Raw genomic sequence first — 56,763 nt, forward strand, 5'->3', positions numbered from 1 at the left:
GCACCTATTGTCGGGAAAGCATCTGCTCTCTCGCTTCAATCACGCACTCCATCAGCCTGTTCAATTGGCGCAATGATCCACCGTCCCAGACACTTAAAATGGCTTGGCGTTCGATCTCATCGAGAGGAATCGCCCATCGGTGATCGAAGCCACGTTCGCTATAGATTCGGCTCAAGATGCTGCCGCTGAGCGCAGCCAAGTGACTCCGGTTAGGTCGCGGAAAGCGGACGACGCGACATCGGTCAAGCAGCGGTTTTGGAACACCTTCTAGGTCGTTCGCTGTCAGTATCCACGAAACCAAAGAGAGATCGCATTCCATCTGAAGGTATGGGTCATACCACCGCCGCGCCGTTTCATCCTCAAAAAGACCAATGAGGACGGCATGTATACTTCCACCATGACCACCCGTCGCGACCTTTTCGAATTCATCAAGAATGACGCCCGGGCCACAGCTGTTCGCGCGACATGCAGCGCTTATCGCGATACATGGCGCGCCAGTCTTCCATCGTCGGGGCGTTCCGCCAATGGCGCTGTCGCTCGTCCCTCCACAGGAAACGAGAGTGTAGGCCATCCCCAATTCTTCAAAAAGGCGTCGTGCAAATCTGGTCTTCCCGCTGCCCGGTTCGCCAACCAGAACCGTTGGTCGTACGCGAGGCCTGTTTAGACCCGACAGTTGTGCGAGAATACCTTCGATTGCTTCAGACGCATAGGGAAACTCCATCACGAGGTTTTGACGGACATGGGTCGAATTCACCATCGCCGGATAAGGCAGGCGAGTTCCTACAAACGCGCTGAAGCTTGCCGAAATGTCCCGTCCTTCCGATGTCAGCTTGTTGCCAATTGCCGGGATTACGACGACCCCACCTTCGTCAGAATGGTTTGCGGGCTTTTCCTTTGCATGCTGCGGGTCGGCCAGGCGGGCCGTCGAGGGTAGCGCCACTTTAAAGACCCCATCGAGCAATTCATCGCCATTGCGGATGATCTCTTTCATCATGTTGGGCGACATTGAAAACTTAAGGAACTCGCTGTCGAGCGACACCGCAAGATGACTCCACGCCAGCGCCCGTTTGAACATGCTTGGGCATTCTGCGGAAGGCGTTATCTCCAACGCGTCTTGTGTCAAACGTCTTGAGACAGCCCACGCGGAGTCTGGGTCTCCAAAATAAGCAAGGTAGATCTGACACCTCAACATCGGATTGGCGACGTGCCGCGACTCTGTAGGCGGCATCTCGATCAAGGCATGGCGGAGGTGATCGACTAATTCTTGCCGAGGAGAAATAGCCAAGGCACCTGCCAATTCTGCCAACGGCTGGTATTTACCGCCGACTTTGGCCCACGCCGAAGAGTATCTGGTTGCAGATTCACGGATGTCGCTCGCGAGCAATGCCTCGAAGAAGTTCATTCCATATGCCAGCTCGCGCTCGGACGGCAAATAAGTTCCTTGAGTAGCTTTCCGATCGCGCGCTTGAAATCGCGCAGAATTAGGATCTAGCAACTTCACGCGGAGCGCCCATCGCAACGAGTTCCGCGTCTTCGTCCAAGGCGGTAGTAGCGGGACAACGTGCGCGCGTATCCTTGTCCCTCATCGATATGAAGCAACAGCGACGTGCAAATGGGACGCGCGTATCCCGTCAGCTGCGGATGCCCGTAGACGAGGCCCTCCAGCCGCGGGGAGGAGAGTTCGTCACAGAATATCTCCCACTCGGTCAAGATCGGCATTGATGCGGGCTGCTGCTCGACAATGCATTCGAACCTCCCTTCAACAATTAACAAGCGATGGAGGGAATCCCTGGCTAATCGAAATTTTTCGAGATGCACATCCGCCCCGGCTATATTTTCGGCGGCGATTTCACTGATCGAAAGGTCAAGCTGCCTTACCAGTTCGTCGAGCGTCCACTTTGTCGAACCACGAAAGCGCTCGTACCCCTGAAATCGGCTCGTCCCGATCTTTGAGTTCAACATTTCGTCGGCTCCAGGCAACGATTTTCGGAGGGCGGGGACACGGCTGAAAAACTTGAAAAGAAGCATAATGCCTCTTTTATAGAGCCTATTTGCCTCAGTTCAAGGTGTGGGTCGACAAATTGTTGACACCGTGCCCGGTACTGGACACCTCGGACCAATGGGTCCACGTTTTAGCTCCGACAGTATTCGCGCCGCGCGCGTCCTCGCCGATTTGAGCCAAACCGATTTGGCCAAGCTAGCGCGCGTTTCTCGTGTCACCGTTCAACGAATTGAACAGGAACCGAACGATATTAGGAAGAATTCTTATGATCGCGTGATTGCAACTCTGGAGAGCCGCGGGGTTAGGTTGAGACGCGATCAAGACGATCCAAAGCTAGAGTGGCTTGGTAAACGGACCGACTGGGATGGTTCTGCTTAAATGTCATATAGGGTCAAATCATACCCTGAGCCATCGATGAAGCGCGAGATCAATCTCGCGAGCTTGCTGACGCTCGAGTGAAATGCGGGCATGGAAACGCCGAACCATCGCGAATCGGCAGCTGCCCGCAATCCAATCAGTGATTATCGACAAGCGGATTCGGCCCCTTCCCTGAAAGGAGACACATCTCAAGGCTCTAAGGCCAGCACTAAATCAGCGGCCTTTTTTTTGCGCCGTCATGACTGGCCGCAAACCAGCTGCAGACGACGAGTCGCCGAGAAAGCCCCTCCTTTCAGTCGGGGTCCAACAGCCAGGATGGATTCGGGGGCGGGCTGCGGCTTGCAGTTGAAGGCCTCCCCAGCCCGCCCCCTGATCGGCAACGCAGGCGTTATCCAATGCAACACCCGCTCACACTAGACCTACATGCCGAGGGCGTTCATGTAGAGTTCGACCAGCGCCTCTTCTTCCTGGCGCTCGTTCGGGTCCTTCTTGCGCAGGCGGATGATGGTGCGGATCGCCTTCGTGTCGTAACCTGATCCCCCCTGCTCGAAAAGTGTAGCCTCAAATGAACAGGGGGCGGGACGGGGAGCTAATCAAATAGCAAGCGCCGGCCCGCCCCCGGGTCCAGCTGGCGAACGGACCCCACCGCTTGCGGTGGGGCTTTCTCAGCCGTGGATTGATCGAGAACGATCCAGCGCCGAGAGAACCATTCTGGAGAGGTGAGAAAAGCTGAGGCGCTTGATGCCTGCTTTCCGAGGATGACCGAAAATGGCCCGGCGGGAACCAAGCTCGCCGCATCAGATGAGTTCCGTGCATGACGGTATAGACGATGACAGAGGTTAGCGCCCAGAACGGGGACATGACGCCGCCCTCTTCGGGAGTGTCACCGCAGCACTTTTGCACCCCAAGCTTGCTTCTCAGGTTTCAGCGCTTTCGACGACCGCATTAGAGGCGGACGGAACCTCCGCCCAGCTTTTGTCGGCGAGGTGAGCTGAGCACGAGGGCGGTTACAGCTGAATTCTTGCTCGAGGGCCAAATCGCCTGGCTTCGTGCGGCGAGGAGGCGACGCCATTCAAGTAGCTAGATATGACGAGGCCGGCTCTAGCGGAATAGGCCTTCATTCGTACTCGCAGCTAATTTTCTCATAGACAATTAGCCTGCGCGCATCTCATGTTGTGAGGTTGTTATATTGATTTTCTAATAGTATTCTTCTCCGGAAACTTAGTATTGATTTTCTTTTCTATTGCTATCTGAAATAATAAGCGTTAAAGACGTCTATCACTTCGATAGAGGTCGACATGGTAAGGACTTGGGAGAGAGCATTCTCGATCGTATGCGTGCCTTTGGTCATTGACGGCGCAAAGAGCCAGAAGAGACAGCTGATCGCGAATGTCCCGTTGATCTTCTTGACGATCGACGGCCAGCCGTACTTTCCGCAGGTCCTGAACAAGTATCTCGTTAACGGCGCGCATCGAGGCTTTTCACTAACGACCTTGACCAGAGACGCCCGAAGCTTGGGAAGGCTTCATGAATTTCAAGTCAACGCTGCGCCGGGAGCTATAGCGGATCGGGCGTCGGCAATGCGCGTCCTGTCAAGATTCGCTGCTTTTCGTACGTTGCCGCAAAGCGAAGAAGACCTTGCCGACATCTGCCCCTGGGAACGCGCCAGCCCGGAAGTCGCCAAAATGGAACTGCACGCAATTGAGAAATTTGCGCGGTATCAAAAGGTCCATCATCCGAATGACCGGCTGCTTTTCGATGGCATCGTTGACGCTTCGCTCGCGGGTCCACCAAGCCCGTATGGCTATCGTCCCGATCGGCTGTTGGCACATTTGGATATCGTCGATCGTCTCAATGACAAGAACGTCCTAAACTCAGGAGCCGGCAGGCATTTCGGCACGCATCTGACTGCTAAGCGCAAACAAGGAGGTCGGCTCCGCGGCACGACTTCCCTAAATGCCGGGCAGATCGACGCGATCATCGAAAATGAGAAAAACCTGACGTTCCGTGCGCTATGGATACTGCTTGCATTCGGCGGGGTTCGCCTGAGCGAGGGACTGACACTCTTCGTCCAAGACGTACTTCCCGGTCATATGAGCTCGACATTTGGCGATGTCGAAATGGGCGGACTGCCATTTGTTATTTTGGCACATCCGACTTTGTGCGGCTACAACGGCGACGCTTCGCATTTCTCAGAAAAAAGAATAGATTATCTCTATAGAGCATACAAATTGTCGCCACGCCTGCATCAAAAGAAAAAGAAACGCGCCGGGCACAAGGGATTTTTGTATTTCTCTCCCCTTGTACTTTCTTGGGTGTATTGGGTCAAAGATTCGCGTGCAATGGAGTTCGCGACTCTAGTCCAAACCATGTTGCTCAAGCGAATTTCATTCGGCGTTACCAAGCGACATCCGTATTTGTACGTCAATTCGGTTGACGGTGAACCGCTGTCGATTGGTGCCTGCGAAAAGGCCTTTGCCCGAGCAATCAAGCGGGTCGGCATATCGCCCTCGCTGCCCGGCGCTTCAATCCATGGCCTTCGGCACTTCTACAAGTGGTACGCCGACAAAAAGCTGAAGATGTCCCGATCAGATCAACAAATCATGATGCGTTACGTTCGCGAAGACAGCCTGGACGACTACGGTCGCCGGGCATCCGAGTGCAACGCAACGCTGAAATCAGCAATGGCGAGGCTTGCAAATGGTTGAGTATCAGTCGGAACGGAACTTGCGACGGTCCGACAGCGGCACCGGCACCTACGTCAACGCGTCGGAAACAGCTGTCATGATCCGAGTTCCAAGCCCCAAAGAACTCAACAGCCTGCTTAACCGATTCATGAAGACTCTCACTTCTGAGATTCTCACGCTATTTTCGATGCCGTTTGAGGAGTACAAAGGCAAATATGGCGGTCAGCAACTGCGGTCAGAGCAAGATGGTGAGCGGCAAGGAATCGCGTACGGTCTGATTGCGGATGGTGGGCTTAACAACTTTGTTAACGTGAATCGACCTGCCGTTTCGAAAATCCTCGCCGGGCGGCGTGCTGAATTTTCGGCAGCAGGCCGACGCGGACCAGCCAAGTTGTCGTCGGCGGCCCAGATATACGAAATGCCCCTAATGGAACAGGTACAGATTGTCGAGAAGCTTGTCACAGACAGCAAATCGATCGACGATTACCTGCGCTTCGCACAGACTGGAACGTTCGGTTGGGCGAAATTAAAGAGCGATGTCAGGAGTGTCACTGACGTCGGAGGTTATCTTGCTCAGCTTGAGCGGGAGCTTGCCGATTGCCTTTTCGAGCAGCAAGCGACCGGAAAAGACGGAAAATCCGGTCGCGGCACCGGACGAGAGTACGGACCTTCATGGTTTGCGATGTACTTGGCATCGCAGGGCATCTGGGCGTTGCCTGCAAAGTTTTTGGGTCCTATCCGAAACCTTCTACCACCGCGCCTGATGCCGGTAGTATTGCGCTCCCTTATGCCTTCGCGTCATCGGGCTTTGGTTGACCAGGTCATCGGTCTTCAGGAGTTATCCCGCCACACAAGTGCGACGATGGTGTTAAATTGCTTAGCCATCTCGCAGATCTCGAGCAACGTCTGGCAGCATGACGATTTCGATCCCGAGCCCCTAATGCGCTTGAAGGAATGGACGCAGCACTCGGGCTCACAAATACACTCGTCATCGGTTAATGCTCTTTACCGTCTCGCCATGGACCATTTCTGCTTGGACATCGCACATGATAAGTTTGCTCCGTTCTTCACGATGCAGAAGCGTTTGGCAAAATCGGGTGCGAAAGCATACGATTGGGTCTTCAACCCTAAACCGCGCAATACGCAGTTGGCCGAACGGTGCCTTGGACGACCGGTTACTGAAGTGGAGGATCACGTCAGGGATTGGGCCGAACAACTTCGAGAGTTACTGCCCTTGGTACGAAAGAAAGCGCTGCGATCGACAGTTAACAACTCGAATCCGTGGCTAATATACATTCAGTCTTTGCCGCTCGATGCTGCGCCGAAGACATTCAGAGATATAAACCGCAGGTCACACGTCAACGATTTTCTCGAAGGTGAGGGCGGTACTTTCGTACATTTCCTAGCCAAGCATTTCTCAGAGCATGCACGCAACATCTGTCGCGAAGCCATCAAGGAAATGCGCGACTTGTGGTCCATCGCCGCCCGCCGCGACGGCTTTGCAGCAGATCTTACTAATCCTTTCGATCCGACAATCGACCAGATCGTGCCACCGAAGCCCAAGTCAAATCACACCCACCGACCTGCTCTGAGCTTAGAGGCTTGGAGAATTCTCATCGAAGAGAACCGAAAGGACAACTACGCTTTTGCGCGAAATTTGGATCGGAATAGCCACTGGATCAAATTGAAGGATCCCACTACCGGGCGCATGAAGAGACTATTCTGGCCCGCCGTTCCGATCGCGCTCGATGTCATCTTGCATTTCGGCACTCGGAACAAAAACACCCGATTCCTCGATAGTGGGGAGGGAGATGAGTACCTGATAGACATCAAAAACCTTGATCGTCTAGCCAATCCCCTTGAAACGGCAACCAAAGACCGAAGCGAGGGATGCTTAAGAATTTATGATATGGGGCACGATGACGACAAGGTGCTCGGTATTTTCATCAACACTAACAAAACGGGAGGTGTCATCCCAGTCCCGTTCATACCAGAGCGGCTCGCTGCGTCCCTTGTGCAACTGCGCGATCTGCAAATGAAGTACAACCCTCTGAAGCGTCTCGTGCTTGCGCGCCAATCTGACACGACCGACGACTATGTAGATGAAACTCTCTTCGAACTGGTCGCACCGCTGTTCCGCTGGCCCGATGATCCTTTGCAGATGCCAATATCCGAGAGCCGCCTGTTAACCTATTTCAAGGCGCTCTTGAAGCACTGCCAGCTGATCGTCAACGAGAAGCTGGGTTATGATTATCCCTTGTTCGCCGACGACAAGGCCTTTTTTGACCTTCACTCGATGCGGGCCTCGCTCATCACGCTGCTCTATGAGGCCGGTGCTGATGAAGACGTAATCGTTGCCCTAGCCGGGCATGCCTCGCCCCAAATGTCCCGATATTACCGTGTCCTCCGACTAAGGAGGGTGCGTGAGACACTAATCGCAGGGTACGAACGGCTCGAAAACGAAGAAATCGCTATCGGGAAGGGTCGCGAACTCGAGAAATTGGCCGAAAGCGCCGTCTTTCCCGATGACGAGATTCAGCGTACCGGCGTCGAATTGGTCATGTCATCAGATTACCGCTCCGGTCATCACATACTTTTCATGCACGGGTTATGTCCGGTTATGAACTGCATGGACGGCGGTAACCGCATCGCCGGAAGTAAGTACGCCCCGGTCTGGAGACCAAATGCATGCTCAAAGTGTCGGTACCGGATAACTGGCCCGCACTTCATTGAAGGGCTTCGTGCGCGAGCCAACATGCTGATGTACGAATACCACTCAACCTTGAACAAAATGGCCGATCTTGGAAAGAAGATCGAGGAGAAGGAGCGCTTAACCGGTGAGCGTTCAGTCGAACTACGGCGCATCAGAGATAGAGACTTGCTGTTGCAACACAATCTAAAGGAGGAATGGGAGTCTGAACTAAAGGTCATTCGCATTTGCGAGGGCTTAATAAAGCGTGCGGAAGAGCAGCACTCGTCTGCCTCGAACTTGGTCCTGCCGATGAATGCAGATTTTGATCGAGATACTGCAATTTCCTGTCTGGAGGTTGTTCATGAATTCGAGCTGATGCACGCCATGATGGTTGACACGGTGATCATGCCGAGTTCGATCATGGATTTGCCGTCAGACGTTGAACTCCGTTGGAAGAGCTGGATACGCGAATTTGCCAATTCGCAGGGTTATCCCGTCGCTTCAACACTGTCGGAAAGCGAAAGCGATTCCTACATTCGGGTGGGAAACGCGATCGTGGAGCAGCAGTGGGCACCAGAAGAGCTCGAGAAGCTTGTCCGAGGGCTGATGACGCTCGAGGGGGATCAGGTGGTGCATGAGTCCCTCTCCAGGCTGGCACATGGCTGAGGCCTCCAAAACTCAACTGGATGCCGAACGGCTCTTTAAGAAGCTCCATGACGATGCAAGTCGCGGGGGCGGTGAGCGCCAGATCGGCACCCTGGAACGGTTGGAAGCAGCCTGTACGGCTCTGATTTCCGGTGAAGCATACCGACTGGGCCAGACCATGGGCACTGACCAGCCGTCCTGGATGCCACCACTTCGAAAACTGAATTCAGGCATGATCGAAGGCTATGTACGCTTGCGCCAGAGATCGGAGGGCGTTGGATCTGCGTGGACAGGCCCCACAGCGGTCACCATTCGAAAGAACCCTGAATTTCAGCGCTACGTCAAACTGCGCGAAGCAGAACTGGCGGTCGGACGGGTCAAGACACGCTCAGATCGTGCGGCGCTGGTGGAGCGAGCGCTCAATTCTATTCGAGACGAGAATTCACGATCGTTCCTGAGACTGAGGCTTGAAGAGTGGCGAATGGCTGCAGAAGAACTTGCGATTCTGAAACAGGCCATACAGAACCTTCCCGCAATTTCTTCAACCGCCCTGTTTTCAGATGATCAGCGTCAGGAAGGAATCGTTGATCGCTCGTTGCTGAGGAGCTTGTGTGCCAGACTGGATGACGAACGCTTCCTAGATTTCTTCGACTTGGAGAACCGGAATGGCCGCATCATCCAGCAAGCCGGCGCGGGAATGGATTTAATTTACCCGGAGGAGTTGGCTGCACTTCGACAAATTTCCGGCATAGGATAGCGGACAATATATTTGTTGATACCCAGCCTTGCTTCCTGGTGAGCTTTTTGCCAGCAGAAAATCAACTGCTCATCGCAGCAATGAGTATTGGACTCGGCTACTCGGACTCAATTTCGCATCTTCGCAGGCTTGTTAATCGCATATCGGCAGCGCTTCCATCACGGGCCGCTCAACTGTCTACGCTTTAACATCACGAGAGAAATGGAAATGGATGCCAATACGGAAGCACTGATGCTGCAGCAACAAGCAACGGACAAATTTTTGAATAGCTGGTACTCGGCCGTTAGCACCCTCTCCGCGACGCCCCGTACAAACGGGCGAGGCGTGCTGGTAGATGAGACCGGTTTGTCCGGGAGGTTGCGAGAAGCCGAAATAGCGATCGACCAAGCTAGAAAAGCAATAGCACTGTTGCGCGCGGCCCCTCGGCACCATCTCGATGATGAGGAAGACGACGAGTTCTAAGGCCGGTCACCGTCCATCCAGCTGCCTGCTCCATATCGCTTTCGGCCATAAGGCGGTGACGTCCTAGCGACTGATTTGGAACCGCTGTACATCCACTTTGCACCGACGGTGGGCCGTCCGCCAAAGGTCGTACAACCATCATTCTTTTACCAGTCTTCGTCCAGATGTGGGCAGTCCGTAGACGGCCACACGTTGCACCGTAAATCGATTTTCGGCCGGTATATTACTTGGCTGGCTTCGGACTTCGGCAATGGGGTGGTTTCCTGCCTGACGGCTTTTGTACCCGGAAGTTAGGAAGCGGTCATTGTCTTGGGCGCAGCACTTCGACAAGAGCGCGGCCTCGTTTCCGCCATTCAGCAAACAATGCTGTCGCCTGAAACCGGAGGTTTTGAGCCGTTTCGGCGAAATGCGGCGATGCGCTCCCATTTCACTGATTCTCTTGATGAGGCGGACGGTGAACGCGTCCAGACCGCAGCGCCAGAAGCGGCTGTCCAAGCAGTTCCTCAGCAGCGCGGCGAAGGATTTGGGATATCCGCGTCGAGCAGCGGTCGAGTGCCTACGACCGTTGAACCGTCAGCCGATAACGCTGAAGATATGAATTCGCGTGGAAGCGACAAAATGATTAAACCATCACAATAGACGAGTGAGTTCGAGCGTGAAATGTTACGCGGGTAGCACGGAGCAAAGATTCGGGATCTGACTTCGGGGGGGGGCGTAAGTTGACTGTCAGTGTTCACAATCCTGATCAACATATGGCGGCGTTGCGGACGATCATCGCGCAGGGCCGCAAGCGGATTGGTTTATTGGTTGGTGCCGGAGCTTCTGCTGGCATGGCCAAGCCGGATGGTACTTATCCGCTTATTCCGGCGGTTGCGGGGCTGACAGATCAGGTTCTGACGACCCTTGCCCCGACCTACCAACAACAGATTGACGGCCTGAAAGCCGAGCTCACGCAGCATGATATCGAGACGATTCTTTCTCGGATACGCTCTCTGAGCAAAGTAATCGGATCGGCGAAAGTTCATGACCTCGATGGCCCCGGCTTTGCCACATTCGGTGAAGCGATTTGCTCTGAGATCGGCAAGATCGTCAACGTCAGATTGCCAGAGACCGGATCGGCTTATGCTGATCTCGTGAACTGGATCACAGGCACAATGCGTGACTATCCAGTCGAGATTTTCACTACGAACTACGACCTGCTGTTCGAAGAAGCTTTCGAGTCTGTACGAGCGCCGTACTTTGATGGCTTCACGGGCGGGCGTGAACCGTTCTTCGACCCCGTGTCAGTGTCGCGCAGCGACCTTCCCGCGCGATGGACGCGGCTTTGGAAGCTCCATGGCTCGCTCGGTTGGCGTGCAAGCTCGAAGGGAGAAGTGGTCCGAACGGGACAAAGCTCGGCAAGTCACCTCGTCTTTCCCGAACATCTGAAGTACGATCAGACGCAGAAGGCCCCCTACGCCGCGTTGCTCGATCGCCTTCGTGCGTTCTTGCTCACTCCCGATACGCTGCTGGTCTCTATCGGCTTTTCCTTTGCCGACGCACATATTGCAGCTCGGTTGGATGAAGCGCTCGCAGCAAACCCATCCTCCAGCGTCTTCGCGTTCGCATACAAAGTAATCGAGGAGGAGAAGTCGGCATGCGATCTTGCGCGCCGCCTGCCAAACTTCAGCGTCTATGCGCGTGACCAAGCGATGGTGAACGGAATTCGTGGCGCATGGAAGGCACCAACCGAACTTCCGAACAAAGATTGGGGGCCGATAAGGTCGACCTATCTCGACGAGAGCGGAAACTTCACGCTCGGAGCAATCGAACCCTTCGCCCGGTTCTTCGCGGCATCGCGCTCGATTCAAGCATTTCCCACACCACCGTTGCCGTCAGAAACAGCGGCGGTAGCGTCACTGCCAACAGCCAGAACCGCGTCGGTGGCCTGATGAACGCTCCGACCCTTCTCGGCCATGTCGGCTCTGTCGCGGGTGCGACCGTTAGCGTACGCCAGTTCGAAGGCGTGGCCTCGGGAATTGCGATCATCGGAGGGCGGAGCTACCGGGTCGGTCAGGTCGGCAGCTTCGTGCGGATACCTCAAGGATATCATGATCTCTACGCGATCATTTCCGAGGTCGGGGCAAGTGCGACACCAACGACGTTGACTGATGCGCTCGACCGTGGCGAACGTTGGCTGACCGTTCAACTCGTCGGTGAGATTGTCGAGGCTTCGTTTGAGCGCGGCATCAGCCAATATCCGAACGTGAACGATGAGGTGCATCTCGTCACCGAGGAGGATCTCGCCAAGATCTACGGCGCGGAGTTTGCCGGACAGGTTGTGGTGGGGCGGCTTGCCAACGCCGAGAGCATTTCGGTCCGCTTGGACCTCGACAAGTTGGTCACGCGTCACAGCGCAGTGCTTGGCTCAACCGGGTCGGGCAAGTCCACGACCGTCGCCAGCTTGTTGCGATCGATCTCAACGCCCGGCGGAGCGGGTTTTCCGAGCGCGCGCATCCTCCTGCTCGATATACACGGCGAATATGCCCAAGCGCTCGGCGACAACGCTGAGATTTTCCGGATCACGCCCGGAGACGGTGAGAACCAGTTGGTCATTCCGTACTGGGCACTGCGACCGACCGAAGTCCTGAACTTCCTGTGCGGGAAGATGGACGATCGTGCAACGACGGCAATCCTCGACAAAGTCTTCGCGGCTAAAAGCACAATAGCACAGGCAGACAATCTTCAAGGGGTCGACCTCAATTCCATGACCGTCGACAGCCCCATTCCGTACAGCTTGCGAAGCCTGTGGCTAGGGCTGATCGATCCTGAGGTCAAAACCTGGCTCGACCAGGCAAAGACGCAGCCGGCTATCGTGCTCCCCGGGGACGCGGCTACGCTTCGCCTGCCGACCTACCAGCCGCACACGACGACGAATACCGCGCCCTACCAGAACAATATTGGTGTGCTCGGCATCCGCAAACAGCTCGATCGTATGCGGTCACGTATGCTCGACCGTCAGTTCGAGTTCTTGCTCAAGCCTGGCGACTGGGAGCCTGACTTGACCGGTCATGTGACGAAGGACCTTCCCGCCCTTCTCGAAAGCTGGATCGGGCACGATAAAGCGATAACCGTATTGGATCTGTCAGGTATCCCTAGTGCCGTTCTCCTAGATTTGATCGGCGCGATTCTGTCGATTATCTATGAAGCACTCTTCTGGGGTCGCGAGCGCGACGGGGGTGGTCGAAAGCGGCCTCAACTTGTCGTTATGGAAGAAGCGCATAGGTATCTTGGCCGGGAAGCCAACAATCCGGCGCGCGAGATGGTACAGCGCATCGCGAAAGAAGGCCGCAAGTTCGGCATTGGTGCAATGATCGTCAGCCAGCGTCCTTCGGAAATTGACGACACCATTCTTTCCCAGTGTGGCACTTTCATCGCGTTGCGCCTCACCAATTCCACTGACCGCAGCAAGGTACAAGCCGCTTTGCCCGATAACCTGAGCGGTATCGCGGATAGCCTCTCAGTTCTGCGGACAGGAGAAGCTATCATAACCGGCGAAGCAGCGCGGCTGCCAGTGCGCTGCCGCGTAACCCTGCCACCCGAAGACCGTCGCCCAGACAGCGAAGATCCGCTAGTCGCAGACAGCTGGAAGCGCGTCAGGGGGGCTGAGGATTATGAGCAGCTTGTCGCAGTTTGGCGTGCACAGGATCCAAAGTGGAAACCGCTAGAAATTGAAGAGGGCGAGGGGTGAGCTGATGGAACGACAACCTGTAACGTCCAGCAATTTGGCCGAGGTCGGATATGACCCCGAACTGGAGACGCTCGAGGTTCAATTCAGGCACGGCGGCGTTTATCAATATTTCAACGTGCCCGCGTTCATGAACGAGCGTCTCATGAACGCGGACTCATTAGGTCTCTTTTTCAACGCGGAAATCAGAGGTCACTACCCTGAAGCAAAGCTCTAGCGCTCCGCATTGACGCCTCCTGATTTCAACACTAACCCAAGTTGGGTTGGCCACCGGAGACCGCGCAACGTCAGCTATCTCCAAGGCTCGCCCTAGACCTACCAGTCAGGCTTCGGCCGCGATTATGCCGGTGAGTAGGGGCGCTGGGAATGGCCGCTTTCGGGAGGTCGTCCGTGACATTTTGAACGACGAGAGTGGGGTCGACTCCTGCCAGTCCACGGGCAGTGTGCGCGGCGCACGCCGGAATGGCTCGGTGGGGTGGGTTGCGGACAGGCAGCTTTCGACGCGCTTACGCCAGCTTTGCGCAAACAGAGGACATCCGGCCAAGGGTGCGCCTGCCGCTCGCGATCCTTCATGTCGGCATTGGCACGCATTCGCGCAATCGTCTCTCCGGTCGCGTCCGTTCCTTTGCCATCTTCGCGCTAGGTGGTGGCGACGCCTCGCCGACATGCACCGAGGATCGGGCAAAGCCCGGTCTGGCAGAGCGTACGCGTCTGACCAGTATTCGTGTTAGGGAAAGAGCTATTGTCGGAAAGCGGCGTCACTCTGTCTCTTTGATTGTTGAAAAATGCGCCTTACTGGATCTGTCAGTCTTCGCCCTATGCGTCTGGGATTTCTGGTGCCACCGGACGACCTTTCGCTCGTTTCGCGCGTGGCGAGGCTCGCAGCGTGCGTCTGGGGCGGCAGATACTGTCCCATCATCCCGTTCTTCGAGAATGGTGGCGAGCACTGGAGTGCGCCGTACAGTCTGTCCAAAGGTCTCGATATCGCACGGGGATACATCGATTTTTTCGAGCCCGACGCGCTGGTCGAAGCTGTTCCTGGCATGGCGGAACAGCTAGGTTGGAGAGATAAGCAGGTCCACATGGGTCTACCACGCGTCGTGTCATTGGAGAAATTCTTCGAGGTCAACGAACGCGGTCGAGTGAATTTTGCGGCAGGCATCGACATTCTTGAGGTCATGCAGGAGTTGTACGACCGCGAGTTCAAGCACGAGCGACGGCACAAGCAGCCCTTCGCGATTGTCGATGAGAGCGAAGGAGACGCATTCTTCGACCTTGTCGGCGGACGGTACCCACTAGACGAGGCGCTAGAGGAAACTCGGTACGCCTACAAGGAAGTGTTCTCGGCTGAGCCTTTACTTGCCAACGCGGATGCCGCGCTCAAATTCGTTTGCGAAGGCAACGCCGGTCCCCTGTGGATCACGCGACATGGACTGGAAGAGTCGCTCGGTCGCGGCAGCCGCGACGACACGTTCTTCATCTTCGATCCGAAGAACGCGGGAGATGCCATCGACTACTGGAATTTCCGGCTGGTCGAGCGGCATGTCACGCCGATTAATGTCGAATGGCTGGCCGAGCATCGCGACTTTGTCCGCGAGCGCATCCTCGAGACCTTCCGGCCAATTCCCGGCAACCCGTCGGGTATAAAGTTTCACACGACACTGGTCTTTGGAACGTCGATTTCCGAGGAGCGGCGCAAGGCGCTTTGGACGGAGCATTTCTCCGGGTTGCCGGATTGGTCTGTTGTTGGCGCTCATATGCCGACGCTTTCAGCGCATTCTCGGCGGAACCACGGACCGCGCGAGGATAAGATAATTGTGTCCGCCGCAACGGCGTCATTCGACGAGACGGTGAGCCCAGATGGGTACGTCAAGCTGCCCGCGCCCGTGCCGGCCTTTGTGAATGCCACGAAGACCTACCGGCGCGCGCGCTGGGTCAATGTCATCGCCACTGGCTCTTCCGTATACGGCGACGAGGCGGCGACGGTGTACCCATCCAATCTCTGGTCGCCCGTGTATCCCCGCCTGGTTACGGGCGATACGTTGCGGATAGGCCGTGAGGGCTGGGTGCTCGCCAAGGAACACCGCATCGATTACTCGCTGGTGCGTCCGGAAAGCGGGCGCGATGCGGTAATTGGTTGGCTGAAGTCCCAAGGCGTCGAAGCCCAACCATCTTCTGAAGGCCAAGTCGCCGCTCAGGTCATTGCTGCCGTGGGCGGCATTGCGCAAGCGGCAATATTCGCTGATCGCAGAACCATCGAGCTGCTGGGCGGGATGGCCGAGAACCATGCCGAGGTTAGCCGCGACGGCAAGCGCGTGATCTCGACAGTTCCAGACCGCGCGAAACACGTCGGTGTCATCAAAGAACACTTCGACGCACGCGCTAAGGGTGCGTTCGGTCTCTGGAATGGACTGGAACAATTCCTTAAGGCCAACGTCTTTCGGGCTGGTCTGAGGGTGCAATGCCCGGTCTGCCAGTACCAGAACTGGTACGACCTCGACTCGCTGACCTATCGCCCGACCTGCACGCGCTGCCTGAACCAGTTCGACTTCGCCCAGACGCCGGAGGCCCTAAACCGGGTGAACTGGTTCTACCGCGTCATCGGCCCGTTCGCTGCGCCTGACTACGCTGGCGGCGGATATGCTGTGGCCCTAACCCTACGTACTTTGACTCATCCCAACCACGCCGAGATGACCTGGTCCACGGGCCTTCGTCTTCCGCAGCTCAACAGAGAGGTCGACTTCATCGGATGGCATCGTCGCGAGGGTATCCTCCGCGACGAACGCGAAGAGCCACTGCTGGTGTTCGGCGAGGCAAAGAGCTTTGGTCGCGGCGCGTTTGACGCGAAAACGGTCGACGGGCTGAGGCAGGTCGCCGCACGGTTTCCTGGCTCAGTGATGGTTGTCTCATCGCTCCGCCACATATCCGAGTACATGCCGCAGGAACTGGCGGTTTTACGTGAACTTGCGCTGTGGGGACGACGCGACGTATTTCATGGCCATGCCTGCAATCCGCTGGTGGTGCTGACAGGGACAGAACTATTTGCCGGATACGGGATATTCCAGGCGTGGCAGGAGCAGGACGGTGAACGCGTGCATTCGGTTTACGACGAGTCCGACCTTCACGAACTCTCCGATCTGACGTTAGCGCGCTACTTGGGCCTGCAGGGATACTGGGCAGAGCGGTTCGCGGAACGGAGTCTGTCTCATCAGCGCGCGCGTCTGACTAGGTTAATCAGAGCGCGTGCTGTAGGGAATAGCCGTTGCAAGGCGGGATCAACGACGTCGGGCCCGCCTTTCTAGTATCGGCACTAGGCGGTCATATTCTGGAATGGCAAGTCCGCTTGGGCTAAAAGCGGTCCTAGTGAAAGCGGATGCTGAACGACCGAGATGGGGTCGACTCCTGCCAGTCCACGGGCAGTGTGCGCTGCGCACGCCGGAATGGCTCGGCGGGGGTGGTTTCCTGTCAGTCGGCTTTCAGGTTGAAATGAACTGAAAGCTGACGGCTTCGTATCGGTAAGCGCGGCATCGCGACTTGCATCCGATTTAGCCCATTGTTCTCAATCTACCGGCTCTGAAACTTTCTCGCTTTTTCGCTCGTATCTGCGCGGTCAAAACTAAAGGGAGAAAATTCCATGAACCTTATCAAGATTGCACTCGTCACCGCGATCGCCGCCGTGCCGGCAGTGGCCCACGCCGACCACCTTAACATCGACGTCGAAGGGGCAACGATCGAAGGCAACTCGGTGGTCTTTCCGTCAGTCAAGATCGACAAGGACGGCTACGTTGTGATCCACGCGGTCGAGAACGGCGAACCCGTCATTCCGGCGTCGATCGGACATACGGCCGTGTCCGCTGGAGACAGCGAGAATGTTTCTGTCGAGATTGAAGGCGGAGCGATGGAAGGCACCGATTACGTTGCGATGATCCACTACGAAACCAACGACAACGGCACTTATGATTTCGCCGAAGGCATGACTGACGTCGACACGCCCGGAATGCGTCCGGACAACACGCCCTACGCGCTGCCCTTCAAAGTCGGCGGCATGTAAGTCATCCGGAGCGGGCACCCTGCGGTGTCCGCTCCGTTCCCTGCCAGGGGGTTAGTCGCCGGGCTTGGTTGCCACTGTTTCCGCGATAGAACCGGAGCAACTGGGCATTGACGGCGACGATGATGGTGCTGAGCGACATGAAGACCGCACCGATGGCGGGCGTCATCAGGAACCCGGTGCCGAAGGTGATCCCGGCCGCCATCGGAATGGCGACCGCGTTGTATCCCGTCGCCCAGATCAGATTTTGAACCATCTTCCGATAGGTGGCCCGGGACAAGCCAAGTATCGCGGCGACGTCCCTCGGGTCGCTGCGCACGAGGACGACGTCCGCGGACTCGACGGCCACATCCGTTCCAGCTCCGATTGCGATTCCGAGATCGGCTTCGACCAGCGCGGGCGCGTCGTTCACACCGTCGCCGACCATCGCGACCCGTCGACCGTCGCGCCTAAGCGAGGCGATCTTTGCCGCTTTCTGGTCCGGCAAGACTTCGGCATAGTATTCCTCGATCCCGAGTTCGGCCGAAACCGAATGCGCGACGCCTTCGGCGTCCCCGGTCAGCATGATGGGCCGGATGCCCAGAGATCGAAGTTCCCGTATCGCTTGCGCCGATTCCGGCCGTACGACATCGGCCATGGCGAACAGGGCGCTCGGCGCGCCGTCGACGGCGAGAACGACGACCGTCTTGCCCTTTGCCTCCAGAGCGGTCAAAGCCGGGTGGCTTACTCCGTGTCCGTTGCGTTCCAGATGGCCGGGACTTGCGATGACGATCTCTCTTCCCCCGACATTCGCTGCGATGCCTTCGCCCGTGATGTTCAGCACGTTGTCTGAGCGTGGGATCGAAAGGCCTCGCTCGCGCGCGGTCGTGACGATGCCGTGCGCGATGGGATGTTCCGATCGGCTTTCGACCGAAGCCGCAAGCGCGAGGGCTGCATCTTCGCTGATGGATGTCAGAGGAACGACATCGCTGACGCCGAACCGACCTTCGGTCAACGTGCCGGTCTTGTCGAAGACAACCGCGTCGAGACTGCGGGCTCGTTCGAAGGCTGCCCGATCTCGTATCAGAAGACCGTTGCCGGCACTGAGGGAAGTGCTGACCGCAACCACCAGCGGAACGGCCAACCCTAGCGCATGCGGACAGGCGATCACCATGACGGTCACCATCCGTTCGATCGCGAACTCCCAACTCTGGCCGACCAGGGTCCAGTATCCGAACGAGGCAAAGCCAACCGTCAGGGCGATATAGGTCAGCCAACCAGCGGCGCGGTTGGCGATGTCCTGGCTGCGTGAGCGGCTGGCCTGGGCCTTCCTCACCATGTCGATGACCTGCGCGAGGTAGGTCGCGCCGCCGGTCGCCGTGACCTCGATCGTCACCGCGCCCGCGCCGTTGATCGCCCCTCCGATCGCCACGTCGCCTGCCTGCTTCGGCACGGGACGGGATTCGCCCGTCAGCATCGATTCGTTGAACGAGGACACGCCCTCGACCAGCCGCCCGTCGACCGGCACCTTCCCGCCCGGGCGGACCAGCACCCTGTCGCCTGGCGACAAGCCGCTGATGGGGACCTCCCGTCCGGTGCCATCGGCATCCATTCTGGTGGCGGTGTCAGGCAAGAGCCTGACCAACGCTTCGAGCGCGCGCGACGCGCCCAGGACTGACCGCATCTCGAGCCAGTGGCCGAGCAGCATGATCGTGATCAGCGTCGCCAGTTCCCAGTAGAACGACATGCCCGGGACGCCGAAGGTGACGGCAGCCGAATAGAAATAGGCAACTGAAATCGCCATGGCGACGAGGGTCATCATTCCCGGCCGTCCGCTTCGCAACTCCCGCGCAAAGCCCGACAGGAACGGCCAACCGCCGTAGAGATAGACTGCCGTCGATAACAGGAACAGGATTGCGCCGTCTCCCCGGAAGGCAGACGAGGCTCCCAAGCCCATCCAGTGCCGGATCATAGGAGACAGGAAAAGGATCGGCGGCGTCAGGAGCAAAGATACCCAAAAGCGGCGGCGGAAATCATCGACCATCATCCCGTGGCCAGCATGATCGTGTCCGGTGGTCGCGGCGGCGACAGCCTGTTCCGGCGGCCGAGCTTTGGCGTGTTGATCGTCATCATGATGCGCGTGGGTATGATCGGAAACCATGGCTGGTCCTTCCGCGAAGTTCGTGCAACTTCGTGAGCGTGCCCCTTACCGCCGCTGGAAGGTCAAGGCGTGAATTTTCGCGTATCATCGTGCATCGGCATCTCGGCAGGCCCCGATGCTTGTCCGAGTTCGGCCATCAGTGCTCGAACCGTCCGGACAATCCGTCGATGATCGGGCAGTCCGGCCGTGCGTCGCCGTGACAATTGTCGACGAGATGGCCGAGCATCAACCGCAGCCCCGTCAATTCCTCGATCTTTCGGTCGATCTCGGCAAGCTTCTCCTTGGCGATCGCCTTGACGTCGGAACTGGCGCGCTCGCGGTCGGAATAGAGCGAAAGCAGCTCCCTGCACTCCTCAACTGAGAAACCGAGGCCCCTGGCCCTTTGCAGGAAGCGGAGCCGATGGACGTCCTCCGTCGAATAGTCCCGGTATCCGTTCAAGGCACGATCGGCCGTCAGAAGACCGATCTCCTCATAATATCTGATCGTCTTCGACGGCAGGCCCGACTGGCGCGAAGCGGCTCCGATGTTCATTGCTTGGGTTCCCTGGCAAGATCGTGGGACCGAACGATAGTCCTTCCAGCAGATGGAAGCTCAAGCACAAAGATGCGGCACAAGGCTTCCGCGCGGCATTCGCGCCGCGCGGAAGAGAGACGATTAGTTGGCGTTTTCGGCCAACCAGCTCGTCATGTCTGCGATTTCCGCTTTCTGGGCTTCGATGATTGTTTCGGCCAGCGTCCGCAACTGCTCGTCGTCACCATGCTCGAGCATCACTTCCGCCATGTCGATCGCGCCCTGGTGATGTGCGATCATCCCGCAGGCGAAGGCCACGTTCGGGTTCTCGTTCATCATCCCTTCGTGCATCGCGGGCATGGTCTGCATCATCTTCTGCATATTTTCGCGGACATGCTCGGGCATCGCGTCCATATCCATGTTGCCCATGCCCATCATCGCGCCCATCCCGCCTTCGGAAGAACCACCGGACATCTGGCCCATGCCGGAATGACCCATTGATGCACTATCCGCAGCCGAACATTGTTCGGGAAGCTTGAAGGCGTTGCTATCCTCCTGCGCGAGCGCGACGTTCGAGAGCGACACAGCGGCGACGACGGCCGCAAGAATTGAAGCGAAGTGTTTCATCGGAATTCTCCGTAAATCTGAACTGATTGTTGCTAGGGGTTCAGATTGCGGACCGGGGCGGCGGCAGCTCGAGTTCCGGGAGAATGCCCGTTCCTTCGCGAAGAAGGCCGAAATCATGCACGTATCGCGGCTTCGAACCAGACATGGATACAGGCATCGCCGCCACGCCGGGGTGACAGACGGACATGCTGCAAAGGCGCAGGCCGGTTTCATCCTGCGACGAATGGTGTTGGTCGCAACCCGAATGTACCGCTGAACCCATAGGCGTTACTGACCCCGCCATCCCGACGACCGGTGCCATAGCGAACGCCAGGACGATGAAGGCGCAGAATACCGCCTGCACGCCGGGAATGTATCGGATCGTTCGTCTCAAAGGTTCACCATTCGGCCCGAGGTTCTCGAATTGACAACGGAGCCGCCGTTCCCTGCGCCGCACCCGGCTTGCGTCAAGCGACCGCAGGATCGTCCCTCGGATATGGGTAGGGGAGGCCCAGCGACAAGTCCCGCCCGCCATTCGGTGAGGTTCGAAACGGCACGTTAGGCAATTTCGATTAGTGGACGCAGGATGCGCATTCGACGATCGTTCATGACTCATCTCGACCGATATATCCCTTGGGCGGCGGTGCTGCTGGCGCTTCTTTCCGTCGCATTTCTGGTCGACTTTCACGCAATTGACCGCTTGCTGCTCATGGAACTCGGCACGCCGGACGGCGCGCGTGACGGGTCCGGCATCTTTTTCTGGCTGGCCTGGATGTTCACGGCTTTCGGGAGTCCGCGTTTCGTGGTTCCCATGTCGGCGACCCTCGTCGCCATCCTCCTCGTTCGCAAGGAGATGTCCCGCGCCTGGTTCGCATTCATATCCTTGGCAGGCGGCGCGGCCCTTGCCTACGTCACGAAGGCGGCGTTCGCGATGGCGAAGCCCCATCACCTGCCGGGCTCAAACGAGATGGCCGCCACGAGCTTTCCGAGCGGCCATGCCGTCCTGTCGCTTCTTCTCGCTTTGACGATGCTCGTCTTGTGGCAGCCCCGCGACCTGAACCTTCGGCGATTGATGCTTGCGATCGTCCTGGCCATCGTGCTCGCAATCGGCGTGAGCAGGGTCTTCCTCGGAACGCACTGGCCGTCGGACGTTCTCGCGGGATGGCTGTTCGCGGTGATCTGGATTTCTGCAGCCCATCGACTGGCATTCGGTTTCGGCAAAGCCGCTTCGCGCGGATAGGCGCTCTTAGCGATTTTCCCACCGCGTTCGGATTTCGATTGGCCAGGTGGAGGCGATCCAGTCGATGACGGCTTCGATCTCGCCATCATCCAGAACATCGTCGAAGGCAGGCATGGCAGAGCGATAATCGTCGAGGTCGGCCGCTTCAGCGACGCCGTATTTCGTTATCGCCACAAGGAGATCCCGTTCATGATGCCATGTATGGCCGCTTGCGTCATGCGGCGGCGCGGGCAGCAGGCCATCCGCGTTCCGGACTTTCCAATTCGGTTGGCCTTCGAGATCGCGTCCATGGCAGGACGCGCAATGAACGGCGTAGAGATTACGCCCCTTCGTCAGGTATCGACCTTCCAGAAGGCCGGGACCGAGGACGAGCATCGATCCGGCCGCGAAAGCCGCCATTGCCAGGATAGCGACCCGACAAAGGGCCGGGTTCACCGCTTGCCGACACTCATATAGACGGACGTCCGTCCGTCCTCATCGACCGCAACGACGTCATAGGCCGCTTCCGGATCATCGCCCATACCGAGGGAGCCGGACGGCATCCCCGGCACGGCCAATCCGCGGATGGCGGGGCGTTCCTCGAGAAGCTTCGCGACCGCTTCGAGCGGCACGTGCCCTTCGACGAAATACCCTTCGATCTCGGCCGTGTGGCAGCCCTCGAGATCGTCGGCGATACCCGCGTCCTTTCGCACGTCGGTCAGGTCTTCCATGTCCGTCAATTGAACGTCGTAGCCGGCTGCGCGAAACGCCTCCGCCCAGGCGGTGCAGCAACCGCACCACGGCGTCTTGTAGACCTCCAGGACGGCCGCCATCGCGGGGGTTCCGGCCAGCACCGCACCGGCGGTCGCGAGGGTTAGCATGAGTTTGCGAATTGCCATGATTGTCTCCGTCTCTCTATGGGCAAGGATACGTGGGTCCGTATGGAACGAACCCCGCCCAAGGGCACTCCATTCAGGAGTGCGGCAGTCCGCCCATGAGGTCAATCCCGCTCCACCTTACATATTTGTAAGGCAGGCTCGGAGCGATGGACAGCATCGTCGCCTTGGGCTAGCGTCGTCAAATGCGCAACTGGACCAGATCCCTGCTCCTGTTTCTCGTCGTCGCGTTTGCGGCGGCGGCCTCCGTGCAGCCTGGAGCCGCCGCATCGATGTCCGTCGACATGAACGCGTCCTCCATGGAAGCGATGGACATGCAGGGATGCGACGATTGCGACGACAGCGGGATGCCCGAACCGTCCTGCGTGACGGCGTGCGCTTCAGCCTGTGCGGCCATCTTTTTCCAAGCCGCCGAAGCCGATCCCTTGCAGCGCCTTTCGCACGATCTGATGCCCGCGCTGATTTCGTTCGGCATCGCCCGTACGCCCGACCCATTCCCTCCCCGTCACTCTGCATGATGGTCTGAATCGCCGAAAGTTTCCTTCGACGAAATCGCTGGTCCTTCGGGTCCGGGTTTCGCGGTTGGCATCATCCGGTTGATCGAGTGAGTTCCCTGACGCGCCGAGCCGAACACTCGCGTCGGTGGACAAAAGCTGGGATTTGGCGCGCCGAGTGTGGCTGCGCTCCGCAAGGAACATTCACATGATGGACATGAACGGAATGGGTGGCGGCATGGGCATGATGATGTGGGGAATGAGTGCCTTCTGGCTTCTCGCCTTCATCGTCCTCGTCCTCGTTGCCGCAGCACTGGTCAAGTATCTGCGCGACGGAACACGGCGCTAGACGCACTCTCGGGAAAGAGACCCATGAAAATGATCGAATATCACCGGCCCGCGCCTGCCGCAGGCGGCCATGGTTCGCTGCGCCTGCGCCCACGGTGGCCTATGGTCGCGGGAGTTGTCGCCACCGCAACGGGCGTCGCCCTTAACTGGAATTGGCTCGCGGCCGCCGGTCTTGCCCCATTCTTATTGGGTACCCTGCCCTGCGCGGCGTTGTGCGCGCTGGGGCTGTGCATGAAGGTCCAGTCTTCAACGCAAACGAGCGTCGGCGAGGACACGCGATGAAAAAACCGCTCGCCCTCCTGGCTGCAATGGCGGGCTTTGCCGGGGTAACGTTCCCGATCCCGTCGCTCCTCGCCGCGGCCAGCGACTACCGATTCGAAATCGTCGAAACCACGGCAAATGTGGGCGACACCACAGTGACGCTGAGGCTCGTCGATGCCGACGGCGACGCGGTCGAGGCGGCAGTCGTCTACGCTCTCAGGCTCGACATGGCTCCCGACGGGATGGCGGCCATGACCGCCCCTCTCCGGCCCGTCGACGAACTTGGCAATGGGCGGTACCGCTTTCGCGCCGACCTCATGATGGAGGGCAACTGGCGTCTCCAGATTGTTGCCAAGATACAGGGTGAAACCGAGACGGTGACGGCGGAACTGCCGTTGAAGGTGATGCCATGAAACCCGCAAGGATAGCGACGGTCCTGGCACTCATCCTCGCGAGCGGGGCGGCAGGATACTGGGCGGGGCGCGAAGGTCGTCCGATCGCCGTGCCTCCCTCTGCCGCAAGCAGCAGTGGGGCATCGTCCGCCAAAGGCACCGAGGAACAACAACCCATCCTCTACTACCGGCATCCGGCAGGGGAAGCCGTCTATTCGGCGACCGCCATCGAGACGGCCGAAGGACAGCCGTTCGTCGCAGTGCGGGCGGGAGAAGACGTGACGCTGGGCGAACAAGGTCTGATCGCTCCTGAAGAGGGATCTGAGGCTCCGGCAGCAAGCGGAAAGGTTCTCTACTATCGCAATCCGATGGGCCTCGCCGACACGTCTCCGGTCCCGAAGAAGGATTGGATGGGAATGGACTACATCCCGGTCTACGAGGGCGAGCAGCCGGACGACTCTGCCGTCATGGTCTCCGCCGGCAAGATTCAGCGTACCGGGGTGAAGACCGAAAAGGCCGTTGTCGGCGCGATCGGACGATCGATCGGCGTTCCCGGCACCATCGCGCTCGACGAACGGCTGACGAGCGTCGTGTCGCCGCGCGTCGACGCTTTCGTGGAGACTGTCGCTGACGTCACGACGGGCGACCGCATAGAGGTCGGCGACGAACTGATGCGCATCTACTCCCGCGACATCGCGGCGGCCGGAGCCCAGTTTCTCCTGGACCTGGGCAGCGGCATTCCCGCGAAGGCAATGTCCGGCAGTCGCCTTCGTCTGAAGAATCTCGGCGTGCCGGACGCCGCGATCCGCGACATGGAAACGACGCGGGCAGTGCCCGAAAGCATCGTCGTGACCGCTCCTCTCGGCGGAGTCATCCTTGAGAGGTCTGCCGTTCCGGGCATGATGGCGGAGCCGGGCGACGTGCTGTTCCGGATTGCGGATGTTTCGCGGGTCTGGGTGATGGCCGACGTCCCCGAATATCTTGTCGCGGATGTCGCCGTCGACGCAAAGGCCGTGGTGCGTATCCGCAGCCTTCCCGGCCGGGAGTTCGAGGGCACGGTCGATCAAATCTATCCAGAGGTCCGCGCGCAAACGCGCACGACGAAGATTCGCATCGAATTGCCAAATCCCGAGGGCGTCCTTCTGGCGAACATGTACGCAGAGGTTGCGATCGAGGGTAAAGCGAATGCCGGAAGCGTCACCGTTCCGGACAGTGCGGTGATCGACACGGGGAACCGCCAATCCATTTTCGTTGATCTCGGCGAAGGGCGCTTCGAACCGCGCGACGTCGCGGTCGGGATCAGCGGCGGCGGCCGCACCGAAATCCTGAAGGGCGTATCCGAAGGGGAATCCGTCGTCGTCTCCGCCAATTTCCTGATCGACGCCGAAAGCAATCTCAACGCGGCTTTCGGTGCGTTTGAACCGGTCGGGGCGGAACAATGATCGCGCGCGTCATCGACTGGTCGTCGCGAAACCTTTTCCTCGTCGTCTTCGCGGCCCTGTTCGCGTCGGCCGCAGGGCTCTACGCGCTGCGAACGCTTCCCCTCGATGCGATACCGGACCTCTCGGACGTCCAGGTGATCGTGTTCACCGAGCATCCCGGGCAGGCTCCGCAGGTCGTGGAAGACCAGGTCACCTACCCCTTGACCACGGCGATGCTCACCGTGCCCCAGTCCAAGGTGGTTCGGGGATTCTCGTTCTTCGGCGTGTCGTTCGTCTACGTCATCTTCGAAGACGGCACCGATCCGTACTGGGCCCGAAGTCGTGTCCTCGAATACCTCAACGCCGCCGCCAGCCGCCTGCCCGGCGGCGTGACGCCGACGCTCGGACCGGATGCGACGGGCGTCGGCTGGGTCTACCAGTACGCGGTCGTCGCCAAAGAACTGACTCTGGCCGAACTGCGCTCGCTGCAGGACTGGGTGTTACGATTCGCCGCCTCCGAGGCGGACGGTGTCGCCGAGGTGGCCAGCGTGGGAGGGTTCGTCAAACAGTATTCCGTGGTCGTCGATCCAGCTCGCCTGCGAGCCGCAGGCCTGTCGCTCGACGATGTCGCGGACGCCGTGCGCGACAGCAACATGGACGTCGGCGGCCGCACGGTGGAGCTTTCCGAGTTCGAATTCATGATCCGCGGCCGCGGATATCTCGAAGGCGCGGGCGACCTCGAAAACATCGCCCTGATCGCCGAAGGCGGCGTCCCGCTCCGACTTGCCGACGTGGCCCGCGTGGAAGTCGTCGCCGACGAACGACGCGGGATCACGGAGCTCGATGGCGAGGGCGAAGTCGCGAGCGGCATCGTGCTGCAGCGCTTCGGCGCGAACGCGCTGGACGTGATCGACAACGTCAAGCGGAGCCTGTCGGCGATCAAGGACAGCCTTCCGGCCGGAACCGACATCGTACCGGTCTATGACAGGTCCGAGCTCATCGAAGCCGCAATCGCGACGCTCAAGACGACGCTGATCGAGGAATCGATCGTGGTCGCGCTCGTGACGATCGTGTTCCTCCTCCACGTGCGCAGCGCCCTGGTTGCCATCATCATGCTGCCCGTCGGTATCCTGATGGCGTTCGCGGCGATGAAGTTCCTCGGACTCGGCGCAAACATCATGAGCCTGGGAGGGATCGCCATCGCGATCGGCGCGATGATCGACGCGGCGATCGTCATGGTGGAGAACGCCCACAAGCATCTCGAACGCGCGCCGCCGGAAAAGCCGCGTATCAACGTGCTGATCGAGGCGGCCTGCGAAGTGGGTCCCGCACTGTTCTTCAGCCTCCTCATCATCACGGTCTCGTTCCTGCCGATCTTCACGCTGGAATCGCAGGAAGGCAGGCTGTTCGCGCCGCTTGCGTTCACGAAGACCTTTGCCATGGCCGCCGCCGCCATCTTGTCCGTCACCCTTGTTCCAGCTCTCATGGTGATCTTCGTGCGGGGCAAGATCGTTCCCGAGCACAGGAACCCCGTGAACCGAATTCTGATCGGAGCCTACAGGCCGGTCATCCGCGGGGTCCTTAGGGCGAAGGGCGCGACGATCCTGGTCGCCGTCCTCGTCCTCGCGGCAACCGTCTGGCCCGCGCGGGAACTCGGCAGCGAGTTCATGCCGGAACTGGACGAAGGCACGTTGATGTACATGCCGACAACCCTTCCCGGCCTGTCGGTGACCAAGGCCGCCGAACTGATGCAGATGCAGGACCGGATCATCAAGTCCTTTCCGGAAGTCGATTCGGTCTTCGGCAAGGCCGGCCGCGCGGGGACAGCTACCGATCCGGCCCCGATGGAGATGTTCGAGACGATCATCAATCTGAAGCCCAAGGAGGAATGGCGGCCTGGCTTAACGGTCGAAAGCCTGAAAGCCGAAATGGATGCCGCCCTGCAGTTCCCGGGCGTCGCGAACGCCTGGACGATGCCGATCCGGGCACGGATCGACATGCTCGCCACTGGCATCCGTACGCCTATCGGCGTCAAGGTCTACGGGCCGGATCTCGAGGGAATCGAACGCGTCGCCCGGGAGGTAGAGACGGTCTTGAAGACCGTGCCCGGAACGTCGAGCGCCTATGCGGAACGCGTCATCGGCGGCTATTATCTCGACATCGTTCCCGACCGTACGGCGCTTGGCCGTTACGGTTTGTCCGTGGCGGACGTCCAGGACGTGGTGTCCATGGCGTTGGGCGCGGAAGTCGTGACCTCGACGGTCGAAGGCCGCGAACGCTATGGGGTGTCAATCCGCTATCCACGCGCACTGCGTAACGATCCGGATTCGATAGCGCGCGAAGTCGAGGTCGCGCTTCCCGGCGGCGGAACCGTCCCGCTCGGCGAAGTCGCCGCGGTCGAGCTCGCCCGCGGCGCGACTTCCATCCGCACCGAAAACGGGCGTCTTGCGGCCTACATATTCGTGGACATCACGGGGCGCGATCTGGGCGGTTACGTCGCCTCGGCGCAAGAGGCGGTCGCGCAGGCCGTCGATTTGCCCGCGGGATATTCGCTCGGCTGGAGCGGTCAGTTCGAATATCTCGAACGCGCCACGCAGCGCCTGATGATCGTGGTGCCGTTGACCTTGGCCCTCATTTTTCTCCTGCTTTACCTGAACTTCCGCCGCCTGACCGAGACCTTGATCGTCATGCTGTCACTGCCTTTCGCGCTTGTCGGAGGTATCTGGCTGATGTGGTGGCTCGGCTTCAATACGTCGGTGGCGGTCGCCGTCGGGTTCATCGCGCTGGCGGGCGTTGCAGCCGAGACCGGGGTGATCATGCTGATCTATCTCGACCACGCGCTCGCGGAGGCCAGAACGCGATGCGACGTTGAAAAACGTCCCTTCCTGCGCGCCGATCTGCACGCGGCGATCATGGTCGGAGCCGTCGAGCGCGTACGGCCGAAGATGATGACGGTGGTCGCCATCATGGCGGGCCTGCTTCCGATCCTTTGGAGCACGGGTGCCGGATCGGAGATCATGCAGCGGATCGCGGTGCCCATGATCGGCGGCATGGTGTCGTCGTCGCTGTTGACCTTGATCGTCATCCCGGCGGTATACGCGCTTGTAAAGGGATGGAGCTCAAGGGAAGGCATTCCATCCAGGTCCGGCAGCAAGTTCCCGATACCCGCCGATCCCGCCCGGACGGCTGCATGACCGACACGAGCCTGCTTTACGGGACTGGAACCCAGCAATATGCGGCCGGAGCAGCGGGTTGACCTGGTCAAGCGGTCTCGACAATGGCGAGAACGAAGCGCCCGTCGATGACGACGGTGGTCTCGTACGTGTCGTCGCGGTTGAAATCCGCCTCGATGAGGGTCCGCGTGTAGCCGTCAATCTCTTCAATACGCGTGCGCACGGCAAAGTCTTCTTCATCGACCTTGTCGCCGTAAACCTTCTCGAACTGGTCCTCCAGGTCGTCGAAAACTCGTTCGAAGAGGTCGTACTTGTCCATCCTGAGGCGGTCGCCGGCCTTGAAATCGTGGATCTCAAAGACAAGTTGCCGGGCCGCCTCCTCGCCCGGGCCGCGAAACTCGAACAGGTTCTCGCCAGCCCCGCCGTAAAGCGACACTGCGGTCGGACCGACAACGAAATGGTCATCGCCCGATCCAGCGATCACGGTCTCGAAGCCGATGATCGTGTCGTAGCCGATCTCGATGCCGCTGGCCCGACCGTCGGCGAGGTCGATCAGCAAAGTCTCGTTGGCGGCCGAATAGTCGAGTACGTCGCCGGCCTCGCGTGACGGCTGCACCCCTGTTGCGCCGCCGCCGGGCGAACCGAGCTCGCATGTTGCGTGTTCGGTTTCCATCGCGAACTTGAGTTCGGAAATGGAAGCTTCGACCGTGTCGTAATCGCGGCCGCCATCGTAAACGTCATCCGCGCCGTCTATTGCGGCGATGACGACATCGTCGCCTGTCCCGCCGAGGACGAGGTCGGCTCCGTCGCCGTCCGACAGAATGTCGTTTCCCGCGCCGCCGTCGATTCGGTCATTGCCGTCGCCACCGTCGAGATAGTCGTCGCCGTCGTCGCCCTGAAGGACGTCGTCGCCCGCCCCGCCGTAAAGCATGTCACGGCCCGTGCCGCCGGAGAGAAAGTCGTCGCCGTCCTCGCCCTGCAGGATGTCGTCGCCCGCCTCGCCGAACAGCCGGTCGTCGCCCGCCCCACCGAAGACGAGGTCGTTGCCGCGCCCGGCGAGCACGATGTCGTCGCCCGCTCCGGCAAAGACCGTGTCGTCGCCGTCGCCGGCCAATATGTGGTCGTCGCCCGCCCCGCCGGCGATGACGTCGTTCCCGGCCCGGCCGTCGATCAGATCGTGGCCCGAGCCGCCCTCGATGTCGTCGGCGCATTGCGAGCCGGTCAGTGTGTCGTCGCCAGCCGTGCCCTCGACCCAGCCGCGGTCGAGCACGGTAAAGTGCGCGGTCTGCGCGACCGACAGCGCGCCGTCGGTGATGGTGTAGGTCAGGGTGACCGGGCCGGGGGCGAAGGGAGCGGGCTGGAAGGTCCAGCCGAAGCTCGTCGCCGCAAGCGTGCCCGACGAGGCGGACAGCCCCGCGATCTGCAGCCCGTCGCCATCCGGGTCGCTCGCCCCGCGCAGAAGGTCGAGAAGCCCGATCGCCAGGATGGCGCAGGCGGTGATGTCGTAGAGATGGACCGGACCGGCGACGCGCAGCGCGCGGTTGACGACCTCCTGGTCGTCGTCGTCGTCCTCGTCGTCGTTCTCGTCCGGATCATCCGGTCCAGGATAGTTGGGGCCCGGATCGTCCGGTCCCGGATCATCTGGCCCCGTATCCGGGTCCTCGCGCGGCGACGGCATCGCCCCGCCGCTGCTGCCGCCGCCGCCCGCGAGGAAGTCGGGCAGATTGTCGTTGGTGGCGCGCAGGGTTTGCCGGTACGGCTCTACCAGCGTGAAGGCATCCGGATCGGCCGCAGGCGCAAAGAAGTTTGCTCGCGGTGAATCAATAGGAGCGAACTTTGCCGAGGGCTGAAGCGCTACCAAGGTCCCGCCTGAAAAAGCACCCTGCCCCTGGTCGACGCCTGGAGTGCCTGTGGTCATGTCCTCCTCGCCCTCGGGCTGGCCGATGGCCGGGTCAAGCTCGGCGACCTGCGGCTGGCCTTTGTCGGCTTCTTCGGGCGCGGCGTCAGCCTCCTTGATTGTCCGCGACCAGCCGGGGAAGATCGACTTCAGATAAAGTCCGACTCCCATCAGTACGAGGAAGAACGCATAGGGCGCTTTCGATTTCTCATACGCGTTCTTCAGGACGTACGCCTCGGCGGGGTCGGCAGGCCGAGACTGCGTCTGGGGCTGGGTCGCCTTTGCGGTGATGATCATGTCGCCGCCAGCGCGATGCTGTCGCCGCGCTCCTCAATTAATCTATTCATAAAAGACAGCCACGTCGTCCGGCTCATGGCCCTCGACTTTCCATTTCCCAGGCCGATGGTGGCGACAAGTCGCCAGCCGCGCGCCGCCCGGCCGCTGGACGGGATCGCGGCATCAGGGCGGACTGGGCAAGCGCTACGTCCGGCGCGCCGCGCAAGCGAGCTACTGGGCAGCTTCCAACTTGTCCTCGGGCCAATCCTGTAATCATGATGAAATCCCCATCTCGGACAATGGGACTCCCCTTAACCCGAGTCGAACCCCATAGGTCGGATCAAGCTTCAGACTTTGGGCCTGCTCCTACCCGCCCGGAAGTGCAGCGCTCATCTGACCGTCGGTCCCGGCGAAGCAATTGTCAGCGCAATGCGCATTGGATCACATTGCATTGGCGTTTGCCCACGACGAGACCTAAACAAATCAGTCCAAGGATTGCGACCTCCTGGATCAAGCCTCGCTATCTGGTGAAAAGGTATGGATGATGAATTGACGCTTGCCGTTGCCGGTCGACGGCAGACGCTCGACGCTGACTGGAGTAAAGGAGATTGCGTGCGAAAGCCGCCGCTCCAGGTGGTCGATCACGCGCCGGGCATCTCTGTCGCATCCGTCTCTCGCCAAGACGTAGCGGAAATTGCAATGGCCAGGCGCGTCTTGCTCGAACTGCCATTCCGCGAGTCCCGCTAGGAGAACAGGGCTCTCCGGGACGAGGTCCGTGGCGACGATGCGGCTCATCCCGGCCGAATAGAGATAATCCGGCCGACGTCGGGGTGCCAGTCCGTCGACCGAAAGTCGCCAGCCGTTTTCCCGGGATGGACGTTCGACGAGCCGGGCGCGGTCACCAGTGTCGTAACGGATAAACGGCATGCCAGTCGAAACGAAGCCCGTTCCTATCACCCGGCCTTCGTGGCCGGCTCGCGTGATTGCGATACCGGCGTCATCGACCAGTTCCGCCACTCCATAAAGCGGCACAAAAGTGTAGACACCCGGAAAACCGTCCTTCTCCACGGCGAAAGCGACCTTCTCGCTCAGTCCATAGAAAGGAACCACAGCCGCGTTGGGGAATACCGATCCGAAGAGCCGTCTCTGGTGATCGAAGAGCGGCTCCGAGACCGGGAAAACGCCTTGGATGGCGGATCCGAGTTCCGGGTCGATGGTGACCAGATGCCGGCAGAAGATCTCGATAGCCGACGGATATCCATGGATGAACCTGATCTGGCGTCGTCTGATTTCGCCAATCATCCCGGCCACCTGATCTCGTTCGAGCGGGTACACCGCCAGCCGCAACTCCGCCAAGGCCGCGTCCCACAGGAAAGCACGGCCTCCCTTCAAGGTGAACCCGCGCAGGACCGCTCGCGCGTCGCCCGTTCGGAAGCCTGCCTTAGACCATGCCGACGTGACGAATGCGTATTCGCGGACGCTGCGATCGGCGTCCACGAAGAACTCGAAAGGCGGCTCTCCGTTGGAACCGCTGGTCGTCGCCCTGACGAGACCGCGTCCTCCGTCGACGCAAGCGGCCGAACCGGCGGCCGAAAGCGTCTCCTTCGTCGTGATGGGAAAGTCCGCCAGGACATCGAGGGTGAAGGCCTGAATGTTCCGATCTGCGATAACGTCCCGCCAGTAGGGGCTTCCATTCTGCGCCTTGGCCAGGAGGTTGCGCAGTTGCCGCTCCGTTCGCTCGACCGCGAATGCAGGATCCTGCCAGGATCGCCGGATGTCGTCGGACCAGTCGCTAAATGTCTTTCCGTATCTGAGCTTGCGCGGCACGCGTGCGGCGATCGGAGCCAGCGCCCTTCGCAATCCCTCCGGGGAACCCCGATAAGCGCTTCGCGCGCGATCCCAAATGCCCATGACAGCCCTCTGAATTGGTAAAGTAGATCATCCATTTCCGGCCCGCTACAAAGCGCTTTAGTCAACTTCGTCGGCAGATGCGCGCAACGGACTGCAACGCAGAATCACCAGACGCCGCGCTTGAAGCCGGCCTTCAGGTATTGCGTGGGAGATGGCTGATAGCGATGAGCCCCGGAAGGCCGGATGTCCGGGCAGTGGGGGACACGGCGCTCGACGACATCCTTGACTGCCAGAACGGCCAAAGGGGCGGCGAGAAGCGCCAGTCGGGCGTGGTAGGTCAGTATGGTGTCACCCGGCAGGGGGCGTCCGCGAACCTGCCGGACGATCGTGCCCGTATCGGCTCCGCTGTCGACGAAGTGGACAGTGCAGCCGAAATTGTCGCAGTCCCCTGAGGCGAGGGCCCAGTAGCCGCCATGGTGCCCACGGTACTGCGGCAAGATCGCCGGGTGAAGGTTGAGCAAGGGCGCGGCGATCTGATCGATCGTGGACCGCGACATCAAACGGCATCCTATGCACAGCACCACGTGCGGCGAAAGCCGATCGATCGTCGCGGTCGTTTTCAGGCTGTTTACGGTTTCGACGTCGATCACGGCATAGTCCTGGCGACGTCGGATATCCGCGCCGCCCCGCGCGAAAACCTCCGATATGCGTGGGGCAACCAAAATACGCGCGGCCGATAGCGCGCACATCGCGATGAATTGGCCCGCCGCCGCCCGCGGTCCGCACAAGCGGAGCCGCCGCCGGAGCATCAAGCGCTTCGGCTCCCTTTTTTCGACGATTACGGATACCGCCGCGCCATGATCCGCGAGGTGGTTTATGACCGACCAGGCCTCCGAACCTCCGCCGGTGACGACGCAAATGCGGATCGAGCCGAGTTCTGCCGCTGCCATGACGAGTCACCCGATCCGGACGACCGTATCCGAGATGAACTCGAACGGGGGAATGGCGAGGTTCTCGGGGGCCGGCCCCGTCCGTATGCGCCCGGCGGTGTCGTAATGCGATCCATGGCAGGGACAGAACCAGCCGCCAAAGTCCCCAGCCTGGCCGAGCGGGATACACCCTAGATGGGTGCACACCCCGATCATGATGATCCAACCGTCCCGTCCTTCCCCGGCCGACCGGGCAGCGTCCGTGGCGGGCGCATCTTCACCGAGATTGGCGTTGCGGGCCAAAGGATCCTTTAGCGAGTCGATCGGTGTCTCCAGGGACGCCTCAATTTCCGCAGACGTCCTGTTTCTGACAAAAACCGGACGCCCGCGCCATTTCGCCGTGACCGACATGCCTTGTTCGATGCCGCTGATGTCGATGTCGATCGTGGCAACGGCAAGCGTGGATGCGTCGGGACGCATTTGGTCGATGAACGGCCATGAAGCCAACGCCGCTCCGACTGCCGCCGTCATGCCTGTAGCGATGTAAAGGAAATCCCGCCGACCGGACTGCTCATCTTTTACCATGCGTCACCTTCCTTTCCGCTAACAAATCAGCCGGATCCGGCAGACGCCTCAGCGAACAGTGCCACATTCATATCGCCACTGCATGGCGACGATTCCAAGGCGGGCGGGCCGACCGCCCGCCTTGGCAGGCGCTAGAAGTAACGCTGGACGCGAAGGAAGCCGGACGTCGTCCCGCCGAGGCCATCGATCTTGCTGTAAGCGATTTCGTTGGTGATCGCGAAATTTGTCACCGGTGTCCATACGGTCGAAATCTCGGTCACGAAGGCGTCGAGATCGGTCGTGAGCAGGCCGTCGTGCAGGTTGCGGTAGTAGTGACCGCCAACGGACACCGAGAGATCCTCGGTGAACTGGTGCCTATAGGATGCAAGGGCCGACCATTCGGCGCTAATCGCGTCGAACTGCCCGGTAGCGTAGATGTTCGCGTTGTTGGAGTACGATCCCACGAGGCGGAGCGACGAGCCGGGGCTGTTCGGCATGTTCAGTTGCATGCCGAGCTTGGCGGCATATCCGTCCGTCCCCTGGAAGTGCTCGTCATAGCCGAACTGGCCCCATACGCCGCCCCAGCCTTGATTGACGCCAATCTTGGCAACCACATCGGGGGTGTAACCGCCGCCAGCCAAGGCATCGTCTTCAAGCGACAAAGTCGCAAAGTATCCAGGGCCGAACGTATGCGTGTAAGAAATCAGCGGCCGCTGCTGGTAGCCGTAGCCGAGTCCACCCCACGAATGGGTGCCGGGGAAGTTGGATACGCCGCCGGACTGGGTGGCAGTCCAGGCGGACTCCGTATAGCCCGCGCGAAAGCCGCCGAGTTCCAGGAAAGCCTGATCCATAAAGGCGGGACCATCGCTGCCGCCACCGATTCCATTGGTGCCGTTCCAGTTGGCTTCGACACGGACGTAGCCGCGGAGCGTGCCCCATTCGGTGTCGGAACGTGCGTCGAAATTGACGCGGGTGCGCACGCTCTTGTACCAGCCTTCCGTGGTGGCGCTGCCGGGGTGGAAAGTGAGGGGCGGCGTGTCACCCACGTCTCGGCTCTCGGCACCGACCTGGTACCAGACGTAGCCCCCGATCGAGAGGCAGGTTTCGGTTCCGGGGATATAGAAGAAGCCGGCACCATACATGTCGCAGACACGCACATATTCGACGGGTTCGGGCTCTGCATAGACGACCGCGTCAGCGGCTTGCGCCTGGGAGACGCCGACAAGCGCGGCAGCTGTGCCGAGCAGGAGTTTGGTATTCATGGTCCCACCTCCAGATAGGGGTTGAAAATCACGACGCAGATCGAAAAAGAACCGCGTCAAGTGGGACTTGGCCGTGTGCACTTGTCACCCGCCTTGCAGCGAATTTACATCAGTGTAAGGAACTGCCCACAGGTGCGCTGCGATCCGGGGGTGTTGCCATTCCGCAACGCACGATCAACGGTTTTGGCGTGAAATGGCGCGATATCGACCACCGTAAGGTGACGCGCGCTGAAGACACGCTAGATTTGCTTTGTTTCCAGAAATGTAAGGTTGGCGTCAAACGCCGTCAAATTCCGGCATGCAATCTGCTTTTCAACGCCGGGCGATCCGGCGTCCCAGGCGCATCCTCCCTCCGCGCCAGGCATCAAAGAAAGGCAAAAACAATGTACCGTCTCACGATCATCGCTATCGCCCTGAGCCTCAGCGCCTCGGGCATCGCCACCGCTCAGGAAGCCCCTGTCTACGGGCTCGATTACAACCCACCGGTCGTCCGCACCGGCCACGATTCCAAGCCCAAGCACTACGGCGCTCCCGGACGCCAGGTCCGCGGCGACCATGCCGGCAGCCATGCCGATATCAGCGGTGCGATCGATACCCGCACGACGGCTTCGATCGATACCGGGGTCAACAGCAATCACCAGCCGCACCGTCCGTACGGAAACTACGGTCCTCAGGTGACCGAGTGGGACCTTCGCAGCGGCCGATAGCGTCGTGGGGTGCTTCCTGCCGCGAATCCAGCTTCTGGAGAGGCCAGGCCGGGAACGCCCCCGAAACCCTTTGAAAACTGGATGTCCGCCCTCAACGGGATGAGCGCTTGCGGGATGCCGTTATCGACATTCGCATGACCAGCAACTGAGCGCTGGCGATGATCTGCCGCGCAATCAATCCGCCACTCAACGGAGATAGTACCGATGAAGACAGCATATGCGACGGCAGCGATCCTGTTGCTTTCCGCCAGCCTTGCCGCCGCGTCCCCCGGACACTCCGGCGGTCATAACGACATGGCCGTCGGCGGACCTGGCGACGAGGCGAAAGTCACACGGACGATTGACGTCACGATGTTCGAGAACGACGACGGCGAGATGCTCTTCCAGCCTAACACGTTGGAGGTCGAGCAAGGGCAGACGATCCGCTTCAATATCGTGAATGACGGGGAGATCAAGCATGAGTTCGTCCTCGACGAGAAAGAGAAGAATGTCGAACACCGTGAACTCATGTTGCGGTTTCCGGAAATGGAGCATGACGACCCCAACGCCCTTCAGTTGGACGCGGGAGAAAGCGGCAGTATTGTCTGGACGTTCACCAATGCGGGTACGTTCGAGTTCGCGTGCCTGATCCCCGGCCATTACGAGTCGGGAATGTATGGAACTGTCGAAGTCTCCGCAGCGCCTGCCGTGGTCGCGGTGACGCAGGAATACACCAAGGGGACGGTCAAGGAGGTGAAGACCGGGCAGGAAAAAGTCACTGTCATCCACGAGGAACTCAAGAACCTCGACATGCCAGCTATGACCATGGTCTTCAACGTTGCCGATCCGGCAATGCTTGACACTATGAAAGAGGGCGATGTCATCGAATTCATCGCCGACCGCGTGCGCGGGAGACTGACGATCACCGACCTGAAATAGCCCACTTCTCCGTCGAAAAACGCCACCTCCGGCAACCGGAGGTGGCGCACCCCATGCCTCATCGGAACCCTATTCGAGCGCACCCTCCATGAATCAACGGCGTTTGGCGGAAGCGTACAACTTTTTCAGATCATGGCTCCGTGATCCTTTGCTCGTCGCCGCTGTCGTTCCATCGGGACGTGCACTAGCCGAGCTTATCACCTCCGAGATTTCGCCCGCCACCGGACCGGTGATAGAGCTGGGACCGGGAACTGGTGTATTCACACGCGCGTTGACTGGTCGCGGCGTCAGGCAGCAAGATCTCGCGCTCATCGAGCTCGAACCCCATTTCGCCATCGCCCTTCAAAGCGACTATCCGAATGCCCACACCTTCCAGATCGACGCCGCCCGCCTATCGAGGGTTGACCTCTTCGATGGAAGACCGGCCGGCGCTGTCATCAGTGGGCTCCCGCTTTTGACTATACCATCTCCGCAAGTTCTGGCGATCCTCATCAGCGCGTTCGGCAAAATGCGGGCGGACGGGGCCTTCTATCAGTTCACATACGGCCCGGGGTGCCCGGTTTCACCGCTGATACTGGACCGCCTCGGGCTAAGGGCGGAACGTATCGGCGGCACATTTGCCAACTTTCCTCCTGCAGCGGTCTATCGGCTTCGCCGACGGGCTGAAACGAGCCATTCGCTTCGGGGCAACTTGTAGCTGTTTCCAACGGAGAGGACAGAGCTCTTCATGTTGGAAACTCACAACACCCCTTCGCGCGGCGCGCCGTGAAGCGAGTGGAGAGCGATTCAGTTTGGTCCCGAGAACATGCAGTTTCGTCGCTTACATATTTGTAAGTTTGCCGACAAACAGCCACAAGAAATTGCCTGCATAGTTCACCTGTATCCACGTTGACGTAGCATCCCTGCCTCGTCGACCTTACTGCCCGCCTGTGTGACTGACCTCCACAGGCGGGCTTTTTTTGCCGCGGTTTTCGAGAGTTGGCGATCACGTCGAAGTACGAAAGACCAATTGCTAAACTTGTTGGCACTTCGGAAACACCACCCGAACAGCCAGACCCGGCGATCGTTCCGTCAGAACGATGTGCGCGCCGTGCAGGTCGGCCACGGCCTTAACGAGGCTAAGACCAAGGCCCGTTCCTTCAGTTGTTCTGCTTTTTTCCAAACGGTAGAATCGCTTGAAAACCTTGGCTCGTTCCGCTTCCGGAATTCCCGGGCCGTTGTCGGCGACGATGATGAACGGCCAACCTTGTTCGTGACCGCACGTGAGTCCAATTTTCGCGCCTTGCTGCGTGTGGCGGATGGCATTGGCGATCAAGTTCGCACACATCTGCCGCAAGAGGTCCTGGTCGCCGAGAATTTCGATCCGGGGGACGCCCCGTCTGGGGAGCAAGCTCAGTTGCTTGCCCGCTTCCTCGGCAATCGGTTGGTGGATTTCCAACATTTCCTCCAAAAGCTGGTCGAGGCGCACAGGGCCAAAACATCCGCGGCGCGCACCAGCCTCGATCTGAGAAATTCTCAACATGGCTTCGAAGGTGGAGGAGATTTGCAGAACTTCGCCAAGCGCGGTCTCAAGTCGCGTCTTCGCCTCAGCATCCGTCCCTGCCTGATCGATGGCTTCTTCAAGCGTTATGTAAAGTCGGCTGATCGGTGTCTTCAGATCGTGCGCAATGTCCGTCGTCACCTGCTTCATGGCGGCAACGCTCGTTTCCAACTGTTCGAGAGCCACGTTGACCTCGACGGCCAGAACGTCGAGGTCATCTTCCCGTGCCGAGACCGGTAGCCTGGTCTGCAATTGCCCAGCGCCAACGAGTTTCATTGTTTCTGAGAGAATCGCAATGCGCCTCCGGGTGCGGAACGCCAACAGGGCCCCACCTCCGAGTCCGGTGCCCAGAACGATAGCGGTTGCCCATCCGAAACTCACCAACGCGATGCGTCTCAGACGATTTGTGTCGTCGTAGCTGACGCCAACCACAAGCTGCTCTTCCCCGAGCGTCCCGCGGTAGAGCCTGTAGTTCGTGCTAGATCCGCCCTCATTCTCGCCGGTAAAGGTGGAAAACCCCGGTGGGACGGACGGTACTCTGAAGTTTCCTGCAAGGAATTCCCCCTCGATTCCGCGGAGGAGGTAAAGCGTCTCCTGACCGTTGATGGCTGGACCGTGACTGCCGATCATCGCGGCAGCGCCTTCCACTCCGCGCGCTTCATAAGCGGACTGAATCTCTCGGTAACGCTCCATAACGTGCGTGTCCAACCGCTCGTAGAGATATGTCGCCACCATGTTGTAGGCGACAATGTTGCCCCCGGACAAGGAGACGAGAAACAGTGCCACGTATAGGGCCGCCAAGCGAAAGGGCGTGCTTCGCGCCAGCTTACCGAGGCGCATGCAAGCTATATCCCGTGCTTCGAATCGTATTGATCAACTGTGTCTCGAAAGGCTTATCGATCTTGGCTCGTAGCCGGCTGACATGAGTTTCGACGACCGTGCTCTGCGGATCGAAGTTGAAATTCCAGATCCGCTCCAAGAGCATCGTCTTTGTCAGCACGCGGCCTTCGTTGCGCATGAGAAACTCCAAGAGCGCAAACTCGCGCGGCAGCAACTCCACGATTTGACCGGACCTCTTTGCAACCCGACGTGCCAGATCGAGTTCCAGATCCGCTACGCGTAGAACCGTCTTCTCCTGCGCTATAGGGGGCCGTCGGCCAAGCGCGTTCAGGCGCGCGAGCAACTCGCTGAATGCGAATGGCTTGGCGAGATAGTCGTCGGCTCCGGCGTCGAGACCTTCCACACGGTCATCGACGCCACCCATCGCGGTAAGGAGTATGATGGGCAGTTTGCCACCTGCGGCCCGAAGGCTGCGCACCAACGACAAGCCGTCCAGTCCGGGGATCATGCGGTCGACGATGGCTATGTCATAAGGCTCACGCAGTCCCGCAGCCAACGCGTCCCTGCCGTCCGGCAGCACGTCGATGACGTGACCAGAAGATGCAAGACCGTTGGAAATGTAATCGCTTGTTCGTTTGTCATCCTCGACCAGCAATACCCTCATCATCAAACGCCCTGTTGCGGAGAAACCTTCCGCGGTGATGACCTCATGCGATTCCCAAGCCGATTACCGAGTGCTCGGGCGGCCGTATCCATCGGAAATTTTGTGATTTTTTTGGCGGCATCGCCGCATTGAATCGATTAGCGCCGCCCCGGCACGCGGAGGCGGCGCTGTTGTCTGGAACCGAAGCTACTTCACGTCGGTGATCGTCAGCTTTCCGCGCACGCGGTCGGCCACGAACTCGATCGTCGCGCCTTCCGTCATGTCGTCGAGCATTGCCGCGTCTGCCACGTTGAACACCATGGTCATGGCGGGCATGTCGAGGTTCTTCAGCTCTTCGTGGATCACGGTGACCTTTTCCTGGTCCGCCTTGATCTCCTTCACGGTCCCCTTGGTGTACTCCTGCGCGACCGCGGGCGCGGCCGAAACCAGAGCGGCCATGGCCGCGGCGATGATGAGTTTGGTTTTCATGTCGGTACTCCTTCGGTTCGGGTTACTTGGCAGACACTTCGACAGCGCCGTGCATGCCGGACTCGTAGTGGCCTGGGATCAGGCACGCGAACTCGAACGTGCCCGTATTCGAAAACGTCCAGACGATGTTGCCGCGCTTGCCTGCTTCAAGACGGATCGCGTTGGGATCGTCATGCTCCATCTCTGGGAACTTCATCATCAGCTCCCGATGCTCGGCATTCTTCTCTTTTTCGTCGAGCACGAACTCGTGGTCTATCTCGCCCTTGTTCAGGATGCTGAAGCGGATCGTCTGTCCCTTCTTCACCTCGAACGCGTTCGGCTGGAAAAGCATTTTTCCGTCGTCGCTTTCGAACATCGTGACATTGATCGTCCGAGTCGCCTTGGCGGCATCGCCAGGTTCGCCGACGGCCATGTCGTGGTGGCCACCGGAATGCCCGGGAGCGGCGGCCGCGAGGCCAGCGGAAAGCAGCAGGATCGCTGCCGTCGTGTATGCTGTCTTCATCAGTACAGTCTCCGTTTGGTTGAATTTCATGAAGTGATCGACCTTCATCAGCCGTGCCCGCCGTGGCCGTTCGCCCCAGCCGGTTTGGCCGGTGCCTGCGTTCCCGTACCCGGCGCGGAAGCCGCGTCGGGCAGTTCGCCCGTCCACTCGTAAGCGACCGTGCCCGCGGGATGCTCGTAATCGCCCGGATCCGAGTAATCGTCGGACGCGATGCCTTCGCGGATCTTCACCACCGAGAACATCCCGCCCATCTCGATCGGACCGAACTGGCCCCATCCGGTCATCATCGGGATTGTGTTGTCGGGTATGGGCATAGACATCTTTCCCATCTCGCCCATGCCCGTTGTTCCCATGGGCATGTATTCGGGCTGGAGGCGGCGGATCATCGGGGTGACACGCGATTTGTCAGCGCCGATGAAGGTTGGAATGTCGTGTCCCATGGCGTTCATCGTATGGTGCGACTTGTGGCAGTGGATGGCCCAGTCGCCCTCATAGACGGCGTCGAACTCGTAGGCGCGCATCGCGCCGACCGGAATGTCGATCGAGACTTCCGGCCAGCGCGCTTCTGGCCGCACCCAGCCACCGTCCGTGCACGTGACCTCGAAATCATAGCCGTGCATATGGACCGGATGATTGGTCATGGTGAGGTTGCCGACGCGCACCCGGACCCGGTCGTTTTTCGACACGACCAGCGGATCGGTATCCGGGAAGACGCGACTGTTGAAGCACCACAGGTTGAAGTCGGTCATCTCCATCACGCGCGGAACGTAAGAGCCGGGCTCGATGTCGAACGCGTTGAGCAGAAAGACGAAGTCGCGGTCGACCCGCATAAACTGCGGGTCCTTCGGATGAATGACGAAGAAGCCCATCATGCCCATCGCCATCTGGACCATTTCGTCCCCGTGCGGGTGGTACATGAAGGTGCCGCTCTTCACGAGATCGAACTCGTAGACGAAGGTCTTTCCCGTAGGGATGCCTGGCTGCGTCAGTCCCGTCACGCCGTCCATACCGCAGGGAAGGATCATCCCGTGCCAGTGGATGGTGGTCTCCTCGGGCAGTTTGTTGGTCACGAAAATACGGACCCGGTCGCCCTCGACTGCCTCGATCGTCGGTCCTGGCGACTGGCCGTTGTAGCCCCAGAGATAGGCGGTCATGCCTTCACCGATTTCGCGCTCCACAGGTTCGGCGACGAGGTGGAACTCCTTGACGCCATTGTTGACCCGGTGGGGCAGCGTCCAGCCGTTGAGGGTAACAACGGGCTGATAGTCCGGGCCGCTCGTCGGATAGAGGGGCGGTTGCATTGTCGCGCTTTCCATGGACGGCGCGTCGGGTAGGCCCATGGCGGAGGTTTTCGTCCAGGCAGCGGCCCCGACGATGGTCGCGCCGGCACCGAGCAATTGTCTTCTATTGAGCATTGTCGTGTCCTTTCTCAATGACCGGCTGCTTCGCCTGCGTCGGCGATCGCGGCCCCACCTCCACCCCCTGACCCGCCGCCGGAGCGGCCTCCGTAAATGGTCGGCGCGAGATTGGCTTCTGCGAGCCAGAAGTCGCGCTTTGCATCGACCGACAGGAGCACGGAATTGATCCTTGCGCGTGTGTCGGCCAGCAGCTCGAAAGTGCTGGTGATCATGGCGTTATATGTCAGCAGGGCTTCTTCATCGATCGTCGTGCGAAGCGGGAGGACGTTGTTCCGATAGTGGCGGGCAATGTCGTAGCTGGACTTATAGGTGTCGTATGCGGAGCGTGCCTCGGACCGGACGTTGACCGCCCGGTCGGCAAGCCGATTGGCCGCCGCCATGTATTCGAGTTCGGCTCGGCGCATTCGGGCACGACCGCTGTCGAAGATCGGAATGGTAAACTCGACCTCGAGATCCACCTTCGGTGACACGGAAACGTCCCGCTTCCCATCTTCGATCTCGCCTTCGACTTCCAGGCCCGCTACCAACGCGATGTCGGTCGCGTATTTGGTGGCTTCGGTCAGGCCGTACTGCTTCGCCAGCGCCTCGAGATCCAAGGCAGCCGCCTTCAGATCGGCCCGGTGGCCCAAGGCGTCGGTTTCGATGGTCTCAACCCGGGCGAGCGATTTCGGCAGCGAGGGCAACTGGTTCGGCACCTCGTATTCGATGTCCGATCCCCAAAGCCCCATCAGGCGGGTGAGTTCGGCCTTGGCGGTTCGGGCGGCAAGTCTCGCCCGCGCCGTTTCGCCCGCCAGCTCCGCATAAAAGACGTGCTCGCGCGCCTGTCCGGATTTGTTGAGCGCACCAGTTTCGCCGAGCCTGGCCGCGAGTTCCGACGAAGCATCGGCAGCGGCCTTAGCCTGATTGAGGTAAGCGACGCGCTCCCACGCTGAGGCAGCCTCGATCCAGGCCCGCCTCGTCTCTGCGGCCAGCGACAAGGTAGCTACGGCGGCGTCGAGCTGTGCCTTCCGGAAGCGCGTGTCGGCGATGTCGATGCGCCGGTCCCGCGTCACGAGCGCGAAGATGTTGTTGACGATCATCCCTTCGAGCGCGCGGAAGGCACCGAGCTCCGGCGCGCCGATGCCGAGCACCCCGATCGAAGCCGTCGGGTTGACGAACATCGTCTCCTGCCAGGCGTCGGTCGCCGACAGCCCGAGTTCCGCATAGGCGGCCTGCAGGCCCCTATTGTTCAGAAGGGCGACCTGGACGGCGGTATCAGCGCCGACGGTCTTGCCCTGGACCATGCCCCGGACCTGCGACGTCGTCCTGTCAGCCGTCTGCCTGTCCTGAATCCATACGGCGTTCTTCCCGGTCGCCGTCCGGGTAGCAGCCTGCACCGTTCCGAAACCCGCAAGCGAATCGCCGTAAAGGGCCTCCTGGGCGGTTGCCGCACACCCGCCCACGAAGAGCGGCAGGGCAAGGATCGACGCTGTTCGCGCAAGGCGATTCATTGGCCGCCTCCCGGCCCTTGGGCATCGTTTTGCTGCCGCCACGGGCGCGGCTCGACCGGGACACGATGGGTGTAGGTTCCGATCGGATTGTGATGATGGAGGCGACTCGCCTCGTAGGGCAGTGCAGGCGAACGTGTCGGCGTTACGTCGGCCGGGAAGGTCGCCGCGCATCCGCCCACAAATAGCGGGAGCGCGACCATCGAAACGGTCTTCTTCATATGAATTACCTGATCTTTGAATTCGACGAGCGCCGACCGCTGGCGGATTCCCGGCGGTCACGGCCTCAGGAGGCGGAATTCAAGTCAGGCGTTTGGAGGACGATGCGGCAGAACCCACTCGCCGGGCGCGACGTCGGCGTCGAGCACGTCATGCGAGACACTCACCGGCTCCCGCGATGCCAATGCGTAGGTGGGAACGATGCAAGCGACGCCCATGCAGAACAGGTCACAGCACTTGTCGGCCAACTTGACCGGACCGGATCCTGCCTCTGAGTCGGTTGCGGCTTCGGCTTCGGGATGATGCTCGTGCGCGGCCGCCTCGTGGCCGCCGGCGTCCATAGACATGGCGGCATGGTGGTCTGGACTTGCGGACGGGCCGCCCGCTGATGCGGCCTGGGCGTACGGACCGACCAGAAGCACGAACGCGACCAGCAACTTCGTTGCAAGTCGCAGCACGCGTGTCGATATCCGGCGCGATTCATCCATGTTCTGATGCTATGCGCGAACCCCCGTTGATGGTCAAGTGCACGGTTCTTTACAATTTTGTAAGCTGAATGACTGCGACGGGGCCGCCGCCTCTCGCCTGCGGCAAACCAGGCCGTTGCCGCAGGGGGCTCAGTTCATGCGCCGTCTTGATCAAGCCGCCATGCGGCGGCACGATTCCGCGCAACGGCGGCAGGCTTCTACGCATTCCGCCATGTCGCCGACCCGCTCGCAATCATCCGCGCATTGGGTGCAGATTTCCGCGCATTCGGCACAAACATGTTTGTGATGCTCCGAACCGATCAACATGAAGTGGGCGGCGGTCCGGCAGATTTCGGCGCACGCCATCATGAGCGTGAAGTGCTTCTTGGCGGTGTGCTCGCCGCCCATCTCCAGGCAGTGCCCAATCGCGTTCGACAGGCAGACGCCGTAGCAGTCCAGGCACTCCTCGATGCAACGTTTCATTTCGGGGTCCATGTGATGCATGCGGTTTCTCCTTTGGATCGGTGATGGACGGGACATGCCTTCGAAGCTTGGCCCACCCGCTATCCAATAGATGGAGATACGGGTTGTTCCCCCGATCGAAGACGCAGCCGTCTTGCTCGCAAGCAGGAGACCCTCCCCGCCGTCCTGTTCGATGCCCAAACGAGAACCGCTCCAGCCACGGATGAACACCGCGCGCGGGAACATGGAGTTTATCACCGACAACCAGCCTTCCTCGCCTGGAATCGGCGTGAACCGCACGCCACGGTCTGTGGCGCGGTTCACGCTGGTTGTCCTACGTCGCCTCCCAAGTCCCAAAGGCTCAGCAGCGATCTCCCGCCGTCGGCGGGAGATCGTTCGCGTACAACCTTCGGGATTGAGATAAAGCGTCTTCTGCGCCGCCTCGCTGCTGGATGCGACCAAGACTGGTCTATGGCTGGCGGTCCAGCCGCGCAGCGATGCGATCCATCTGGTCGATCTCGGAACGTTGCGCCTCGATGATCTCCGCGCACAAATCCACCAGTTCTTGGTCGGCCAAGGCCGCTTCGCGGCACATCAGGATGGCCCCCGAATGATGGGGGATCATCGACGCGATGAATTGCCGGTCGTCGATCAGCGCCTGAGCGCGCGTCGCCCAGAACGATCCGATGGTCAGGGCAACGAACGCCCCGTACATGACCAGGTTCAGGGCTTTGCGGCGGTACATGCCGCCCATGGTGGCGAGCATGAAGACGCCCATCGGAGCCCACATCGTCACGGCCATGTAGGCCATGTTCAGGTTGTTCCGAAAGTCAGCCGGACCGTCGATCATCGTGAACATCACGACGTACATGACGACCAGGCTGAGCGCCATGTTGACCCAGAGCATCAGATAGGGCCGCGCGTGGCCGGAATGGCCCTTGGAATGCGCATGGTTGTCCATGTTTCCTGTTCTCCTTCTGTCAGTGGCCAAGGCCCATGCCCATTGGCTTCAAAAGCATCCAGACTGCCATGGCGACCATCATCAGGTTCTCCGTCAGGGAGACGAAGCCGAGCGGAACGTTGCTGTCGCCGCCGACGCAGGCGCACTTCAATTCGCGCTTGTCGACATAGACGGCCTTGAACACGGAAACCGCGCCGATCGTGCCGATAAACAAGGCGACTGGGATCGAAAGCCACATCAGGACACCGGCGATCATCAACACGCCCGCCAACCCCTCGGCGAACGGATAGACATAGGCGTAGCGGACCCAGCGTTGCGCCAGGAGGTCGTAATTAAGGAACATCGTCGCGAAGCCGTCGATGTCCTTGAGCTTCTGCAGCGCGAGAAGACACATGGCGATGGCGATGAACCACTCGCCCGCAGCGATGGTGAATGCACTCCCGAACGCCGCCCAGCTCGCCGCAAAGGCCATCAGGGCGGCCATCGCGAACAGGGCGATGACGGGCGTATAGGTGACCGCGTCCTTGTCCTTCGTCTCCTTGCCGAAATAGGCCCGCAGGTCGTCATATCCGCCGACCCGCGCGCCCTCGATGAAGGTTTGCGGCGTCGTCTCGACCCCATGCTTGGCCTTGAAGGCGTCGATCTCGTCGCGGGAGGTCAATTGATGATCCTCGACCTCGTAACCTTCGCGCTTCAGGAGGTCGAGCGCCTTCAGACCCCAAGGACAGGTGTGTTCCGGCGTGACCATCCGGTAGAGGTCAGCACTTTTGTTTCTTCTGACATCCATTGCCATTCCCTTCCCTGTGTGAAGTTGCCCGACGCTGCGACTGGCCGAAATCGGACGTCGCCGATCCCGGCCGGTATTTCGCGCCGACTGCGCCCATCATTCCGTGTCGACTGGATTGCCGGGTTGGGCGCTGCCGTGATCGTCATGTCCAGGCGCAGCGTCGGTCGCCGTAGTCGCGCCGATCTGGCTCTGGGCGTAGGCGAGGCCTGCGGCCGCAACGAGGGAGGCCGCGATGAAGATGGGGGTCAACTTCTCCATCGCGCCCTCCGTCAAAATGGTTGGGCCGGGTAACCGGCGTCGGCCAATGCGCGTTCGACCGCGGGGGCGCTGGCCGTGGTCTCGATCTTTACGGTCCTGGCCACCGTGTCGGCCTCCACCTTAGCTGCCGGATCCATCGCCGTGACGGTTGCCGTCACAGTCTTCACGCACCCGCCGCAGGCCATTTTCTCGATCTTGAACTGCATGTCGGTCTCCTTTTTCCTCGACTAAGGAGGGCTTATGCGGCTTCCCGCCGCTGGAAGGTCAACAGACGTCCGGGAAGAAAAGTCGCCATTTGTGATGATAAGCGAATCGGCCGGAATGAACGCTTGACCTTCCAGCGACCGGAAGCGCCATCGTTGCTCAAAATTGAACGCCCACAGAAGGAGAAGCGGCTGTGAACGCTCCGTTCCGCGACAACCAATCCCCGTCTACCACATCGCTGGCTGTGGACGGCATGAGCTGCGCGTCCTGCGTGGGCAGGGTTGAGCAGGCCTTATCGAAAGTCCCGGGCGTCGAGAATGTTTCCGTCAATCTCGCGACCGAGAAGGCTACCATTCGCGGAACGAACCTCGACCGGAATGCGCTTGCAAAAGCCGTCGAGGCCGCAGGCTATGCTGTGGCGGCCGAACATTCGGTCTCCATGGCCATCGACGGCATGAGCTGCGCCTCGTGCGTCGGAGCCGTCGAAAGAGCACTGCGGCAGGTCCCCGGCGTTACGGACGCATCAGTCAATCTCGCGACGGAACGGGCGACGATCTCCGGTTCGGCGGACGTGCGCGACCTGGCGGCAGCGGTCACGGCTGCCGGTTATGAAGCACGCGCCCTCGAAGAGGCTGGAACGGCGACTGATAGCATCGACGAGCGAAAGGACGAGGAGCGCCGCGAATTACGGCGCGATCTCATGCTCGCCGCCTTGCTCACGCTGCCCGTCTTCATTCTTGAGATGGGCTCGCATCTCGTACCGGCGATCCATGAACTGATCGCCAATACGATCGGTATTCGGGGGAGCTGGTACATCCAGTATGCGCTCACCACCCTCGTCCTGTTCGTGCCGGGCATCCGCTTCTACCGGAAGGGCTTTCCCGCCCTGCTGCGCGCGACACCCGACATGAATTCGCTCGTCGCCGTGGGGACGATCGCCGCCTATGGCTATTCGCTTGTAGCCACCTTCGCGCCCGCCTTGCTGCCCGAAGGCACCGTCAACGTCTATTACGAGGCGGCCACGGTGATCGTGACGTTGATCCTTCTTGGCCGCTATCTCGAAGCGCGGGCAAAAGGCCGGACGTCGGAGGCGATCAAGAGGCTCGTCGGATTGCAGGCCAAGACCGCGCGCGTGCGTCGCGGCGAAATGACGGTCGAACTGCCGATCGCGGACGTCGCAGCGGGAGACGTCATCGACGTTCGTCCCGGCGAGCGCATTCCGGTCGACGGCGAACTCGTCGAAGGCGAAAGCTATGTCGACGAATCCATGATCACGGGCGAACCGGTCCCGGTCGCCAAGTCGCCCGGCAGCGGCGTCGTGGGCGGCACCGTCAACCAGAAGGGCGCGTTCGCTTTCCGTGCGACCGCCGTCGGCGGTGGGACCGTACTGGCGCAGATCATCCGCATGGTTGAGGAGGCGCAGGGTTCGAAACTGCCGATCCAGGCCTTGGTTGACAGGATCACGATGTGGTTTGTCCCGGCCGTGATGGCCGTCGCGGTCCTGACCTTCGCGGTCTGGCTAGTCTTCGGTCCGTCACCCGCACTGACCTTCGCCCTCGTCAACGCCGTCGCCGTCCTCATCATCGCCTGCCCCTGCGCCATGGGGCTTGCAACGCCGACATCGATCATGGTCGGCACCGGCCGCGGCGCGGAAATGGGCGTGCTTTTCCGCAAGGGCGAGGCCCTGCAGTCTTTGAAAGACGCCCGGGTCGTCGCTTTCGACAAGACCGGGACATTGACCGAGGGCAAGCCGACGCTCACTGATTTTGAGACGGCGGATGGGTTCGACCGCTCCATGGTCCTGGCACTGGTCGCCGCGGTGGAGTCGAAGTCGGAACATCCGATCGCCGGTGCGATCATCGACGCGGCGCAGGCGGAGGGCATCGCGCTTCCCGAAATCGAGTCTTTCGAATCGGTGACGGGCCTGGGCGTCCGCGGTGTGTCCGACAGCGTGCGGACCGAGGTCGGTGCAGACAGGTTCATGGCAAAAATCGGCGTCGACGTTTCCCGCTTCCGCGTCAAGGCGGACCAGCTCGCCGTCGAGGGCAAGACGCCACTCTATGCCGCGGTCGGCGGCAGACCGGCTGCCGTCATCGCGGTCGCTGATCCGATCAAGCCCGCGACACCCCACGCGATTGCCGCGCTTCACCGCCTCGGCCTTAAGGTGGCGATGATCACCGGCGACAATGCGCGTACGGCGCAGGCGATTGCCGACCGTCTCGGCATCGACGACGTCGTCTCGGAAGTGCTCCCCGACGGCAAGGTCGAGGCGATCCGCCGCCTCAAGCGCGAGCATGGCGCGGTGGCGTTCGTCGGTGACGGGATCAACGACGCTCCGGCGCTCGCCGAAGCCGACGTGGGTCTGGCCATCGGAACGGGAACGGATATCGCGATCGAGGCAGCCGATGTGGTCCTGATGTCCGGAAGCCTGCAGGGAATCCCGAACGCCATCACCCTGTCGAAAGCGACGATCGGCAACATCCGGCAGAACCTGTTCTGGGCCTTCGCCTACAACACGGCGCTGATCCCGGTCGCGGCGGGCATCCTGTACCCCGCGTTCGGAATCCTCCTGTCGCCTGTCCTCGCGGCCGGAGCGATGGCCCTCTCGAGCGTGTTCGTTCTCGCAAACGCGTTGCGCCTGAGGCGATTCACCTCAAATGTCGCTCTGGAGATCGACGATGCCTTGCACGAGCGTCATGGATAACCGTCACCGCGAGCATCTTGCCCAAATGCCCATCACGAACGCGCCTGCGGCCACGAGCCGTGAAGATCGTCGATTACGAAGACGTGGGCGTGGCGATGGCCGTTCGGCCGTCCTTCATTCCAATGCGGGTGCGACGCAGGAAGGCCATCATGCGCATGTTCTACGATTTCGGCATCGCCTGCCGGCCACACGCGTAGCGCAACAAAAACGCCCGCCGCGGCAATCACCGCCAGCAACACGGACGTGGCGGGCAGCCCCAGGCTCGCGCCCGCCCATCCCGCAAGCGGATAGGTGACGAGCCAGCAGGCGTGCGACAGGGCGAACTGGGCCGCGAACAGTGCTGGACGGTCTTCGGCATGGGACGAGCGACGCAAAAGCCGTCCGGAAGGCGTCTGCGCGAGGGAATAGCCAACACCGACGACGAACCAGACGAGAAGCAGCAGCCGGTAGGATTCGATTGCGGCCGCAGCCAGGGTTGCGACGGCGAGAGTACCCGCCCCCGCGAGCATCACCGGGCGGTCGGGCAGGCTGTCGAGGAGTCGGGGCAGCGCCAGTGCAACAACCATCGAGCCGCCGCCGAAGGCAGCCAGCGCCATCGCAGTCTCGCGCTGGCCAAGGCCGAAGACGGCCTGCACGTAGACGACTGTGTTGACGATGACGACCGCGCCGGCGGCGGCAACAGCCATGTTGATCGCCAGCAGCCCGCGCAGGCGCGGCGTCGCGAGATAGATGCGGATGCCGCGCGTGGTGCGGTCGTAGATACCGCGCGGGGCGCTCGGCTTCGGGCTCGGCAGGACGACGGTCAGCACCAGCGCGGCCGAAACGAGGAAACCGACGACCGTTCCGGCGAATAGGTTGTGGAAGCTGATGACCGTCAGAAGCGCAGCGGCGATCATTGGGCTGAGGAGGCTTTCAAGGTCGTAGGCCAGCCGCGAAAGCGACAGCGCCCGCGTGTACTCCTTCTCGTCCGGAAGCACGTCCGGGATCGTCGCCTGGAAGGTCGGCGTGAACGCGGCCGAGGCCGATTGCAGCGCGAAGATCAGGACATAGACCTGCCAGATTTCGGTGACGAACGGCAAAAGCACCGCCACGGCCGCCCGGACGAGGTCGAGCCCGACGAGCGTCGCACGCCGCGGCAACCGCTCGGCAAAGGCCGCGGCGACCGGCGCGACGCCGACATAGGCCACCATCTTGATCGCCAGCGCCGTCCCGAGCACCGCCCCGGCATTCTCGCCCGCAAGTTCGAAGGCAAGCAGGCCAAGCGCCACCGTCGCCAGCCCCGTCCCCAGCAGCGCGATGATCTGCGCCAGGAACAGGTGACGGTAGGTGCGGTTCGCAAGGACGTTCAGCATGTCGGACCTTTGACAGATGTTTGCCGAAGCATCGTGGACAATATCGTGGCCATTCTACGGGGCAACGGCCTTCATCTCGCCCCAGAATCACTGGAAAGGTTTCGTTAACCACCGAGGGGTATCGCTGGCATCATGATCGACCGTCTGCAAAGCGTCGCGTTGCGCATCGTCATCGCCTGCGCGATGGCGGTGTCGCTCCTGCTCGCGCCGACCGGCGGTTCCTCTTCGCACGACGCCCACGCACTCGCCCAGATCGAAGCCGAGCGCCACTTGGAACTCGCCGTCGAGATCGCCGAGCACGGTCACTTGCATGACGATGGCTGGGATAGCGAAAGCAAGCCCGGCCATCTGCATGGCCATAACGCCGCGGATCACCTTCACGACACGCCGACCTATCCGCCGTCCGTGGCCACGCTCTTCGTCCGGACAATCGACGCTTGGCGCATTAGCGCCTTTCCCAAATCTTTGCCCGTCCGAATCTTCGAATTGGACCGTCCGCCGCGTGCTTGAGTGACCGCTGCCCCTGGATCAGGGGCGACGTTCCTTTTCAACACGGACACCATTTTCATGAGACGACCACCATCTGTGGTGGGCAGCCGGACGCTTCGCGCGTGCGCTCCCCACCTGACGTCTGGGCTACTTGCCTTTGGGCTCATGCTCGCTTTCGCGTCCTCCGCCTTCGCCCATGCGGTGACGGCGGGCGATCAGGGCTACATCCAGGAAATCAGCGGGGTGAATATCATCCCGTTCATCTATCTGGGGGCCAAGCACATGGTCACCGGCTACGACCACATCCTGTTCCTGCTCGGCGTAATCTTCTTCCTCTACCGGATGCAGCACATCGCCATCTACGTGACGCTGTTCGCCATCGGTCACTCCACGACCATGCTGCTCGGCGTCTATTTCAACATCGGCATCAACAGCTACATCATCGATGCCATCATCGGTCTGTCGGTCGTCTACAAGGCGCTCGACAACATGGGGGCCTACCAGCGCTGGTTCGGCTTCCAGCCCAACACCAAGGCTGCGACCCTTATCTTCGGTCTGTTCCACGGCTTCGGCCTGTCGACCAAGATTCTCGAATACGACATCGCGCCAGATGGCCTCGTGCCGAACCTGCTCGCCTTCAATGTCGGCGTCGAGATCGGCCAGTTATTGGCCCTCGGTGCGATTTTGATCGTCATGGGCTTCTGGCGGAAAAGCACGAGCTTCTTCCGTCATGCCTACACGGCCAACGTCGCGATGATGACCGCAGGCTTCCTCCTCTTCGGCTACCAGGTAGCCGGCTACGTCGTTTCCTGAATTTCCAGAAAGGACCTCAGATGTACAACACCGACATGCCCACCCGCGCTGAACTTCCCACAACCGCCAAGCTGCTCCGCTCGACCGGGATCGCGATCGTGACCGCAGGCGCTCTGCTCGTCGCCGTCGTTCTCCCGTCCGAGTACGGCATCGATCCGACAGGCATTGGGTCGGCCCTGAACCTGACGGAGATGGGCGAGATCAAGACGCAACTCGCCGAGGAGGCCGCAGCCGACGCGGCCATGGACGCCGCCGCCAGCGCAAACCCGGCCGCTACGTCCACCAGCACGACTCCCGCGCCCGCGGCGTCCGGCACACCAGCACCGATGGTCGCTCCCGTCGCGCCGCCCGCTCCTCCGGCACCGCCCGCACCCGAGCGTCAGTCCAGCCTCTGGGGGACCATCGGCGCACTGATCATATCGCCCGCTGCCGCGCAGGAGCAGCGCCAGGACGAGATGACCATCACGCTTGCCCCCGGTGAAGGAGCCGAGATCAAGCTGACGATGGTCGAAGGCGAGATCGCCGCCTTCGCCTGGGCCGTCTCCGAAGGCGGTGCCGTCAACTACGACACCCACGGCGACGGCGGCGGCCAGAACATAAGCTATGAGAAAGGCCGCGGTGTTTCGTCCGACGAAGGTCAGTTGGAGGCTGCTTTTGCGGGCAGGCACGGCTGGTTCTGGCGCAATCGCGGCGATGCCCCGGTGTCGCTGACGATCCGCACAAGCGGGACCTACACGGCGATCGAACGGCTGGTGTAGTTGCCAGGCGGGGTGGCGCAAGGCGCGCCATCCCGCCTCAATGTTCGGTTTCGAGAGAGGCTGAGGAGCCCGTCTACGTCGGCAATGGGGTCGACAGCCGACCGACGGTTCAGGGGTGGGAAGCCGAACGGCAGCTACCAGCAGTCAACTCTTCCAAGCGGACGTTGGATGTAAGCTGCGCAAGGCGCAGTTTATTAGTTCCTCGTTCGTATCGGAGACAGGCTCTCAATTATCCTGCAATCTGCGACCAGACCGCATCCACATTGGTCGATCATCCTGTCCAATTCCGACTTGAGCGCAATCAGGTCTTGGATTTTTCGCTCAACTTCCTTCCGGTGCTCCTTTGCGATCGCATCGACCGCGGCGCAGGACTGCGAACGATCGTCAGCGAGCTTGAGAAACTCCCTGATCTGATCAAGCGAGAAACCGAGATCACGCGCGCGCCGAATGAAGCTCAGCCGATTAAGGTGATCCTGCTCGTAGGCACGATAGTTGCCTTCGGTGCGGTAGGGCTGCGGCAGGAGGCCGCTTTTCTCGTAGAACCGGATCGTTTCGACTTTGGTACCGGTTTGCCTCGCAAGATGGCCGATCGTCAGAGTTGAAGAGTTCATTGTATGACCCTGTAGAGAATACAGGGTTGATGTAGGCTCGATCTGGGCATTTGTCGATCTTGATGGCTCGCCTATTGTGTCGCTCTGGCGCTCTCCACCTCTTCACGCACCAGATCGTAGAGTTGCTGCGGGCCAAAAGATTCCAACGGTCTGCCATTGACGAAAAAGGTAGGCGTCTGGTGGACATTATTGCTCTGAACATCGGCCAGGTCCTGCTCAAGAACAGCGTCGATCTCGGCTGAGGACATATCACGTCTGGCCTGCTCGACATCAAGCCCCGTCGACGCTGCGATCTCCCAGGCTTTGTCGAGATCGGGCGCACCATGCACGGCCCATTCCGGCTGTCGCGCCAGCAGCGCTTCCAGCACGATTTCGTAGCGGTTCTGAAGACGGGCCGTTTCCAGAATTCTGACGGCTTCCTCTGATCCCTCATGGAAAGGCGTGTATCGGATCACAAGACGCGTCTCGTCAGGGAAATTCGCCATGATCTGCTTTACGGCTGGATAGAAGGCTCGGCACGCCTCGCAGGACGGATCGAGAAATTCCACTATCGTAACGGAGGCATCCACCGGGCCGATGATCGGTGAATGCGCCCTGACAAGCGCATCGTCTTGCGCCGCTGCAACCGGCCGTGCCGGGTTGCCGCCGTAGCGGTCGTAGAAAAAGGCACCGCCGGCAAAGACGATAAATGCGACAAGGCCGGTGAGAAGAACGATGGACCGTCTGGTCATGCTGAACGCCTCCGGCGCGCGAGAAGGAGAAGAAGGGCGATGCTCAAGAAGGCGGCGAGCGATAGGTAAGGGAGCGGCAAAACGCGGAGGATTGTCATATCCGCGCTCGAACAGGATGGGCCGTCTTGTCCACATGGCTCGATGGCTGCGGGAATGATGCCCGCATAAAGCAGAGAGTGGAATGCCGCGATCGCCGCGCCAAGGGCGGCCAATGGAAGTCCGTACCAAGAAACGCTGGCATCGCCTCTAAAGCTAGCAACGGCCAGGATGATCGCCAGCGGGAACATGAAAGCGCGCTGATGCCAGCACAGATTGCACGGCGTCTGCCCCATGATCTCGCCAATGAACAAAGCGCCGAGCGAGGCGGCAAGCGCGATGAGCCATGCCAGAAACACGAAAGCCCAGCTATTTGCAGCCGTGCCCGCCCCGGTGGTCATAGCACTCGCTTTCGCATCGTTCTGTTTCGCTCCAATCAAGCTTGCTTATCGAGCCTTTCTGCACCCTATACCCACTACAGGGTCAAGTCTCTTGCATGAAGCGGTGCGGCGAATTCGCACGGATTGCCGCGCAAAAAGGATTAAACAGGGTCGGCTCTTGACCCTGTAGTTGCTACAGGGTCTATCTGCGGTGTCACATCTAATGTTCGAGGTGACACCATGACGGCAGCGAGCCCCTATAGACTGCGTGTAGAAGGCATGGACTGTGCATCTTGCGCGTTGAAAATCGAAACGGCGATGCAACGCCTGCCGGGCGTTAGCGGCATCAATGTCAGCTACGCCAACGAGACGCTTGCATTGCACCTGGACGAGGACCGCACGCCCCTCGCCGCCATTGAGCAAAAGATCCGAGCGCTCGGCTATAGCCCAGTGATCGAGCAGGCCGAGCCAAAGGCGAGCCCGCCTCGGAAGCGCATCACAGAGGCATGGTGGAAAGGCAGCAAGGGTCGGCTTGTCCTCCTTACCGGCGGGCTGTTCGTCCTTGCCTTCGCTCTCGCACGTATCCTGCCGGAATGGGAACAATGGCTCTATTCAGGCGCGGCGTTGATCAGCGTCATCCCGTTCGCGAGGCGTGCGATCGCCGGCGCGATGTCTGGTTCGCCCTTCACCATCGAGACACTAATGACGGTGGCAGCACTGGGCGCGGTCGCCATCGGTGAGGCGGAAGAAGCTGCTGTCGTAATCTTCCTGTTCGCAGTGGGCGAACTGCTTGAAACCGTCGCGGCTGGCCGCGCGCGGGCAGGCATTGAGGCGTTGATTGATCTCGTGCCCCGAGTCGCTTTCCGCGAGCGTGATGGTGCCGTTGAGAAGGTCGCTGCCGAAGAGCTGGCCATCGGTGATGTCGTCGTTGTGCGGCCTGGTGACCGGGTACCGTCTGACGGCACGGTGATCGACGGTGTATCTGAGGTCGATGAGGCGCCTGTAACAGGTGAATCCGTGCCCGTGCTGAAAGAAGCCGGCGCAACTGTCTATGCCGGCAGCATCAATGCCAATGGCGAGCTGCGGGTGTCGATCAGCCATGTCGCGGCCGACAACACCATTGCCCGCATCATCCACATGGTCGAGGAAGCACAGGAATCAAAGGCTCCAACAGCCCGCATGATCGACCGTTTCAGCCGCTGGTATACGCCAGGCGCGATGGTTGTGGCGGCTCTGATCGTTGTCGTGCCGCCGCTCGCCTTCGATGGTGACTGGATGACATGGGTGTATCGCGGCCTCGCGACGCTGCTCATTGCGTGCCCCTGCGCGCTCGTGATTTCCACGCCGGC

54 protein-coding genes and 2 pseudogenes (1 of these 56 cut by a window edge) are annotated in these 56,763 nt (G+C 60.4%); 27 read left to right on the plus strand and 29 right to left on the minus strand.

Going from position 1 to position 56,763, the window contains the following annotated elements; translation table 11 throughout:
• Positions 1-4: 4 nt before the first annotated feature.
• The 3 genes and pseudogenes from ALII_RS21645 to ALII_RS21980 all read right to left on the minus strand — a co-directional run.
• Positions 5-1,402 carry an AAA family ATPase gene (locus tag ALII_RS21645; RefSeq protein ID WP_024587357.1) on the minus strand — a complete coding sequence of 466 codons (1,398 nt, stop codon included), beginning with the start codon at positions 1,400-1,402 and terminating at the stop codon, positions 5-7.
• A 95-nt stretch (positions 1,403-1,497) separates the two neighbouring features.
• Complete coding sequence (locus ALII_RS0110955) at positions 1,498-2,028, minus strand: DUF6634 family protein (RefSeq protein WP_024587358.1); 531 nt, start codon at positions 2,026-2,028, stop codon at positions 1,498-1,500.
• A 771-nt stretch (positions 2,029-2,799) separates the two neighbouring features.
• A pseudogene (locus ALII_RS21980) lies at positions 2,800-2,919 on the minus strand (GapR family DNA-binding domain-containing protein); the annotation flags it as partial.
• A 759-nt stretch (positions 2,920-3,678) separates the two neighbouring features.
• On the opposite strand from ALII_RS21980, the gene ALII_RS0110970 reads away from it, so the two are divergent.
• The 10 genes from ALII_RS0110970 to ALII_RS0111010 all read left to right on the plus strand — a co-directional run bounded on the left by ALII_RS0110970 (position 3,679) and on the right by ALII_RS0111010 (position 17,401).
• Entirely contained in the window at positions 3,679-5,088 is a 1,410-nt protein-coding gene (locus tag ALII_RS0110970) for a hypothetical protein (protein WP_024587360.1), read from the plus strand.
• Entirely contained in the window at positions 5,081-8,425 is a 3,345-nt protein-coding gene (locus tag ALII_RS0110975; RefSeq protein WP_024587361.1) for a VPA1269 family protein, read from the plus strand. Before ALII_RS0110970 ends, ALII_RS0110975 begins: the two co-directional genes overlap by 8 nt.
• Positions 8,418-9,161, plus strand: coding sequence for a hypothetical protein (locus ALII_RS0110980; protein ID WP_024587362.1), 744 nt, complete (start codon positions 8,418-8,420; stop codon positions 9,159-9,161). Before ALII_RS0110975 ends, ALII_RS0110980 begins: the two co-directional genes overlap by 8 nt.
• Before the next feature lie 207 nt (positions 9,162-9,368).
• Positions 9,369-9,623 (plus strand): hypothetical protein, encoded by a 255-nt coding sequence (locus ALII_RS0110985; RefSeq protein ID WP_152529597.1) that lies wholly within the window; start codon positions 9,369-9,371, stop codon positions 9,621-9,623.
• 309 nt (positions 9,624-9,932) lie between these two features.
• Entirely contained in the window at positions 9,933-10,262 is a 330-nt protein-coding gene (locus tag ALII_RS22380; RefSeq protein WP_152529598.1) for a hypothetical protein, read from the plus strand.
• 80 nt (positions 10,263-10,342) lie between these two features.
• On the plus strand, positions 10,343-11,554 hold the full coding sequence (locus tag ALII_RS0110990; protein WP_024587364.1) for an SIR2 family protein: 1,212 nt from the start codon (positions 10,343-10,345) through the stop codon (positions 11,552-11,554).
• Positions 11,554-13,353: an ATP-binding protein gene (locus ALII_RS0110995; protein WP_024587365.1), complete on the plus strand. Its 1,800-nt coding sequence runs from the start codon at positions 11,554-11,556 to the stop codon at positions 13,351-13,353. The genes ALII_RS0110990 and ALII_RS0110995 overlap by 1 nt, the downstream gene beginning before the upstream one ends.
• A gap of 4 nt (positions 13,354-13,357) precedes the next feature.
• Positions 13,358-13,567 (plus strand): KTSC domain-containing protein, encoded by a 210-nt coding sequence (locus ALII_RS0111000; protein ID WP_024587366.1) that lies wholly within the window; start codon positions 13,358-13,360, stop codon positions 13,565-13,567.
• A 619-nt stretch (positions 13,568-14,186) separates the two neighbouring features.
• Positions 14,187-16,652, plus strand: a complete 2,466-nt coding sequence (locus ALII_RS0111005; protein ID WP_152529599.1) for a hypothetical protein — start codon at positions 14,187-14,189, stop codon at positions 16,650-16,652.
• 332 nt (positions 16,653-16,984) lie between these two features.
• Entirely contained in the window at positions 16,985-17,401 is a 417-nt protein-coding gene (locus ALII_RS0111010) for a hypothetical protein (RefSeq protein ID WP_024587368.1), read from the plus strand.
• A gap of 1 nt (position 17,402) precedes the next feature.
• Here the strand turns inward: ALII_RS0111010 and ALII_RS0111015 are convergent, their stop codons facing one another.
• On the minus strand, positions 17,403-19,424 hold the full coding sequence (locus ALII_RS0111015) for a heavy metal translocating P-type ATPase (protein ID WP_280113764.1): 2,022 nt from the start codon (positions 19,422-19,424) through the stop codon (positions 17,403-17,405).
• Between ALII_RS0111015 and ALII_RS23115 the strand changes: the two genes are divergently transcribed.
• On the plus strand, positions 19,338-19,574 hold the full coding sequence (locus ALII_RS23115) for a hypothetical protein (RefSeq protein ID WP_244437412.1): 237 nt from the start codon (positions 19,338-19,340) through the stop codon (positions 19,572-19,574). The genes ALII_RS0111015 and ALII_RS23115 overlap by 87 nt on opposite strands.
• A gap of 100 nt (positions 19,575-19,674) precedes the next feature.
• Here ALII_RS23115 and cueR read toward each other — a convergent pair whose 3' ends face one another.
• Together cueR and ALII_RS0111025 are read right to left on the minus strand one after the other, a co-directional pair.
• The gene (gene cueR, locus ALII_RS0111020) at positions 19,675-20,070 is read right to left on the minus strand and encodes a Cu(I)-responsive transcriptional regulator (RefSeq protein ID WP_024587370.1); all 396 of its coding nucleotides are present in this window, start codon (positions 20,068-20,070) and stop codon (positions 19,675-19,677) included.
• Positions 20,071-20,193: 123 nt separating this feature from the next.
• Positions 20,194-20,793: a DUF305 domain-containing protein gene (locus tag ALII_RS0111025; protein ID WP_244437414.1), complete on the minus strand. Its 600-nt coding sequence runs from the start codon at positions 20,791-20,793 to the stop codon at positions 20,194-20,196.
• 469 nt (positions 20,794-21,262) lie between these two features.
• Between ALII_RS0111025 and ALII_RS0111030 the strand changes: the two genes are divergently transcribed.
• Positions 21,263-21,895, plus strand: a complete 633-nt coding sequence (locus ALII_RS0111030) for a phosphatase PAP2 family protein (RefSeq protein WP_035449704.1) — start codon at positions 21,263-21,265, stop codon at positions 21,893-21,895.
• Positions 21,896-21,901: 6 nt separating this feature from the next.
• On the opposite strand, the gene ALII_RS0111035 is transcribed toward ALII_RS0111030, so the two are convergent.
• Positions 21,902-22,270 (minus strand): cytochrome c, encoded by a 369-nt coding sequence (locus tag ALII_RS0111035; protein WP_244437416.1) that lies wholly within the window; start codon positions 22,268-22,270, stop codon positions 21,902-21,904.
• A gap of 56 nt (positions 22,271-22,326) precedes the next feature.
• Positions 22,327-22,773 (minus strand): DUF411 domain-containing protein, encoded by a 447-nt coding sequence (locus ALII_RS0111040; protein WP_024587374.1) that lies wholly within the window; start codon positions 22,771-22,773, stop codon positions 22,327-22,329.
• A gap of 182 nt (positions 22,774-22,955) precedes the next feature.
• Between ALII_RS0111040 and ALII_RS0111045 the strand changes: the two genes are divergently transcribed.
• The 6 genes from ALII_RS0111045 to ALII_RS0111070 all read left to right on the plus strand — a co-directional run bounded on the left by ALII_RS0111045 (position 22,956) and on the right by ALII_RS0111070 (position 28,880).
• Positions 22,956-23,288 carry a hypothetical protein gene (locus ALII_RS0111045; RefSeq protein ID WP_024587375.1) on the plus strand — a complete coding sequence of 111 codons (333 nt, stop codon included), beginning with the start codon at positions 22,956-22,958 and terminating at the stop codon, positions 23,286-23,288.
• A 184-nt stretch (positions 23,289-23,472) separates the two neighbouring features.
• Positions 23,473-23,613, plus strand: a complete 141-nt coding sequence (locus tag ALII_RS22880; protein WP_173401410.1) for a hypothetical protein — start codon at positions 23,473-23,475, stop codon at positions 23,611-23,613.
• A 23-nt stretch (positions 23,614-23,636) separates the two neighbouring features.
• Positions 23,637-23,894: a hypothetical protein gene (locus tag ALII_RS21225; protein WP_201767719.1), complete on the plus strand. Its 258-nt coding sequence runs from the start codon at positions 23,637-23,639 to the stop codon at positions 23,892-23,894.
• Positions 23,891-24,286, plus strand: coding sequence for a FixH family protein (locus ALII_RS0111060; protein ID WP_024587377.1), 396 nt, complete (start codon positions 23,891-23,893; stop codon positions 24,284-24,286). The genes ALII_RS21225 and ALII_RS0111060 overlap by 4 nt, the downstream gene beginning before the upstream one ends.
• Entirely contained in the window at positions 24,283-25,707 is a 1,425-nt protein-coding gene (locus tag ALII_RS0111065; protein ID WP_024587378.1) for an efflux RND transporter periplasmic adaptor subunit, read from the plus strand. The genes ALII_RS0111060 and ALII_RS0111065 overlap by 4 nt, the downstream gene beginning before the upstream one ends.
• Positions 25,704-28,880, plus strand: a complete 3,177-nt coding sequence (locus tag ALII_RS0111070; RefSeq protein WP_024587379.1) for a CusA/CzcA family heavy metal efflux RND transporter — start codon at positions 25,704-25,706, stop codon at positions 28,878-28,880. The genes ALII_RS0111065 and ALII_RS0111070 overlap by 4 nt, the downstream gene beginning before the upstream one ends.
• A 67-nt stretch (positions 28,881-28,947) precedes the next feature.
• Here the strand turns inward: ALII_RS0111070 and ALII_RS21230 are convergent, their stop codons facing one another.
• The 5 genes from ALII_RS21230 to ALII_RS0111100 all read right to left on the minus strand — a co-directional run bounded on the left by ALII_RS21230 (position 28,948) and on the right by ALII_RS0111100 (position 35,638).
• A complete protein-coding gene (locus ALII_RS21230; protein ID WP_024587380.1) occupies positions 28,948-31,053 on the minus strand; it encodes a cadherin-like domain-containing protein in 2,106 nt (701 codons plus the stop codon).
• 489 nt (positions 31,054-31,542) lie between these two features.
• Positions 31,543-32,943: a hypothetical protein gene (locus tag ALII_RS0111085; RefSeq protein ID WP_035449709.1), complete on the minus strand. Its 1,401-nt coding sequence runs from the start codon at positions 32,941-32,943 to the stop codon at positions 31,543-31,545.
• Between the two features lie 104 nt (positions 32,944-33,047).
• Positions 33,048-33,833, minus strand: a complete 786-nt coding sequence (locus ALII_RS0111090; RefSeq protein ID WP_024587383.1) for a formyl transferase — start codon at positions 33,831-33,833, stop codon at positions 33,048-33,050.
• A 6-nt stretch (positions 33,834-33,839) separates the two neighbouring features.
• Entirely contained in the window at positions 33,840-34,397 is a 558-nt protein-coding gene (gene petA, locus ALII_RS0111095; protein WP_024587384.1) for a ubiquinol-cytochrome c reductase iron-sulfur subunit, read from the minus strand.
• Positions 34,398-34,528: 131 nt separating this feature from the next.
• Positions 34,529-35,638 (minus strand): porin, encoded by a 1,110-nt coding sequence (locus ALII_RS0111100; protein WP_024587385.1) that lies wholly within the window; start codon positions 35,636-35,638, stop codon positions 34,529-34,531.
• 383 nt (positions 35,639-36,021) lie between these two features.
• Between ALII_RS0111100 and ALII_RS0111105 the strand changes: the two genes are divergently transcribed.
• The 4 genes and pseudogenes from ALII_RS0111105 to ALII_RS0111115 all read left to right on the plus strand — a co-directional run bounded on the left by ALII_RS0111105 (position 36,022) and on the right by ALII_RS0111115 (position 37,960).
• Entirely contained in the window at positions 36,022-36,345 is a 324-nt protein-coding gene (locus ALII_RS0111105; RefSeq protein WP_024587386.1) for a hypothetical protein, read from the plus strand.
• A gap of 204 nt (positions 36,346-36,549) precedes the next feature.
• Positions 36,550-37,023: pseudogene (locus tag ALII_RS0111110) on the plus strand (cupredoxin family protein); the annotation flags it as partial.
• Positions 36,997-37,263: a copper-binding protein gene (locus ALII_RS23120; protein ID WP_244437424.1), complete on the plus strand. Its 267-nt coding sequence runs from the start codon at positions 36,997-36,999 to the stop codon at positions 37,261-37,263. The pseudogene ALII_RS0111110 and the gene ALII_RS23120, both read left to right, overlap by 27 nt.
• An 88-nt stretch (positions 37,264-37,351) precedes the next feature.
• The gene (locus ALII_RS0111115; RefSeq protein WP_024587388.1) at positions 37,352-37,960 is read left to right on the plus strand and encodes a hypothetical protein; all 609 of its coding nucleotides are present in this window, start codon (positions 37,352-37,354) and stop codon (positions 37,958-37,960) included.
• A gap of 315 nt (positions 37,961-38,275) precedes the next feature.
• Here the strand turns inward: ALII_RS0111115 and ALII_RS0111120 are convergent, their stop codons facing one another.
• The 12 genes from ALII_RS0111120 to ALII_RS0111180 all read right to left on the minus strand — a co-directional run bounded on the left by ALII_RS0111120 (position 38,276) and on the right by ALII_RS0111180 (position 47,542).
• Entirely contained in the window at positions 38,276-39,643 is a 1,368-nt protein-coding gene (locus ALII_RS0111120) for a HAMP domain-containing sensor histidine kinase (protein WP_024587389.1), read from the minus strand.
• A complete protein-coding gene (locus ALII_RS0111125; RefSeq protein WP_024587390.1) occupies positions 39,630-40,307 on the minus strand; it encodes a response regulator transcription factor in 678 nt (225 codons plus the stop codon). Before ALII_RS0111125 ends, ALII_RS0111120 begins: the two co-directional genes overlap by 14 nt.
• A gap of 186 nt (positions 40,308-40,493) precedes the next feature.
• Positions 40,494-40,775: a copper-binding protein gene (locus ALII_RS22690; protein WP_024587391.1), complete on the minus strand. Its 282-nt coding sequence runs from the start codon at positions 40,773-40,775 to the stop codon at positions 40,494-40,496.
• A gap of 22 nt (positions 40,776-40,797) precedes the next feature.
• Complete coding sequence (locus ALII_RS22695) at positions 40,798-41,277, minus strand: plastocyanin/azurin family copper-binding protein (protein WP_024587392.1); 480 nt, start codon at positions 41,275-41,277, stop codon at positions 40,798-40,800.
• A gap of 47 nt (positions 41,278-41,324) precedes the next feature.
• Entirely contained in the window at positions 41,325-42,692 is a 1,368-nt protein-coding gene (locus ALII_RS0111140; protein ID WP_024587393.1) for a copper oxidase, read from the minus strand.
• A gap of 14 nt (positions 42,693-42,706) precedes the next feature.
• On the minus strand, positions 42,707-44,185 hold the full coding sequence (locus tag ALII_RS0111145; protein ID WP_024587394.1) for a TolC family protein: 1,479 nt from the start codon (positions 44,183-44,185) through the stop codon (positions 42,707-42,709).
• Between the two features lie 302 nt (positions 44,186-44,487).
• On the minus strand, positions 44,488-44,889 hold the full coding sequence (locus ALII_RS0111155; RefSeq protein WP_024587396.1) for a hypothetical protein: 402 nt from the start codon (positions 44,887-44,889) through the stop codon (positions 44,488-44,490).
• A gap of 150 nt (positions 44,890-45,039) precedes the next feature.
• Positions 45,040-45,372: a four-helix bundle copper-binding protein gene (locus ALII_RS0111160; protein ID WP_024587397.1), complete on the minus strand. Its 333-nt coding sequence runs from the start codon at positions 45,370-45,372 to the stop codon at positions 45,040-45,042.
• Positions 45,373-45,799: 427 nt separating this feature from the next.
• Positions 45,800-46,291 (minus strand): DUF305 domain-containing protein, encoded by a 492-nt coding sequence (locus ALII_RS0111165; RefSeq protein ID WP_024587398.1) that lies wholly within the window; start codon positions 46,289-46,291, stop codon positions 45,800-45,802.
• 19 nt (positions 46,292-46,310) lie between these two features.
• Positions 46,311-47,078 carry a glutaredoxin gene (locus ALII_RS0111170; protein WP_035449712.1) on the minus strand — a complete coding sequence of 256 codons (768 nt, stop codon included), beginning with the start codon at positions 47,076-47,078 and terminating at the stop codon, positions 46,311-46,313.
• A 96-nt stretch (positions 47,079-47,174) separates the two neighbouring features.
• Positions 47,175-47,336, minus strand: a complete 162-nt coding sequence (locus ALII_RS22700; RefSeq protein WP_161632258.1) for a hypothetical protein — start codon at positions 47,334-47,336, stop codon at positions 47,175-47,177.
• Positions 47,337-47,347: 11 nt separating this feature from the next.
• Entirely contained in the window at positions 47,348-47,542 is a 195-nt protein-coding gene (locus tag ALII_RS0111180; RefSeq protein ID WP_024587400.1) for a heavy-metal-associated domain-containing protein, read from the minus strand.
• 191 nt (positions 47,543-47,733) lie between these two features.
• On the opposite strand from ALII_RS0111180, the gene ALII_RS0111185 reads away from it, so the two are divergent.
• Entirely contained in the window at positions 47,734-50,244 is a 2,511-nt protein-coding gene (locus ALII_RS0111185; RefSeq protein ID WP_024587401.1) for a heavy metal translocating P-type ATPase, read from the plus strand.
• Between the two features lie 32 nt (positions 50,245-50,276).
• Here the strand turns inward: ALII_RS0111185 and ALII_RS0111190 are convergent, their stop codons facing one another.
• Positions 50,277-51,596, minus strand: coding sequence for an MFS transporter (locus tag ALII_RS0111190; RefSeq protein ID WP_024587402.1), 1,320 nt, complete (start codon positions 51,594-51,596; stop codon positions 50,277-50,279).
• 132 nt (positions 51,597-51,728) lie between these two features.
• On the opposite strand from ALII_RS0111190, the gene ALII_RS0111195 reads away from it, so the two are divergent.
• The 3 genes from ALII_RS0111195 to ALII_RS0111205 all read left to right on the plus strand — a co-directional run bounded on the left by ALII_RS0111195 (position 51,729) and on the right by ALII_RS0111205 (position 53,656).
• Positions 51,729-52,106, plus strand: a complete 378-nt coding sequence (locus ALII_RS0111195) for a hypothetical protein (protein WP_024587403.1) — start codon at positions 51,729-51,731, stop codon at positions 52,104-52,106.
• Positions 52,107-52,250: 144 nt separating this feature from the next.
• Complete coding sequence (locus ALII_RS0111200) at positions 52,251-52,898, plus strand: HupE/UreJ family protein (protein WP_024587404.1); 648 nt, start codon at positions 52,251-52,253, stop codon at positions 52,896-52,898.
• Positions 52,899-52,918: 20 nt separating this feature from the next.
• Complete coding sequence (locus ALII_RS0111205) at positions 52,919-53,656, plus strand: hypothetical protein (protein ID WP_024587405.1); 738 nt, start codon at positions 52,919-52,921, stop codon at positions 53,654-53,656.
• Between the two features lie 194 nt (positions 53,657-53,850).
• Here ALII_RS0111205 and ALII_RS0111210 read toward each other — a convergent pair whose 3' ends face one another.
• From ALII_RS0111210 to ALII_RS0111220, 3 genes are all read right to left on the minus strand, one after another.
• Positions 53,851-54,267 (minus strand): helix-turn-helix domain-containing protein, encoded by a 417-nt coding sequence (locus ALII_RS0111210; RefSeq protein ID WP_024587406.1) that lies wholly within the window; start codon positions 54,265-54,267, stop codon positions 53,851-53,853.
• A gap of 71 nt (positions 54,268-54,338) precedes the next feature.
• Positions 54,339-54,998 (minus strand): thioredoxin domain-containing protein, encoded by a 660-nt coding sequence (locus tag ALII_RS0111215; RefSeq protein ID WP_024587407.1) that lies wholly within the window; start codon positions 54,996-54,998, stop codon positions 54,339-54,341.
• A complete protein-coding gene (locus ALII_RS0111220; RefSeq protein WP_024587408.1) occupies positions 54,995-55,435 on the minus strand; it encodes a disulfide bond formation protein B in 441 nt (146 codons plus the stop codon). Before ALII_RS0111220 ends, ALII_RS0111215 begins: the two co-directional genes overlap by 4 nt.
• A gap of 219 nt (positions 55,436-55,654) precedes the next feature.
• Between ALII_RS0111220 and ALII_RS0111225 the strand changes: the two genes are divergently transcribed.
• Positions 55,655-56,763, plus strand: the 5' portion of a protein-coding gene (locus tag ALII_RS0111225) for a heavy metal translocating P-type ATPase (RefSeq protein ID WP_024587409.1). Its footprint extends 1,024 nt past the window's final position; 1,109 of the gene's 2,133 nt are visible here — the first part of the coding sequence; the start codon lies at positions 55,655-55,657; its stop codon lies beyond the right edge, outside the window.

The organism is Aliihoeflea sp. 2WW, assembly GCF_000497755.1.
Taxonomy (GTDB): Bacteria; Pseudomonadota; Alphaproteobacteria; order Rhizobiales; family Rhizobiaceae; genus Aliihoeflea.

Bases quoted from the DNA above. Each gene is read 5' to 3' on its own strand.
- ALII_RS21645 (WP_024587357.1), bottom strand. From the start codon at position 1,402: ATGAACTTCTTCGAGGCATTGCTCGCGAGCGACATCCGTGAATCTGCA.
- ALII_RS0110955 (WP_024587358.1), bottom strand. From the start codon at position 2,028: ATGCTTCTTTTCAAGTTTTTCAGCCGTGTCCCCGCCCTCCGAAAATCG.
- ALII_RS0110970 (WP_024587360.1), top strand. From the start codon at position 3,679: ATGGTAAGGACTTGGGAGAGAGCATTCTCGATCGTATGCGTGCCTTTG.
- ALII_RS0110975 (WP_024587361.1), top strand. From the start codon at position 5,081: ATGGTTGAGTATCAGTCGGAACGGAACTTGCGACGGTCCGACAGCGGC.
- ALII_RS0110980 (WP_024587362.1), top strand. From the start codon at position 8,418: ATGGCTGAGGCCTCCAAAACTCAACTGGATGCCGAACGGCTCTTTAAG.
- ALII_RS0110985 (WP_152529597.1), top strand. From the start codon at position 9,369: ATGGATGCCAATACGGAAGCACTGATGCTGCAGCAACAAGCAACGGAC.
- ALII_RS0110995 (WP_024587365.1), top strand. From the start codon at position 11,554: ATGAACGCTCCGACCCTTCTCGGCCATGTCGGCTCTGTCGCGGGTGCG.
- ALII_RS0111000 (WP_024587366.1), top strand. From the start codon at position 13,358: ATGGAACGACAACCTGTAACGTCCAGCAATTTGGCCGAGGTCGGATAT.
- ALII_RS0111010 (WP_024587368.1), top strand. From the start codon at position 16,985: ATGAACCTTATCAAGATTGCACTCGTCACCGCGATCGCCGCCGTGCCG.
- ALII_RS0111015 (WP_280113764.1), bottom strand. From the start codon at position 19,424: ATGATGGTCGATGATTTCCGCCGCCGCTTTTGGGTATCTTTGCTCCTG.
- cueR (WP_024587370.1), bottom strand. From the start codon at position 20,070: ATGAACATCGGAGCCGCTTCGCGCCAGTCGGGCCTGCCGTCGAAGACG.
- ALII_RS0111025 (WP_244437414.1), bottom strand. From the start codon at position 20,793: ATGATTTCGGCCTTCTTCGCGAAGGAACGGGCATTCTCCCGGAACTCG.
- ALII_RS0111030 (WP_035449704.1), top strand. From the start codon at position 21,263: ATGACTCATCTCGACCGATATATCCCTTGGGCGGCGGTGCTGCTGGCG.
- ALII_RS0111035 (WP_244437416.1), bottom strand. From the start codon at position 22,270: ATGCTCGTCCTCGGTCCCGGCCTTCTGGAAGGTCGATACCTGACGAAG.
- ALII_RS0111040 (WP_024587374.1), bottom strand. From the start codon at position 22,773: ATGGCAATTCGCAAACTCATGCTAACCCTCGCGACCGCCGGTGCGGTG.
- ALII_RS0111045 (WP_024587375.1), top strand. From the start codon at position 22,956: ATGCGCAACTGGACCAGATCCCTGCTCCTGTTTCTCGTCGTCGCGTTT.
- ALII_RS22880 (WP_173401410.1), top strand. From the start codon at position 23,473: ATGATGGACATGAACGGAATGGGTGGCGGCATGGGCATGATGATGTGG.
- ALII_RS21225 (WP_201767719.1), top strand. From the start codon at position 23,637: ATGAAAATGATCGAATATCACCGGCCCGCGCCTGCCGCAGGCGGCCAT.
- ALII_RS0111060 (WP_024587377.1), top strand. From the start codon at position 23,891: ATGAAAAAACCGCTCGCCCTCCTGGCTGCAATGGCGGGCTTTGCCGGG.
- ALII_RS0111065 (WP_024587378.1), top strand. From the start codon at position 24,283: ATGAAACCCGCAAGGATAGCGACGGTCCTGGCACTCATCCTCGCGAGC.
- ALII_RS0111070 (WP_024587379.1), top strand. From the start codon at position 25,704: ATGATCGCGCGCGTCATCGACTGGTCGTCGCGAAACCTTTTCCTCGTC.
- ALII_RS21230 (WP_024587380.1), bottom strand. From the start codon at position 31,053: ATGATCATCACCGCAAAGGCGACCCAGCCCCAGACGCAGTCTCGGCCT.
- ALII_RS0111085 (WP_035449709.1), bottom strand. From the start codon at position 32,943: ATGGGCATTTGGGATCGCGCGCGAAGCGCTTATCGGGGTTCCCCGGAG.
- ALII_RS0111090 (WP_024587383.1), bottom strand. From the start codon at position 33,833: ATGGCAGCGGCAGAACTCGGCTCGATCCGCATTTGCGTCGTCACCGGC.
- petA (WP_024587384.1), bottom strand. From the start codon at position 34,397: ATGGTAAAAGATGAGCAGTCCGGTCGGCGGGATTTCCTTTACATCGCT.
- ALII_RS0111100 (WP_024587385.1), bottom strand. From the start codon at position 35,638: ATGAATACCAAACTCCTGCTCGGCACAGCTGCCGCGCTTGTCGGCGTC.
- ALII_RS0111105 (WP_024587386.1), top strand. From the start codon at position 36,022: ATGTACCGTCTCACGATCATCGCTATCGCCCTGAGCCTCAGCGCCTCG.
- ALII_RS23120 (WP_244437424.1), top strand. From the start codon at position 36,997: ATGTATGGAACTGTCGAAGTCTCCGCAGCGCCTGCCGTGGTCGCGGTG.
- ALII_RS0111115 (WP_024587388.1), top strand. From the start codon at position 37,352: ATGAATCAACGGCGTTTGGCGGAAGCGTACAACTTTTTCAGATCATGG.
- ALII_RS0111120 (WP_024587389.1), bottom strand. From the start codon at position 39,643: ATGCGCCTCGGTAAGCTGGCGCGAAGCACGCCCTTTCGCTTGGCGGCC.
- ALII_RS0111125 (WP_024587390.1), bottom strand. From the start codon at position 40,307: ATGAGGGTATTGCTGGTCGAGGATGACAAACGAACAAGCGATTACATT.
- ALII_RS22690 (WP_024587391.1), bottom strand. From the start codon at position 40,775: ATGAAAACCAAACTCATCATCGCCGCGGCCATGGCCGCTCTGGTTTCG.
- ALII_RS22695 (WP_024587392.1), bottom strand. From the start codon at position 41,277: ATGAAGACAGCATACACGACGGCAGCGATCCTGCTGCTTTCCGCTGGC.
- ALII_RS0111140 (WP_024587393.1), bottom strand. From the start codon at position 42,692: ATGCTCAATAGAAGACAATTGCTCGGTGCCGGCGCGACCATCGTCGGG.
- ALII_RS0111145 (WP_024587394.1), bottom strand. From the start codon at position 44,185: ATGAATCGCCTTGCGCGAACAGCGTCGATCCTTGCCCTGCCGCTCTTC.
- ALII_RS0111155 (WP_024587396.1), bottom strand. From the start codon at position 44,889: ATGGATGAATCGCGCCGGATATCGACACGCGTGCTGCGACTTGCAACG.
- ALII_RS0111160 (WP_024587397.1), bottom strand. From the start codon at position 45,372: ATGCATCACATGGACCCCGAAATGAAACGTTGCATCGAGGAGTGCCTG.
- ALII_RS0111165 (WP_024587398.1), bottom strand. From the start codon at position 46,291: ATGGACAACCATGCGCATTCCAAGGGCCATTCCGGCCACGCGCGGCCC.
- ALII_RS0111170 (WP_035449712.1), bottom strand. From the start codon at position 47,078: ATGGATGTCAGAAGAAACAAAAGTGCTGACCTCTACCGGATGGTCACG.
- ALII_RS22700 (WP_161632258.1), bottom strand. From the start codon at position 47,336: ATGGAGAAGTTGACCCCCATCTTCATCGCGGCCTCCCTCGTTGCGGCC.
- ALII_RS0111180 (WP_024587400.1), bottom strand. From the start codon at position 47,542: ATGCAGTTCAAGATCGAGAAAATGGCCTGCGGCGGGTGCGTGAAGACT.
- ALII_RS0111190 (WP_024587402.1), bottom strand. From the start codon at position 51,596: ATGCTGAACGTCCTTGCGAACCGCACCTACCGTCACCTGTTCCTGGCG.
- ALII_RS0111195 (WP_024587403.1), top strand. From the start codon at position 51,729: ATGATCGACCGTCTGCAAAGCGTCGCGTTGCGCATCGTCATCGCCTGC.
- ALII_RS0111200 (WP_024587404.1), top strand. From the start codon at position 52,251: ATGCTCGCTTTCGCGTCCTCCGCCTTCGCCCATGCGGTGACGGCGGGC.
- ALII_RS0111205 (WP_024587405.1), top strand. From the start codon at position 52,919: ATGTACAACACCGACATGCCCACCCGCGCTGAACTTCCCACAACCGCC.
- ALII_RS0111210 (WP_024587406.1), bottom strand. From the start codon at position 54,267: ATGAACTCTTCAACTCTGACGATCGGCCATCTTGCGAGGCAAACCGGT.
- ALII_RS0111215 (WP_024587407.1), bottom strand. From the start codon at position 54,998: ATGACCAGACGGTCCATCGTTCTTCTCACCGGCCTTGTCGCATTTATC.
- ALII_RS0111220 (WP_024587408.1), bottom strand. From the start codon at position 55,435: ATGACCACCGGGGCGGGCACGGCTGCAAATAGCTGGGCTTTCGTGTTT.